Source organism: Acidipropionibacterium thoenii DSM 20276, assembly GCF_000423445.1.
Lineage (GTDB): Bacteria > Actinomycetota > Actinomycetes > Propionibacteriales > Propionibacteriaceae > Acidipropionibacterium > Acidipropionibacterium thoenii.
Genome location: NZ_KE384019.1, coordinates 260,915 through 318,585 on the forward strand (window position 1 = coordinate 260,915; position 57,671 = coordinate 318,585).

A 57,671-nucleotide genomic window follows, 5' to 3' on the forward strand; every position below is an offset into this window, starting at 1 on the left:
CCTTCCTCAGGACTGCTCGGCGACAGCGTGCCGGATGGCGCGCAGCACCCTGCCCAGGACGACCAGATCAGCGGCGTCGATGGCATCGATGAACACCTTGCGTACCGCGGTCACATGGTGAGGTGCGGTCTGCACCACCAAGACATAGCCACTGTCGGTGAGATGGGCGATCACCCCTCGCCTGTCGTGGCTGGCGGCGATGCGCTCGACCAGGCCCTGCCTCTCCATCCGGGTGACGGTGTGGGTCAGTCGCGATCGGGAGTGGTGGACCAGCTCGGCCAGGGCCCCCATCCGTAGCCTTCGGCCGGGGGCCTCCGACAGATGGGCCAGGATCTCGTACTCGCCGAGATCCAGGCCGCGGTCTCTCAGGTCGGCGTCCAGGTACTGGTCGAGCCGGCTGGTGGCCTCCAGCCAGTCCCGCCAGATCTGCTGCTGGCCGGCGTCGAGCCACCGGGTGGAGTCTGCGCTGGCCGGGCTCCCGGCGTCGTCTTCGGCCATGGCTGCATGGTAATCGGACGGTGCTGGTCCCTGGCCAGGTCCCCCGCTCGGCGATTGGTCACTGTGTCCAACACCGGTGCGGCTCCGGTTGTCGGGTCCACCCAGCCGGGCCCACCCTAGAGTCGAGGACATCTGTCGGGGCGCGCCGCCGAGCCATCGGTCCGCCCTCCACCAGATGTCCAGGAGAGGTGGCAGGCCGGTGAGTCTTCAGCAGGACCAGGTCGACGCCTCGGCGCCCAACTTCGGCGCGCTGCTCGACCGGCAGGCCGATGCCCATCCGGACCGGGTAGCCCTGCTGGTGCCACGAGGGCCCGACGATCAGCCCAATGAATGGCTCCCGATCACCTTCGCCGAGTTCCGGCGTCAGGCCCATGCGGTCGCCGCCGGGCTCATCGAGCTCGGCCTGGCTCGTGAGCAGCGGGTGGCGATCATGTCGGGGACCCGCACCGAGTGGATCATCGCCGACATGGGGATCTCCTGTGCCGGCGGGGCGACCACCACCATCTACCCCAATACCAACGCCGAGGACACCAGCTACATCCTCACCGACTCCGACTCGCGGATCGTCTTCGTCGAGACCGCCGCCCAGGTCGACAAGATCGTCTCCCGGCCCGAGCTCGACGATCGGATTCGGCGCATCATCACCTTCGACGCCGCGCAGCCGGCCGGCGGTGAGGGATCCAGGGACAGCCCGACCGAGGGCCACGACAGCACCGTCGGCGAATCCCTTGATGACCAGACACCCGGTACCCGCATCGGCACCGTCGACCCGCGGGTGATGACGATGGCCGATCTGGTGGCGGCCGGGCGGCGCCGGCTGTCCGCCGAACCGATGCTGGTGCGTCACACCATCGACTCCATCGCACCCACCGACCTGGCCACCGTGATCTACACCTCCGGCACCACCGGCACCCCGAAGGGCGTCGAGATCGAGCACCGGTCGTGGACCTACATGGGAGCGGCCTGGCAGCACCAGAACTTCCTGGGCCCCGGCGATGTGCACCTGCTGTGGCTGCCGCTGTCCCATGCCTTCGGCAAGTGCCTGCTGGCGATCTGCATCCAGATCGGCATCGCCCAGGCCGTCGAGGGACGCATCCCTCGGCTGGTCCGCTCGATCGGGGAGGTGCGCCCCACCGTGATGTGCGGGGTACCCAGAATCTTCGAGAAGATCCGGGCGGGCGTCATGACAGCGTCACGTCGTGGCCGGATCACCAGCCGGATCTCGCACTGGGCATTCGCGGTGGGCCGCGACTCGCGCCCCTACCGGTTGGCAGGACGCCGGATGCCCGCCGGCCTGGCAGCCCGCTACCGAATGGCCGACCGGCTGGTCTTCTTGACCCTGCGGCGCAAGCTCGGCGGGGTGCGGTTCATGATCTCAGGAGGGGCGAAACTCTCACCCCAGGTCCAGGAGTGGTTCTACTCGGCCGGGATCCCGATCGTGGAGGGATACGGCTCCACCGAGCTGTGCGCGGTGGCCTTCTTCTCCGACCCCTCGACGATTCGCTTCGGAACCGTCGGGCCGGTCTGTCCGGGATGTCAGGCCAGGCTGGCCGACGACGGCGAGGTGCTGGTGAGCGGGCCGATCGTGGCCCGCGGCTACCACAACCTGCCCGAGCAGACCTCGCAGGCCTTCGTCGACGGATGGTTCCACACCGGTGACATCGGAGAGTTCGGTGCCGACGGCTGCCTCCATATCACCGACCGCAAGCGCGACCTGTTCAAGACCTCGGGGGGCAAGTACATCGCCCCCCAGAAGGTGGAGGCGGCGCTGATGGCCAACTGCCCCTATCTGTCCCAGGCCGTCGCGCTGGGGGAGGGCCACAAGTATGCAGTGGCGCTGCTGACCCTGGACCCCGACAAGTTGTCGCTGTGGGGGCGACGTCGTGGCAGGGCAGCGATGAGCTACGCCGAACTGTCCCGGCTGCCCGAACTGCGCTCGACCATCCAGGGCTGCGTGGATCGCGCCAATGCCCACCTGGACCGCTGGGAGACGGTCAAGAGGTTCGCCATCCTCGACCATGACCTCGATGACGAGGAGGGACTGGTGACGACCAGCATGAAGGTGCGGCGAGGTGAGGTCGCCAACCGCTATCGTGACCTGTGGGAGTCCTTGTACGAGGACAACGGAGTTCCCCAGGCATAAGGGTCCCGGGGCCTGAGAGGGCCTGGCCGGTTGTGTCATGTCTGATCGACCCGAGATCAACTCGAGAACAACCCGCAGGAGGGTTCCAGTAATGACGACCGACACGCTGGCGGTTCGTGAGGAGCTGCTGGCCAAGAGCGCCCGCAACCTCGGAGACATGCTTCGGCGACGGGTCGATCAGACCCCGGACCGGATCGCCTTCCTGTACCCGGAGAACAAGCCCAGCGGGCCCGAGAACTGGACCCCGCTCACCTGGTCGCAGGTCCAGGACAAGGCCCACGACATCGCAGCCGGTCTGCTGAAGCTGGGGCTCAAGCCCGAGGAGAGGGTGGCGATCTGCGCCGACACCACCATCTGGTGGATCCTCACCGATCTGGGGATTGGATGCGCCGGAGGGGCCACCACCACCGTCTACGGCAACTCCCAGCCCGAGGACGTGGAGTACATCCTCACCAGCTCCGAGTCGCGGATCTACGTCGCCCAGAACAGCGCCCAGGCCGCCAAGGTGGTCGACACCGAGGGCCTCGATGATCTGGTGAGCCACATCATCCTGATCGACGACGACAGACTCATCCAGGGCGCTCCCGGTTCGCAACGCCGGCTGGTGGCCGAGGACTCGCGGGTGATCGCGCTGTCGGATCTTGCGGAGAGCGGCCACGCTGCGCGCAGGACCGACCCCGGGGCCGTCCAGCGGGTCATCGACGCCACCGGACCCGACAACCTGGCCACCCTGATCTTCACCTCGGGGACCACCGGCAAACCCAAGGGGGTGGAGCTGACCCACCGTTCCTGGACCTACATGGGCGTGGCGATGGAGTCCTGGGATCCGCTGGAGCCCGGGGATCTGCAGTATCTGTGGCTGCCGTTGGCCCACGTCTTCGGCAAGTGCCTGATCGCGGTGCAGATGACGATCGGCTTCGCCTCGGCCGTCGACGGCCGGGTCGACCGGATCGTGACCGGGATGGGAGAGGTGCATCCCACCTTCATGTGCGGGGTGCCGCGAATCTTCGAGAAGGTGCGGGCGAAGGTCATCACCACCCACGGTGTGGCCCGCAGGATCTCGGCCTGGGCCTTCAACGTCGGCTCGCAGACCGCCCCCTACCGGCTGGAGGGCAGGCCGATCCCCAGGATGCTGGCCGCCAAGCAGCTGCTCGCCGAGAAGCTGGTCTTCTCGAAACTGAAGAAGACGATGGGCGGGCGGATCCGGATGATGGTCTGCGGCGGGGCGAAGCTGTCCCCCCAGGTCCAGCGCTGGTTCTTCGCCGCCGGGATCCCGGTGGTCGAGGGCTACGGCGCCACCGAGACCAGCGCCATCGCCTTCTTCAACGTCCCGAAGGAGGGCCGGTTCGGCCCCCGGTTCGGCACCGTCGGGCCGGTCTGCCCAGGGTGCGAGGCCAAGCTGGCGGACGACGGTGAGGTGATGGTGCGCGGGCCCATCATCGCCCGCGGCTACCACGAGATGCCCGAGCAGACCGCCGAGACCTTCGCCGACGGCTGGTACCACACCGGCGACATCGGCCACTTCGACGAGATGGACTACCTGGTCGTCACCGAGCGCAAGCGCGATCTCATCAAGACCTCGGGAGGCAAGTACATCGCCCCCCAGAAGGTGGAGACCACCCTGATGGCCAACTGCCCCTATCTCGCCCAGGCAGTGGTGCTGGGGGAGGGTCACAAGTACGCGGTGGCGCTGCTCACGCTGGATCGTGAGGCGCTCATGAAATGGGGCGAGAACCACGGTCACGCCGGGGAGACCTACGAGCAGCTGACCCAGCTCCCCGAGATCCGCAAGTCCATCCAGCGCTACGTCGACCGGGCCAATGAGCGGCTGGACCGTTGGGAGACCGTCAAACGGTTCACCATCCTCGATCATGAGCTGGACGACCAGCACGGCATGGTCACAGAGAGCCAGAAGGTCCGCCGCGACCAGGTGCGCAACGGCTACAAGGCCGAGATCGAGGCCCTCTATGCCGATGAACAGACCGCATCGCGTCAGGACAGCCCCCGTTGAGCGAGCGGGGCCTGCCCTCCGGGCCGGTCACTGTCCAGCTGCCGCTGCGCTGGTCGGACATGGACTTCCAGGGCCATGTCAACAACGTCGCCATCTCCAACCTGGTCCAGGAGGCGCGAACCCAGGCACTGACCGGCACTCCGGTCGAGGAGTTGTTCGGCACCGGCGTCGTGGTGGTCACCCAGGATGTCGAGTTCCTGGCGCCGTTCACCGTCGACGGGCATCCGCTGGATGTCGAGGTGTGGTGCTCCAGACTGGGGATCGCCCGGGTGCTGCTGGAGTACCGGGCTCGCCATCACGGCGTCGATGTCGCGCGGGCTCGTGGCTGGGTGTGCCCCTTCGACTTCGAGAACTCCCGACCGGCGCGCCTGAGACCGGCCGAGCATGCCACCTTCGAGGCGATGGCGGCCGCACCCACCCAGTGGGTCGACCTGGAGCTGCGTGACGTCGGCGAGACCGGCGATGTCGTCGATGTCCTGGTTCGCTGGTCGGACGTCGACCGCTACGGCCACGTCAACAATGTGTCCCTGGCCGACTACCTGCAGGAGGCCAGGATCGAGGCCACCACCAGCTGGACGCCGGCGATGCGGCGGGCCGGGGAACGCAACTGGGTGGTCGCCCGTCAGGACATCGCCTACCGCCGCCAGGTGCACCCGGAGATCGGGCACTGTCAGGTGCACACCGCGCTCACTCGGGTGGGGCGCACCTCGGTGACCCTGGCCGCGGCCATCCCCACCGATGAGGGCACCGCGGTGGAGGCGGCCACCGTGCTGGTCTGCGTCGACCGGGTCAGCGGTTCGGCCGTGCCGATCGACGACACCATCCGCAGTGTCCTGGAGACACACCTGGCCGGCTGACCCCGGCCCTCCGGCCCTCAGCAGAGCCGGAGGGTCCCGTCAGGGATCGGCGTCGGTCAGCCCCTGACCTCGGAGCCGTCACCGCTCCACAGCACATGCCATGGGCCCTCGTCGTCGATGCGCTGGTAGGTGTGAGCGCCGAACAGGTCGCGCAGCCCCTGGGTGAGGGCCGCGTTGAGCCGCGGTGCGCGCACCTGGTCGTAGTAGCTCAGGGCGGCGGCGAACCCGGGCACCGGAACCCCGGCCTCGGCGGCCCTGGCGACCACCCGCCGCCAAGCGCCCTGCGAGTCGGCCAGCTCGGCCTTCACCGAGGGTGCCTCGAGCAGTGTGGTGAGGTCATGGGCGGCGTACTCGTCGTGGATGCGCTGCAGCAGTCGCGCCCGGATGATGCAGCCGTCGCGCCAGATCGAGGCGACCTTGGCCATGTCGACATCCCAGCCGTACTCGGCGGCCGCGGTGCGGATCTCGTCGAGGCCCTGGGAGTAGGCGACGACCTTGGAGCTCCACAGCGCGGCCCGCACGTCGTCGAGGAAGCTCTGCCGGTCATCGACCGAGATGCTCCCGTCGGGGCCCTCCAGGGCCTGTTGGCCGGCGGCGCGCAGCGCAGCTGCGCTGGAGACCGCCCGGGAGAAGACCGCCTCACCGATGGTGGAGACGTCGACCCCCAGGTCCAGGGCGGACTGCACGGTCCAGGTGCCGGTGCCCTTCATCCCGGCGGCGTCGACGATGACGTCGATCAGGTCGCGTGAGGAGTCCCGGGGATCCTTGGTGGCCAGCACCCGGGAGGTGATCTCGATGAGGTAGGAGTCGAGGTCGCCGGTGTTCCAGCTGGCGAAGACCTCGGCGGCCTCGGCATTGGTCAGCCCGACGCCGCGCAGCAGGGCGTGGGCCTCGCCGATGAACTGCATGTCGGCGTACTCGATGCCGTTGTGAACCATCTTGACGAAGTGACCGGCGCCATCGGTGCCCATCCATGCGCAGCACGGCTCGCCGTCGACATGGGCCGAGATCTTCTCCAGCACCGGGCCGATGGCCTGGTAGGACTCCTTGGATCCGCCGGGCATGATCGAGGGTCCCTCCAGGGCCCCGACCTCGCCGCCGGAGATACCGGTGCCGACGTAGTGGATGCCGGTCGGGCGCAGCGCGGCCTCACGGCGTCTGGTGTCCTTGAAGAAGGAGTTTCCACCATCGACCAGGATGTCGCCGGGCTCCAGCAGCGGTACCACCTCGTCGATCACCGCGTCGGTCGGCCCGCCGGCCTTGACCATCATGACGATCCGGCGCGGGCGGCTCAGCGAGGCCACGAAGTCCGACAGCTGGTGGAAGGGAAGGAAGGTGCCCTCGTGACCGTGGTCGGCGATGACCCGGTCGGTGCGGGCATCGGTGCGGTTGTACAGCGCGACCCGGAATCCCTTGTGCGCCATGTTGCGCGCCAGGTTGGATCCCATCACGGCCATCCCGATGACTCCCACGTCGGCCTGTGCGGCCTGTGTGCTGGTCTGCGACATCTATTCCTCCTGAGAGATTGCTCATCCTCATTCTGTCAGCCCCGGCGCAATGGGTGCTCGCTGGCCGGTTGTCGACCCGATGACACCGCGCCGGGCTCGCGGCTGGTCTAGCCTGTGGACCATGAGCACAGCCCTGGTGTTGATGAATGTCCTGGTGCCGCTGAAGGTGATGCCCGGCTGGCCCACCGAGTCCTTCAGCCCCCTGCACCTGATCCTGCTGTGCGTGGTGGGCCCGATCCTGGTGCTCGCGCTGTTCAGCATCATCGCCTGGACCCCTGGTCTGTTGCGCCAGCGCCGGGCCGGCGAGGTCGCTGCCGGGCTCAGCGACGACGATGACGTCGAGCCGAGCACCCCGCAGATTCAGTCCTGACTCCCGGCGCCGCTCACCGGGTGGCGGCCCGGGCGCTCCTCGCCTGGCACCGCAGCGCTCGCTCGGCGGCGTCGGCCCGCTCCAGCAGCACCCGGCGCACCGTGCTGGACAGCGTGCGCGAGTTCATCCAGGCCGACAGCTCGTCGAGCCATTCACGATCGGCCACCTCACTGGGGAACAGCCACAGCAGGGCGTTCTGGATCTGGGCATGGCCGGCCGCCGACCACTGCCCCTCGCCGGCGTCGATCGCCTCGCAGAGCTGGAGGTACCTGGCCGCGAAGGGCTTGAGCACCTCCTCCTGGTCGGGGTTGGCGAAGTGGCTGACGATCGACCGGTAGGTCTCGTTGGGGACCCCGGCCTCCTCGGTGGCGCGCGCCCAGGCGGCCTCCTTGGCCTGCGGGGTGGGTAGTGCGGCCAGAGCCCCGGCAGCCTGCTCGGCACCCGAGCTGGTGTTGTCGCGGTCCCTCTCGGCGGCGATCAGATCGGCGTCGGCGGCACCCAGCCGGGCCAGTGCCGAGACGATCCGCCAGCGCAGATCCTGATCGACCTCCAGGCCCTCGGGAACCTCCTCGCCGGCCAGCCAGCCCTTCAGCAGGGTGACGCCGGCAGCACCGATCACCGCGACGAGCCCGTTGGTGAGGGCCAGCTGATGGTCGGATCCGGGTTCGGCCTGCTTGAGCAGACCGGCCAGGGTGGCCACCAGATCGGCGCGGACACCCTCGCGCAGCCGCGGTGCGGTGTAGCTCAGGGTGGCGGCACTGGCCTGGCGGATCAGGGACTGCACGGCGGTGAGGTCCTGCTCGGAGGGCAGCCCGGAGGACACCAGGGCGACGTAGTCCTGGGCGGCCAGCTCGGCGTCACGGCACATGTCCCAGGCCGCACCCCAGCACAGCGCCCGGGCCAGCGGGTCGGCGAGCTGGTCGATGTGAGCGGTGAGGGTGGCCAGACTGGCCTCGTCGAGACGGACCTTGGCGTAGGTCAGATCGGCGTCATTGAGCAGGATGAGGTCCCCGCGCGGGTGACCGGCGAGGGCGGCGATCGGAGTGCGCTCGCCGTGGATGTCGACCTCCAGACCATCGGTGCGCACCAGCCCGGAGTCGGTCAGCGAGTAGATGCCGATACCCAGCCGATGGGTGCGCAGCGTCGGGAACTGCGCCGAGGCGGACTGCACGACGTCGAACCGGGTGAAGTTCCCGTTCCCGTCCAGGTCGAAGTCCGGGCGCACGGTGTTGACGCCGGGAGTGCGCAGCCAGCTGGCGGTGAAGTCCGACAGGTCGCGTCCACTGGACTTCTGGAGCTGATCCAGCAGGTCCGACAGCTGGGCATTCCCGAAGGCGTGCTCGGCCAGGTAGGCGCGTACGCCGGCCAGGAAGGCCTCCTCGCCGACGAAGGCCACCAGCTGCTTGAGGGTGGAGGCCCCCTTGGCGTAGGTGATCCCGTCGAAGTTCTGCTCGACGGTCGCCAGGTCGACCATGTCGGCGGCGATCGGGTGGGTGGTGGGCAGCTGGTCCTGGGTGTAGCCCCAGGTCTTGCGCTGGTTGGCGAAGGACACCCAGGGGTTGACGCCGCCGTAACGGGCCACGATCTTCTCCTGGCAGTGGTGGGAGGCCCACTCGGCGAAGGACTCGTTGAGCCACAGGTCGTCCCACCAGGTCATCGTCACCAGGTCGCCGAACCACATGTGCGCCAACTCGTGGAGGATGGTGTTGTCCCGGGAGTCGTAGGCCGCGGCGGTCACCTTGGAGCGGAACAGGTAGTCATCGCGGTGGGTGACGCAGCCGACGTTCTCCATCGCCCCGGCGTTGAACTCGGGCACGAAGGACTGGTCGTACTTGCCGAAGGGGTAGGGGTGGCCGAACTCGGCCTCGTAGACCTCGAAACCGCGCTGGGTGGTGGTGCGGATCCGCTCGGCGTCCAGGAACTGCACCATCGACTGGCGACACAGGATGTTGGCCTGGATATCGGCCCCGGCGCGGGTGCGGACGGTGCCCTCGTCGACGTGGTAGTCGCCGGCGACCAGGGCGGTGAGATAGGTGGAGATCCGTGGCGTGGCCCCGAACTGCCAGGTGGACACGTCGTCGTAGGGTCCGTCGCTGACCGTCACCTCACCGGAGTTGGAGATCACCGTCCAGCCGCTGGGAGCGATCACCTCGAGCTGGAAGGTGCCCTTCTGGTCTGGCTGCTCGAAGTCGGCGTAGACCCGGCGGGCATCGGCGATCTCGAACTGGCTGTAGAGGTAGGTCCGGTTGTCGGCCGGGTCGACGAACCGGTGCAGTCCCTCACCGGAATGGGAGTAGCGGCACAGCGCGACGATGGTCAGCCGATGCTCTCCTGCCGGGGCCTCGATGGGATAACGGTGATCATGGAATGCCGCCGGGTCTAGCGGGACGCCGTCGAGCTCTGCGGCGTAGACCCCCTCGGCAATGAGGTCGGCGTGGGTCGGCTCGCCATTGCTGGTGAAGGCAATCGTCGAGGAGGAGACGAAGGTGCCGGTGGGATCGGCCAGAGGGTTTCCCTGCGGGTCACGGCCGGACAGATCGACCACCACCCGGTAACCGATCGTGCTGATCACAGTCGACCGGATCTGTGCTTCTTCCCTGGTGATGTTCACCGGATTCATTGCATCTCCCTGTTCTGCATTCGCAGTGCTACCTCCGCAGTGCCCCGGCGCTGGTCGGAGTGCTGTCAGAGCTGACTCTATCCATCCGGACACCGGCCAGTCACACATTGCCGGAATGCGCGCGGGGCGAAAACCGTACGTAAGTCGCCATTGAATTGTGGACCGCCGCTGACGGCGAGTTGACTGGGACCATGACGACGACAGTTGATTTCTGGTTCGACCCGGCATGTCCGTGGGCATGGATGACCTCGCGATGGATGCTGGAGGTGGAGAAGGTCCGTGACGTCCACACCGTCTTCCACGTGATGAGTCTTGCGGTACTCAATGAGGGCCGCGACCTGCCGGCCGACTACCGCGCCGAGATGGACCGGGCCTGGATCGGCGCCCGGGCGGCCACCGGCGTCGTCGAGACCTATGGTCAGGAGGCGGTACGGCCCTTCTACACCGCCCTGGGAACCCGCTACCACCTGGCCAGGGAGCCCCGGGAACAGGCCACCGTGGAGGCCGCCCTGGCCGAGTGCGGCTATGACACCGGGATCGCTGCCCGCGCGACCACCGCGGAGTTCGACGAGGCGATGCGCGCCTCCCACCACCAGGGGATGGACCCCGTCGGCCAGGAGGTCGGCACCCCGGTGCTGCACGTCAACGGGATGGCCCTGTTCGGCCCGGTGATCTCCCCGGCGCCGAAGGGGGAGCAGGCCGGGGATCTGTTCGACGGCTTCCTCAAGATGGTCGCCTACCCCGGCTTCTTCGAGCTCAAGCGCACCAGGACGATCGGGCCGAGGTTCGACTGAGCCGGCAGGTGTCCCGCTGGGGTAGCAGGAACGGCGGCGGGCCCGTTGGGATCGCGGTGGGCCTCCGACGACACGGACCGGGAGTCGAGTCGACGGTCTGCCCCGGGGGTGGGAGGAGACCATGAGCACAGTGCTGATGACGGGGTTCGAGCCCTTCGGCCGGCGGAGCCTGAACTCCTCCTGGCTGGCGGTCAGCTTGCTGGCCCAGACCTGGCAGGGTCGGGCCGAGCTGGTCATCCGATGCCTTCCGGTGACCTTCCAGGGCTGCGGTCCGGCGCTGCGCCGGGCGGTCCGGAGCGTCCATCCGGACGTGCTGATCGGCGTCGGCGAGGCGGCAGGACGCACCCACCTCACACCGGAGCTGGTCGGGATCAACTGGGATGACGCGGCCATCCCCGACAACGCCGGGGCCCAGCCCAGGCAGGAGTACATCGAGCCCGGCGGCCCGGCGGCCCGGTTCACCGGCCTGCCCATCTACCAGGCTGTGGAGCGGATGCGAGGCGCCGGGATCCCGGCGCGGGTCTCCCTGTCCGCGGGCAGCTACGTGTGCAATCACGTGATGTACACCATCGGCGGTCTGGTGGAGGCTTCGGCAGGCAGGCTGACCGGGGGGTTCTGCCACCTGCCGCAGGCTCCCGAACAGGTGGTCGACCCAGACCTGCCCACCATGAGCTCCCAACTGGCGGCCCAGGGGTTGGGCATCCTGCTGGAGACCACCCTGGAGTCGCTGCAGGTCTGAGAGCTCCCGGAAGTGTCACCGTGATGCGCAAGGATGGGGACCATGGCGAATGAGGACACTCCCGTCGAGGCGAGCACATCCGAGGCCGACCTCAGGCATGCCTGGACCGAGCTGGCCGAACGGATCCTGGCAGCCCAGGAGGCCTACTACGGGGCTGATGCACCCACCATCTCGGATGCCGAGTACGACCATCTGATGCGCGACCTCCAGAAGCTGGAGGCCGATCACCCCCAGCTGCGCACCCCCGACTCGCCCACCCAGCGGGTCGGGGCATCGCAGAAGGTCACGGACTTCGCCCCGGTGACCCATCTCGAGAGACTGCTGAGCCTCGACAACGTCTTCACCCTGGAAGAGCTCACCGAGTGGATCGCCCGGGCCCGCGCGGGGGCCGAGGCTGCCGGCATCAGCGAACCCTGCCAGCTGCTCTGTGAACTGAAGATCGACGGCCTGGCGCTGGATCTGGTCTACCGCAACGGACACCTGGACAGCGGTGCCACCAGGGGCGACGGTCGGGTGGGGGAGGACGTCACCGGCAATGTCCGGACCATCGGGGCGATCCCTCAGCAGCTCACCGGCGCAGATGTTCCCGAACTGCTGGAGGTGCGCGGGGAGGTGTTCTTCCCGGTCGCCGACTTCGCCGACCTCAACGCCCACCTGGTGGAGATCGGCAAGCCGCCGTTCGCCAATCCGCGCAACGCGGCAGCCGGATCGCTACGGCAGAAGGACCCCCGGATCACCGCCGACCGGCCGCTGTCGATGATCTGCCACGGGCTCGGCCGGGTGGAGGGGTACGACTTCCCCAGCCAGGGCCACTCCTACCAGAAGCTGGCCGAGTGGGGGCTGCCGGTCTCGCCCTACTACCAGCTGCTCGACACTCCCGACCAGGTGCTCGACTATGTCCAGCACTGGGGGGAGCACCGTGACGAGGCCGCCCACCAGATCGACGGGATCGTCGTCAAGATGGACGATGTCCAGGTGCAGCGGGCCCTGGGGGCCACCTCGCGGGCGCCCCGCTGGGCGATCGCCTTCAAGTACCCGCCCGAGGAGGTCAACACCAGACTGCTCGACATCCGCGTCAACGTGGGTCGCACCGGGCGGGTGACCCCCTACGGGGTGATGGAGCCGGTGACAGTGGCCGGTTCCACGGTGGAGATGGCCACCCTGCACAACGCCTTCGAGGTCAAGCGCAAGGGAGTGCTGATCGGCGACACCGTGGTGCTGCGCAAGGCCGGCGACGTCATCCCGGAGATCCTCGGACCGGTCGTGGAGCTGCGTGACGGCACCGAGAAGGAGTTCGTGATGCCGGTCGAGTGCCCCTCCTGCGGCGCGCCGCTGGGATACGAGAAGGAGGGGGACAAGGACCTGCGCTGCCCCAATGCCAAGGGTTGTCCCTCACAGTTGCGCGAGCGGGTGTTCGCACTGGCCTCCCGATCCGGGCTGGATATCGAGGCGTTGGGCTGGGAGGCCGCGATCGCTCTGACCGATCCGGAGAACGCCCGGCCCGATCCGGATCTGGTGGCAGGGGAGATGCCCGAACCGGCCACCCCGGTACTGGCCAGTGAGGCGGGGCTGTTCGACCTGACCGCCGAGGACCTGCGAGATGTCCAGGTCTGGCGGCAACCCAAGATCAAGGGGGAGCCGGGTCCATGGGTCCGTGAACCCTACTTCTGGACCAGGCCGACCGCCAGGAAGCCCTCGGTGCCGACCGCCACCACTCGCAAGATGTTCGATGAACTGGTCAAGGCGCGCAGTCAGCCGCTGTGGCGGGTCCTGGTGGCGCTGTCGATCCGCCATGTCGGGCCGACCGCGGCCCGCGCGCTGGCCGCCCGGTTCACCTCGATGGATGCGATCCGTTCCGCCTCGGTCGAGGACCTGGCGCGGACCGAGGGGGTGGGGGCGGTGATCGCCGAGTCGGTGGTCGACTGGTTCGGCATCGACTGGCATCAGGAGATCGTGACACGCTGGGCCGCCGCCGGGGTGCGGATGGCCGACGACATCTCCGAGCTCCCGGCGGCGACCCTGCAGGGCCTGACCGTGGTGGTCACCGGCAGCCTTGAGGGATTCAGCCGTGACGAGGCCAAGGAGGCGATCACGTCCCGGGGAGGCAAGGCGGCCGGGTCGGTGTCCAGGAAGACTGACTACGTGGTGGTCGGTGCCAACGCGGGGTCGAAGGAGACCAGGGCACGCGACCTGGGACGCCCGATCCTCGACGAGGCCGGGTTCAGGTACCTGCTGGACAACGGCCCCCAGGGAGTGCCGACCGTCGGGTGAGAGCGGCTACTGGCCGGTATCGGGATCAGCCCAGGTGCCGAGTGACCCTGTCCTGCAGTCGCAGCTTCGCCGCCGGCCACTCGGTGGACAGCATCGAGTACACCACGGCGTCATCCAGGATGCCGTTGGCATGGCGCACATAGGCCCGCATCACCGCGTCCCGTTTGAACCCGAGCCGCTCGATAGCCGCTCGCGACTGCTGATTGGTCCACTTGGTGCGCAACTCGACGCGCACGCAGCCCAGCTGCTCGAAGGCATGCTCGATGAGCAGCAGCTTGGAGTCGGGGTTGCTGCCCGAGCCCTGGCAGGAGGCCCGGGTCCAGGTGTAGCCGATCGAGAGCCGGGGCACCTCGGGCACCAGGTCGTAGTAGGTGGTGACGCCGATCGGCAGCTCGTCGGCCAGCCGGATGCAGGCGAAGGGGACCATGGTGCCGGCGTCGCGGGCGTCCAGTTTTCCGGCGATGTCGTCGGCCATCTGCTCGGGGGCCGGGGTGGAGGTCCACCACAGCCGGTGGCCGAGGTCGCCATCCCTGGTGGCCTCGATCAGGCCGTCCAGGTGGTCCCTCGACAGTGGTTCCAGCCGCACGATCCGGCCGGTCAGGGTCAGTTCGGGATCGATCCACGCCATGGCCTGTCTCCTTCTGGTCGCCGCCGCAGCCCTGTGCCGGGCTGGTCGGGTGTCAGTCTGTCAGAACTCGGTGACGCTGTAGGGCAGGTCATCGGTGGCGAACAGCCTGCCGATCGCCTGGACCTGCTCGGGGGTGCCGCGAAGATGCCCGGCCCCGGCCAGGGAGTGGGCCCGCACGCCGCCGAAGTACAGCGACCCCAGCGCCGCGATGCCGATCACCGCGGCATCGGGGTGATCACCATCGAGCCGTGTCACCTCGGCCGGTCGGTCCGGATCGGAGACCTCGATCCGGTAGTAACCGGTGCACCACTCCAACGGGTCGATGACGTGCAGCAGCACCGAACCGCGGTGGTCCCAGCCGCGCACCTGCAGGGCCCGCACGACGTCGAGAATGCGAACCCAGGTGAGGTCTCCGCGGCCGGTGAGGCGGACCACCCGAGGGTCGCGGACAGCCCACGGCAGCGGGGTGCCGGGGTTGACCTTGGAGGCGGTGATCGTTGTCACCAGGTCGATGGAGGCCAGGAACTCCCACAACCCCAGCTCGGCGTCGGCGGTGACCGCCACGAGGTCACTGACCGTCATCGCCGTCCCGAAGTCCTCCGGCACCCGGTAGGAGACGACGCCGTCGGGACGGCCCTGCGGGTCGCGGTGAACCGCCGAGCGGAGCCTGCGGTCGGGTTCCTGCTTGTCATAGGACCAGCGCCCGGAGGCGAAGTCGACCCACCAGTCGAGGCGGCCGTGTGAGCCCCGTCGCACGGCGTGGAACTGCTTGAACACCTCCAGTCGGAGGTCGTCGATGTCGCCGGGCATCACCATCTCCACCGACCCCTCGGGCCGGTGCGAGAGCACGAAGCGCTCGTCGCTGGTCACCTCGATGTGCTGGTTCTGGGTGGACACGCCGAATCCGAAACGCCCGTAGATGGCCCCCTCGGTCGCCGTCAGCGCCGCCATCGACAGCCCCTGGTCGATCGCCACCTCGAGATCGTGAGTGATCAGGGCGCGCAGGATCCCGCGCCGCCGGTGGGTCGGTCGCACGGTGACATCGGTGATGAAGTCGGCCGGCTCCAGGTGGGCGTGGCCGGTGTTGATGGTCTGGTCGTAGCTGGCCAGAGTGGCCACCGGAAGGCCCGGCAGACCGGCCTCGCCGGTCGGCCCGGAGGCCGCCGCCCGGTCAGCTTCGCCGGGCTCGGCATGCACCGCCCACAGACGCTCCCCCCGGACGTGGTGGGCGTAGTGGGAGAGAAAGTCGGAATCCGGCCAGGGCAGATGGAAACCCAGATTCACCGCCCGGCACTCGGCGGCGAGTTCCTTCGAGAGGGTGCCGTCGGCGACCACCCTGGTGAGACGATAGGGATCGGGCAGTTCGCTGTCCTGATGAATTTCGGCCATGGTTTCGATGCTATCCATCCGTGGGGTGGTGGCGTCGGGGTCGGCTCCGGGGGCTGCTACGATCACCCCGGCCGGCCCCGGAGCGGACCGGGAGACGGCGGGAACCGATCAGGAGCCGGCGATCACCGTTCGGGAACCAGCAGCTGAGTGCACCAGTGAGCGGGCTGGGGCCCGCGCTGCAAACCTCTCCACCGCGGTGAAATGATGGGCCCATGACCTTCAGACCCACTCGCGTCCACATTGCCACCGACCATGCCGCCTTCGAGCTCAAGGAGTACCTGGTCGGTCAACTTGAGCAGGCCGGCTACCAGGTCGTCGACCACGGGGCCGACTCCTACCAGGCCGAGGACGACTACCCGCAGTACTGCATCCCGTGCGGGGTGGCGGTGTCGGCCGAGCCCGGATCCCTGGGGATCGTGTGCGGTGGCTCGGGAAACGGCGAGCAGATCGCCGCCAACAAGGTGCACGGCATCAGGGCTGCGCTGGTCTACAACGCTGAGACCGCGAAGCTGGCCCGACAGCACAACGACGCCAACATCATCTCCCTGGGGGGCAGGATGCAGGCAGACTCCGAGGCCTGGGAATGGGTGAAGGTCTTCCTCACCACCGAGTTCTCAGGGGTGGAGCGCCATCAGCGTCGGATCGACCAGCTGGCCGAGTGGGAGAGGACCGGCAGGCTGGTCTGAGATCCCTGGACGGTGATGGCCTCAGAGCTGTGAGCGGGGGCCTGCGCCACGGGCGCGTCGCTCCAGGTCCGCCAGGATCAGTGGCCATTCCTGGCCCGACGGGGGCATCGGTACGGTGGCCGTCGGCCCGCTACGGTGGCCCCGCTCGGTCAGCTCCTCGTGATCGGCCAGCTCACGGGCGCGAAGGGCTCGCATCCGATCGACCACCGGGCCGTTGCGTCTGCCCCTCGGGGGGTTCTGGTTGGTCCTGCTCACCGCCCCATTTCATCACCGCCGGGTGCTTCGCACGTCATTCGCGCCACATCAGGGAGGATCAGTTGCCCGAGGGGCACGTCATCCATCGTCTCGCCCTCGCCCTGGAGCAGGCCTTCGCCGGTCGGGTGGTGCGGGTCAGCTCTCCCCAGGGCCGGTTCGCCGCCGAGGCCGCACATCTGGACCGCAGTCGGCTGCGCACGGCGCAGGCCCTGGGCAAGCACCTGCTGCTCGACTTCGATGTGGCCGGCGACCACCTGGTGCACATTCACCTGGGACTGATCGGGAAACTGTCGATCGCCCCCATTGCGCCGGTGCACGGCCAGGTGAGGTTACGTCTGGACGACGGCATCCAGGCCGCGGATCTCCGCGGGCCGCAGTGGTGCCGGTTGATCAGCGACAGCCAGTGGGATGCCGTTCGCGCCGGGGCCGGTGCCGACCCGATCCGCGCGGATGCCGATCCGCAACAGGCCTGGCACGCGGTGCACCGCAGTCGGCGGCCGATCGGCGTCCTGCTGATGGATCAGTCCATCACCGCCGGGGTGGGCAATATCTACCGGGCCGAGGTGCTGTTCCGGCAACGGATCGACCCGATGACACCGGGGGACCGGATCAGCCACCGCAGCTGGCAGGCGATCTGGGATGACTTGGTGCGCCTGATGCGCCTGGGGGTGGTCGCCGGGCGGATCGACACCGTGGCACCCGAGCACACTCCTGAGGCGATGGGTCGCCCGCCGCGGGTGGACCGCCATGGCGGGGAGGTCTACGTCTACCGACGGGAGGGTCGACCCTGCCTGGTCTGCGGCACCCCGATCCATCGCTCGGACCTTGCCGGACGCCACCTGTTCTGGTGTCCGCGCTGTCAGCGGAGGCACCGATGAACATGCCATCGGGAGAGCGGAACGGTTGGTCGGCCCAGCCCGGCTCCTCAGACCCGTCGCAGCCGCAGATCTGGAACGGCTGGAACCTGGAACTTGCCAGCACCTCGGATGGCTGGCCCAGGGTGGCGGGCGACAGCCCGGCCGGTGCCGTACTCATCGACGCCCCCAGCCCCTGGCAGGTCTCGCAGGCCGAGCTGGTGGGGGCCGAGATCCAGGTGACCGCCGACCATCCCAGCGGCGCGGTGATGAGGATCCGGCAGAGCCTCGACGAGAGCTGGGACGTCAGGATCAGTGCCAGCCTGCCGGTTGGTGCGGCTGAGTCCTCCCACGTGGTGGAGCTCCCGGCACCGCGTTGGCGCTTCGCCCCCGACTCCCCGGTCCAGGTATGGGCCGCCGGTGCCGACGGCCTCATCCTCACCGACCGGGATCGCCGGACCGGATCCGATCGCCGGATCCTGTGGCGCCAGATCTGCGGGGACTGCTGGCTGGACGGGCACGCGGTCCGGCCGCTGGGGCTCAGCCTCGAGCTGCACCCGGGCGAGACCGTCACCAGCATGTGGCGTGGCATGGTGGTGCACTCGGTGGCCCAGGCAGCCGCGATGCTGCCCTGCTGGCTCCCCGACGAACTGCTGGTCGATCCGCGGATCGACCAGGCGATCTGGCTGGACACTCCCGACGCCGGACTGCTGTTCGACGGCGAACCCACTGACCAGCAGCTGTTCCCCGTGGTCGATGACCCGGTGCTCCATGAGGTGCAGGTACGTCAGGCTCGCGGCACGACCCGGCTGATGGTCGGCTGGGCCTCGATGGCCCGCGATCATGCCTGGCACCGCGCCGAGCAGATCCTGGCCGGCGCCGACCCGCGCCGGCTCACTGGCGCGCAGGCCTGGATCCTGCTGCAGGGCACGCCGGTCGGTGGAGCCCGCGTCGATCAGGTCGCCGGTCTGGTCGCGGAGTCCCTGGAGAATCTGCTGGCCCGCCCCGGAGCCGATTTCTTCACGGTTGTCAGCGCCATCGCGCTGGCCGGCCAGCTGGCGGACGCCGACATCTGGGAATCGGCGGTCGAGGCCCTCGGCGAGCTCTCCGCGCAGGACAACGGGACTCTCATCGCCCATGCCCTGGCCCGCTCGCGTGCCGGCCTGCACGACTGGCGGGTCCCCGATCCGGGGGCTCTGACGGCCAGCTGCGATCCGCTGGTGAGAGCCGAACGCGCCATTCTGCTGGGCCCGGCGAGCGGTCCGCCGGAGGACCCGGCGGCCGGCCCGGATGCTGATGCCCAGGCGGCACTGTGGTGGCTGGGGTCGGCGTTGCCGGCCCCGGGACCGCGTTCTCTGGTGGACGGCGACGGTCCGGTGCCGCCACACAGATCGGCCTGGGCGGTGGCGATCACCTCGTTGTGGCCCAGTTGGTGGCCGGTCGTGACCGGCTGGGGTGCCGACGTCACCCGGTTGCGTCAGCGGGCGACCCGCAGACTGTTGCTGGATCCGCAGCTCGGCGATGAGGAGCTCGCCCTGCTGCTGTGGTGAGCCTCGGCGGGCTGCGCGCCGCCCGCCGAGCTCAGCCGTGGGGGCCCGGCCGGTGTCGCGCCCGACAGCGCCGATCTGTGGACGGCTCCTGCGAGTCCGTGCTGGCAGCGGGCCACAGGTGGCACAGTTAATGCGTGACGATCGCAGAAACCGCTAACCGGCGCGCAGCTGCCAGCATCATCCCCAAGCTGATGCTGACGGCAGCCGCACTGATCATCGTGAGATCACTGTTCTCCCAAACCTGGTGGGTGCAGGCGCTCAACTCGATCTTCTCGGTACTGGTCTTCCCGACCGACGTCGGAGGCTGGGGGATGGCGGTCCTGCTGGTGATCCTGGCGTACTCGCTGAGCCGCCGGAAGCGGACCGCCTGGCTGGTCAGCGTGGTGATGTTCGGGCTGATGTGGCTGTTCGCGGTCTTCCTCTTCGGGGTGCTGATCTTCCAGGTGGTCCAGGCAGACCCGACCGACCCCTTCGAGGACCTGTCGATAGCCTCCTACCTGTTCAACGTGGTGAGCATCGGCTGGATCCTGTGGGTGCTGATCACCCGGCGTCACCAGTTCAACGCCCGGACCGGACGGGCCAACCGCCGCTGGGCGATCGCGGTGCTGATCGGCGGGCTGGCGGCCAGCTTCCTGATCGGCTGGCTGCTGGTGTGGGTCACCGGGGGGACCGGCCGGCCGCGCAGCAGGCTGTGGCATCTGCTGGCACGGATGGCCGAGGGCAACCGCGCCGACATCGCCGTCGAGGCCCCGGCATGGGTCGGCGATATCGTCGGGCTGCTGATCGCCGCCACCCTGGTGGCGGCACTGATCGTGCTGCTGCGTTCCCAGCGGGCGGCCGCGGTGATGACTCTGGACGAGGAGCTGGCGCTGCGGCGACTGCTGGATGCCAATCCGGCCGACTCGCTGGGGTACTTCGCACTGCGTCGCGACAAGTCGGCGGTCTTCTCGGCCAACGGCGGCGCTGCGGTGGCCTACCGGACTGTCACCGGGGTGATGCTGGCCGCCGGCGACCCGATCGGTCCGTCGGCGCAGTGGCCGGGGGCCATCGAGGCCTTCCTGGCCACCGCCCACACCTACGGCTGGTCGCCGGCGGTGCTGGGAGCATCGGAGGCCGGCGCCACTGCTTGGCAGCGCGCCGGGCTCAAGCAGTTGCGGATCGGTGACGAGGCCATCATCTCGCCCGCCACCTTCGATCTGGAGGCCCGGGAGATGCGCCCGGTGCGGGCCACCGTGGACCGGCTGCGCAAGGCAGGGTACACGGTGCGGGTCCGCCGTCATGAGGACATCGACGAGGCCGAGCTCGGTGAGCTCATCGGGCTCGCCGACCGGTGGCGGATGGATGGCGACGAGCGCGGCTTCTCGATGGCGCTGTCGCGACTGGGAGACGCCTTGGACGGCCGCTGCGTGATGGTCGAGGCGCGATATCCGGCTGATGCCGGCACCGCCGCTCTGCTGTCCTTCGTGCCCTGGGGTCCGGACGGGCTGTCGCTGGATGTGATGAGGCGTGATCCGCGAGCCGACAACGGGGTCACCGAGTTGATGGTGGCCGGGCTGATGTCGGCCGGCCGGGAGATGGGGCTGCGTCGGGTCTCGATGAACTTCGCGGTCTTCCGCGAGGCCATCGAGGAGGGCTCACGGGTCGGTGCGACCGCCCTGCAGAGGCTCAACCGCCGGCTCATCTCGGCCGCCTCGAGATGGTTCCAGATCGAGCAGCTGTACCGCTCCAATGTCAAGTACTCCCCTCAGTGGCAGGCCCGCTATCTGGGCTATGCCGAGCCTGCCGACCTGGCGCAGGTGGGGCTGGCGATGGGGCAGGCCGAGGGGCAGCTCGACCTGCCGCGGTGGCTGAGCCCGCTGCCCGAGATCCACCAACCGATCTACCGGGCCGACTCGAGTCCCGAGATCGCCGCTTTCCTCTCCGAGCAGTCCAAGCCTGCGGCATTGCCGGCCAGGCCGGTGCCGGAGCAGGTGCGAGCAAGAATGGCCACCCGCGAGCGGATCCTGGCCGAGGGCGGCCAGCCCTATCCTCCCGATATCCATCCCGACCATCGCCCGGGTGAGCTCGCGGCGCTGCCCGATGGCACCCCGGTCTCGATCGTCGGGCGGGTGCTGGCGGTGCGCGACCACGGCGGGGTGATCTTCGCCGACCTGGCGGACTGGTCGGGGGAGGTCCAGGCGGTGCTCGAGGCCCGGAGCATCGGCGTGGACGCCATGAGGCGGTTCGACCGAGAGATCTCACTGGGCGACCACCTGCTGGTCACCGGCCAGATGGGTGCCAGCCGAACCGGCACCCGGTCGGTGCTGGCCGACTCCTGGCGACTGGCGGCCAAGGCGCTGCGTCCGCTGGCGAACCGACGGACCGGGATGAACGATCCGGAGGCCAAGGTGCGCAGGCGCTATCTCGACCTGATCGTCAACGTCTCGGCCCGTGACCAGCTCCGGACCCGCTCGGAGGCCATCCGGGCGGTGCGCGAGACCCTGTTGGGTCACGACTACCTGGAGGTGGAGACCCCGATCCTGCAGACCATCCACGGCGGGGCCAATGCGCGGCCGTTCCGGACTCATATCAACGCCTACGATCTGGACCTGTACCTGCGGATCGCTCCCGAGCTGTATCTCAAACGGCTGATGGTGGGGGGTGCCGGGAGGGTCTTCGAGATCGGCCGGAACTTCCGAAATGAGGGTGCCGACGCCACGCACAATCCGGAGTTCACGATGCTGGAGGCCTACCAGGCCTTCGGCGACTACGTGCAGATGCGTCATCTCACCCAGGAGATGATTCTGGCAGCGGCGCGCCGGGCCATCGCAGGCACCGTTGTCCACGGCCGCGACTCCTCCGGGGTCGACCACGAGATGGATCTGGCCGAGCCCTGGCGGGTGATCACTGTCAACGAGGGCATATCGGCGGCGCTCGGGGAGGAGATCACCGCCGACACCTCCAAGGAGGAGCTGATCGGCCATGCCGAGAAATTGGGGCTCCCGGTCTCTCCCAGATGGCAACGCGGCGACGTCGTCCTGCAGTTGCACGAGCACCTGTCCGAGAGCCGAACGGTGGAGCCGACCTTCTTCTGCGACTTCCCGACCGATGTCTCCCCGCTGACCCGTCAGCACCGCAAGGACCCGCGGTTGGCCGAGAAGTGGGACCTCATCGTGCTGGGCGATGAGGTGGCCACCGCCTACACCGAACTGGTCGATCCGGTGATCCAGCGGAAGAGATTCACCGCCCAGTCGTTGCGGGCGGCCGGTGGTGATCCGGAGGCGATGGAGTTGGATGAGGACTTCCTGCAGGCCCTCGAGTTCGCGATGCCGCCCTCGGGCGGAATGGGCATGGGACTGGACCGATTGGTGATGTTGCTGACCGACACCTCGATCCGCGAGACCATCACCTTCCCGCTGGTGCGCCCGACCCGGACCGATGGGCCGAGCCTGAGGTGAGCGAGAAGATCGTGACGACCCTCACCGGATCGGGGCCGCGTCAGGTCCGACTGAGGATCCGGCACGGCCAGGGCCCGGCTGTCCTGCTGATGTCGGGGGCCGCCCAGACCAGCGGGTTCTGGCGGCCGGTGATCGAGGAGCTCCCGGGCCGGCTGATGGCCTCCTTCGACCGTCCGGGGATGGGCGGGACGCCGTGGCCGGGCCATCTGCCAACCCTGGCCGAGGAGGTGGAGACGGCCGTCGGGCTGGTCCGCCGCCTCGGCGAGCCGGTGGTGCTGGCGGCTCATTCGATGGCGGCTTTCCACGCCGAGGCGTTGATCCGTGAGCATCCCCTGCTGGTGAGCGGACTGGTACTGGTCGATCCCTCGGTCGAATGGCAGACCCGACCCCCGAGCGTGCAGGGAACCGGCCTGGCACGAACTGTGCGGGCAGCGGCCGGCAGCGGCCTGGCGGGCCTGGGGGAGATCTGCATGACGATCGAGACCCTCATGCAGACCACCTGGTCGGCTGCCCGGCTGGGCCAGTACCTACGCGTCCACCGGGTCAAGGATGTGTACGGGGACCCGGAGTCGCTGGCGATGGCCACCGCGGAGGTGATGGCCTATTCCGGGCAGGCCTGGGATCTGATGGAGGTGCGGTCCGACAGGCCGTGGCCGGGGGCGCCCACCATCGTGCTGTCGGCCGAGAACTCCCACGCCGAGCAGGAGGCGGACCGCCAGCGGCGACTGGCCGTGCTGCTCGGTGCCCAGTTGCGGACAGTTCCCGGCTCCCGTCACCTCATGATGCTCGACGCGCCGCAGGCGATCGCCGATCTGAGTTGAGGTGCTGGTCCGCCGATCCGGGCCGGGATGCCGCCGAGCGGCCCAACCACTACACTGGCCGAGGTTCCGCCCGCTGCGAGGGTGGGATCGGGGCGTAGCGTAGTGGCTAGCGCGCCTGCTTTGGGAGCAGGAGATCGCGGGTTCGAGTCCCGTCGCCCCGACCAGCCGATGGTCCACATCACGGGGGCATCACGGCATCGCCCGCCGGTATTCGGTACGGTGCCCCTATGGTGTGGAAGGTCGTGTCGCTCGTCGTGCTGGCTGCACTGGCAGTCGGTTCCTGGGTGTTCATATTCGTTGATCGTAATCGTGCGGTGCCCGCTGACAACTACTCCTACAGCGCCCCGGCCACCCCCTCGGTGTCCCCGACCAGCGCATCGGGCAGCCCCTCACCCAGCGCCGCAGCGACCCCCACCGGGTCCACGACCCCCGCCGCAGCAGCGAAGATCACGCTGCCTGAGGATGCCAAGGTGGTCATGATCGGCGACTCCTGGACCTCCGGCTACGCCGCCGAACCCCGAACCGACGGGTTCGCGTACCTCACAGCCGATTCGATGGGCTGGGACCTGACGAATCTGGGGGCGGCGGGAACCGGCTACGTCAACGCCGGCCCCAATGACGAAGGGGACTTCGCAGACCGGATCGCCAACCGCGAGCAGGACGATGACATCGACCTGGTCATCATCCAGGGCGGCCTCAGCGACGTCTCGAGCGAGGATGCCGACGAGGTCACGGCCGGGGCGACCAGGGCGATCACGGCGGCCCGCAGCACCTGGCCGAAGGCGCAGTTGGTCATCCTGGGGCCCTGCCCGAGCCGACTGCCGGCGCCCTCCCCGCTGACCAGCGTGGACTCCCAGCTGACCGCCCTCACCAGCACCCGAAAGATCAACTATCTGTCCTGCCTGAAGCAGAACTGGATCAACTCCTCGAACTATGACGAGGTGATCGACGCCAATTCCAGCTACCGTCCCTCCACCGAGGGCCACGCCTACCTGGCCAAACAGCTGGAGGCCGGCCTTCGCAAGATCGTCGTCACCGGGTAGTCGATCCACGGTGGCCAGGGCTTCGGCCGCGGGTACTCGCGATCCGAATGTGACGGAGCAGGCGCTTCCATGTAACATGGCCGAAGCCCCGTCAGGGGCATGCGGATGTAGCTCAATGGTAGAGCCCTAGTCTTCCAAACTAGCTACGCGAGTTCGATTCTCGTCATCCGCTCCACAACAAGGCCCGGCCGATGCCGGGCCGCCCTCCTCGCGCCGAGTGGTCTTCGGGGATGTCATTGCGCCGGCTCCCAGGTGCGAGGTCGGGGTCCCGGAGCAGACGCCGGTGGTCCCTTGGAGCGATGTCTCGGCCGGCCCCACCATCGCACTGCGGCAGATCACTGGACCGCACGTCAGGAACTGCGAGGAATGGTCACGAGATGATCAAGGCAACCATCCTGGTCAAGCGCGCGCCGGGCATCAACGGGGCGAGGTTCGTGGACCGTGACGCGGCCGTCGTGCCGCTGAGTGACGAGGTCGAGGTCATGGGTGATGCCCCCGCCGAGGCGATCGGTGGTGCTCGGCCGGCCGCGACCGACGGTCTCGAGCGGGCGGTCGCCCACGGTGCCACGGCGCTGTCGGAGGTTCATGACAACTCCGCCCACGAGGACACCGAGGGCAACGGCAGCGTCTACCTGACAGCGCCCTGCGGGACCCTCATCGAGTTGCAGACGCTGCCTCATGGGCACTGGTACGACGCCGACAGCGAGGCCCATGCCTGGACCCCGCCTCGTGGGCGGGCATGATGCCAGACGGCTCGGCGGAGCGTGTGAGGCACGCGGGGGGAAGGTCCGCGACTGTTCTGTCGGGTCGTAGCGCCCGGTTCGCGTTGGCGGGAGTGCTCGCGGTAGGGATGTTGGGCACCACCCTGCCGACGTCGATCTACGCGAGCTACGAGCAGGCGTTCGGGTTCGAGCTGCCGATGGTCACGGTGATCTTCGCGGTCTATGCCGCCGGTGTGCTGGCGGGACTGTTCGCCTTCGGGAGGTGGTCCGACACCCTGGGCCGCAAGCCCATGCTGACGGCCGCTCTCGGGCTGTCGGCCGGGATCTTCGTGGGAACCGCCACGGCGACCATGACGGAGCTGGCATCGGACAGACGCCGGGCCGCGCTGCTGGCGACCTGCGCGAACGTCGTGGGTCTGGGGCTGGGGCCGGTGCTCGGCGGCCTGCTGGTGGCCTGGCTGCCGAATCCGCTGCGCACTCCCTACATCGTTCATCTCGGGCTGGTCGCGGTGGCCCTGGTGCTGCTCCTGATGCTGCCTGAGACTGTCGAACGGCAGCGCGGAGCGCGTCCGCAGGCGATGCCGCTGGCCGTCCCGGAGCCGGTTCGGCGCTATTTCACCACCACCGCCATCCTCGGCTTCGTCGGCTTCGCGGTGGTGGGCCTGTTCACCGCCGTGGCGCCGTCCATCGGCTCGCAACTGATGGGTGTCACAACGGTCCTCGGCGAGACCTTCCTGGTGACCAGCGTCTATGCCGGCTCCACCGCCGGCCAGTTGATCCTCGCCCGGCTCGACGAGGGAGCCTGGGAGGCAGTGGCGGTGTCCTGCCTGGCGGTCGGCTCCCTCGTGCTGGCGCTCGCCGTGATGGCGGCCTCATGGCCGCTGCTGGCGGCATCGGGGCTGATCGCCGGCGTCGGGCACGGCGTGGCATTCAGCAGGAGAATGGCGACGCTGAGTGCTCATGCACCTGACGAGCAGCGAGCTGCGGTGAGCTCGGCCTACTTCGTCGTCGCCTACATCGCGATATCCGTGCCGGTCGTCGCGGAGGGTTTCAGCGCACAGTTGCTCAGTCTGGTGTCGGCCGCTGTCGGCTTCTCGGTGGTGATGGCCCTGCTGGCGATCGTGGCGGGAGTGCTGGTGCACCGACGGGCAGCATTGCGGTGAGCCTGCTGTCGGCTTGGTGGTGCCCCGATCAGCTGGCTAGAATTGGAAGGCGCGTGTCTCTGCCGTGACGGGCGGGGACTGACCAACCAGGACCATCAGGAGAACTTGTGCCCAGCACCCTTGAGCAGCTCACCAGCAATCGCGTGAAGCTCACTGTTGAGATTCCATTCGATGAGCTGAAGCCCAGCCTCGACAAGGCTTACAAGGACATCGCCGCGCAGGTGAATGTCCCCGGCTTCCGTAAGGGCAAGGTGCCGGCTCCGGTCATCGACCAGCGCTTCGGGCGGGGTGCGGTGCTCCAGGAGGCCATCAACGACGCCCTGCCGAGCGCCTACAGCAGCGCCGTCAATGCCAACGAGATCGTCCCCCTGGGTCAGCCCGAGATCGAGGTGACCAAGCTCGAGGACAACCACAAGGACGTCCTCGTCGAGTTCACCGCCGAGGTGGATGTCCGACCCGACTTCGAGCTCCCCGACCTGGCCGCCATCGAGGCCGAGGTCCCCGTCATCGGGGTTCCCGACGAGGATGTCGACGAGCGGATCGAGACTCTTCGTCAGCGGTTCGCGACCAACACCGAGGTGGACCGTCCTGCCCAGGACGGCGACGTCGTCGTCATCGACCTGGAGGGTTCCAGGGATGGCGAGCCGCTTGAGGACGCCACCGCCCAGGCCATCACCTACAAGCTCGGTTCGGGCGGCATGCTGAAGGGCCTCGACGAGGCCGTGACCGGTCTGTCGGCCGGGGACTCGAAGACGTTCAGCTCCGAGCTGCTGGGCGGCGCGCATGCCGGTGAGACCGCCGATATCAAGGTCACCGTGACCAAGGTCTCCGAGCAGGAGCTGCCCGAGGTCGACGACGAGTTCGCCCAGCTGGTCAGCGAGTTCGACACCGTCGATGAGATGCGCGCCGATATCCGGAAGGCCCTGGAGTCGATGGCCCGTCTGGACCAGGCCGCGGATGCGCGCGACAAGGTCCTCGAGGCTGTCATCGGAAAGATCGACATCGAACTTCCGCAGGCCCTGGTCGACTCCGAGCTGGAGGCCCGCCGCAACCAGGTCAGCTCTCAGCTGGCTCAGGCCGGCTTGACCGTCGAGCAGTACCTCAAGGAGTCCGAGGAGGAGGCTGAGGACGAGGACGCCTTCTGGACCGAGATCGAGAAGCGTTCGCTGGACGCCCTCAAGGCTCAGGTCGTGCTCGACAAGATGGCCGACGAGGAGAAGATCGGCGTCGAGCAGAGTGACCTCTCCGAGCTCATCGTGCGCAAGGCCCAGCAGGACGGCACCACGCCCGAGCAGGAGGCCCAGCACATGATGGAGCACAACCATCTTGCTGAGTGGATGGAGGAGATCCGCCGGGGCAAGGCGCTGGCGCAGATGGTGGCCAAGGCCACCGTCAAGGATGCCGCAGGTGAGGTCCTGCAGCTGGACCGGATCCAGCCCGATGGCTCCATCACCGACGCCCCCGCCGCCGACGAGCAGGCCGAGGCCGTTGAGGCCGACGCGTCCACCGATGATGTCGTCGAGGCCCCGGAGACCGTCGAGGCCCCGGCCGCCGTCGAGGAGGAGGCCCCCGCCGAGGAGTCTGCTGAGAAGAAGCCGGCCGCCAGGAAGCCCGCTGCCAAGAAGGCCGCCACCAAGAAGCCGGCCGCCAAGAAGGCCACCACCAAGAAGCCGGCCGCCAAGAAGCCCGTCGCCGATAAGTGAGCCGCGTTCATGCCGTGGTCAGTGCTCGATTCGGAGAGCCGACCACGGGATGATGCTGTCAGCCTGAGTCGGATCGTTCTGACCCGTCAGTTGAGGATCGAGGGGGGTCGATGAGCAGCACTCCCGAATCACCGGAGGATTCGCAGCAGGACGCATCGGCGTCGTCTGCACCATCACACAGCTCCGATGCCGGGCCGGGCCAGGGCACCACCGTCGAGGCCGCGACGCCCCAGGACAAGGGCCCCGAGCCGGCCCGCGGGGGCCGGGTCGTCCGCAGATCGCAGCCCTTGCGCTCAGGTGTGCCGAAGTTCACCCTGGCCATCGTCACCCTGGGTGCCGCCTGGCTGGCCTTCAGCCTGCTTCATGAACTGTCGGCCATCATCGCTCCGATGTTCCTGGCGCTGAACCTGATGATCACCGCCTACCCCTTGCACCGGTTCATGGTGCGCCACCACGTGCCCAAGGGGCTCTCGGCGATCATCACCGGACTGCTGGTGGTGCTGGTGCTGTTCGGCTTCCTGGCCGGTATCGCGTGGTCGGTGGCGGCCACCATCAGCCAGATGCAGAACTACGGTTCGCAGCTGTCGTCGATGTACAGCTCCGCCCTGGACCTGCTGACGAGGTTCGGCTGGGATCAGGACTACCTGCTGGACAAGGTCAAATCGATCAACCCGCAGCAGGTGGTCGGGGTGGCCGGTTCGGTGCTGTCCGACACCACCAGCGCGTTGACCCTCATCACCGTGATGGTGGTCGGTCTGATCTTCATGATCATGGACACCGCCGAGTTCGGCGGAAGGGTCGACGCCATCGGGCGGCAGAAGCCCGGGGTGGCCGCAGCGCTGTCGAACTTCGGCGACGGCATTCGGCGCTACTGGCTCGTCACGACCCTCTTCGGCCTCATCGTGGCAGTGCTGGACTGGGGGGTGCTGGTGGTGATGGGAGTACCGCTGGCGCTGGTCTGGGCGCTGTTCAGCTTCCTCACCAACTACGTTCCGAACATCGGTTTCATCATCGGCGTGATCCCGCCGGCGATGATGGCCCTGTTCGCGAAGGGCTGGATCGCCTCGGTGATCGTGGTGGCGGCCTACTGCGTGCTGAACTTCGTCGTCCAGTCGATCATCCAACCCAAGTTCGCCGGGGACGCGGTGGGGTTGACGCCGACCATGTCCTTCGTCTCGCTGCTGCTGTGGGGCTGGGTCTTCGGTGGCCTGGGTACGCTCATCGCGCTGCCCTGCTCGCTACTGGTGAAGTCCCTGCTCATCGATCCCGATCCGGACGCCAGGTGGATCAACGCCCTGATCTCCTCGCGTGGCCAGGACCGCGACGATGATCCCGATGACGATCCCGAGGGTTCCCAGCAGGAGACGAGGCCCGCGCTCAGCTGAGCCGAATGGCTGGGCGGGGTCGATCCGGTCGGTGGCGGGCTGGCTTGACGGTGGGACCTCCGCCGAGCCGCTGGCGGGTCGTCGACCCGGCGTCCCCGCCGTGCGCGAAACCGTGAGGTGGCGCCTGAACCTCGCGTGGTCACACGGTAGGTTCGTAAGCGTGAACGACACCAATGCACCCATCACGGCGGGCGCACCACGGATGGCAGGCGAGTCCCTCGGCGGAGGAATGACCGACAACGTCTACCAGTCCCTGCTGCGCAACCGCATCATCTTCCTGGGGTCGGAGGTCAAGGACGAGAACGCCAATGCGCTCTGCGCCCAGATGCTGCTCCTGAACGCCGAGGATCCCGAGGCCGACATCTACCTGTACATCAACTCTCCCGGTGGATCGATCACTGCGGGCATGGCGATCTACGACACCATGCAGTGGATCTCCAATGACGTCGCCACGGTGGCGATGGGGATGGCCGCGTCGATGGGACAGTTCCTGCTGACGGCCGGCGCCAAGGGGAAGCGTTACGCCCTGCCGCACTCCAAGATCCTGATGCACCAGCCGCTCGGCGGCATCGGCGGCACCGCCACCGAGGTGGCCATTCACGCGAAGTTCCTGGTGGACATCAAGAAGGAGATGGCCCGCATCATCGCCGAGCACACCGGCCAGCCGGTGGAGAAGATCGAGGCCGACTCCGACCGGGACCACTGGTTCACCGCCCAGGAGTCCCTCGAGTACGGCTTCATCGACCACGTCTACGAGAACGCCTCGCAGATCCCGCACGACGCTCCCACCAAGTGAGGTTTCCGATGGATCTTTCCACCATGGCCAGGTTCAACGCGGACCAGGCTCACGCCGCTCTCTCCGGCCCCTCGACCCCGTCGCGGATGCCGCTGGGGCCCTCGGCGATGCCGGCCCCGGCCGGCTCCCCGGTGCAGCCGATGCCCTCGATGGACTACTACATCCCTCAGTGGGAGGAGCGCACCTCCTACGGTGTGCGCCGGGTCGACCCCTACACCAAGCTCTTCGAGGACCGGATCATCTTCCTCGGCACCCCGGTCACCGATGACATCGCCAATGCGGTGATGGCCCAGCTGCTGTGTCTTCAGTCGATGGACCCGGATCGTCAGATCAGCATGTACATCAACTCTCCGGGCGGCTCCTTCTCCGCGATGAGCGCCATCTACGACACGATGAAGTACGTGCGACCCGACATCCAGACGATCTGCCTGGGAATGGCCGCCTCGGCCGCCGCGGTGCTGCTGGCCGCCGGCACCAAGGGCAAGCGGCTGGCGCTGCCGAACTCGACGATCCTGATCCACCAGCCGGCGATGGGGCAGTCCAGCTACGGGCAGTCCTCGGATATCGAGATCCAGGCCAACGAGATCCAGCGGATCCGCAAGCTGATGGAGAAGATGCTCTCGGAGGCCACCGGCCAGACCGAGGAGCAGGTCTCCCTCGACGTCGACCGCGACAAGTATCTGACCGCCGACGAGGCGAAGGAGTACGGCCTCATCGACGACATCCTCACCTCGGTGTGAGATCAGCCGTGTGGGTGCTGGCGGGCCCGCCAACGGCCGGCCAGCACCCGATCGGCAGTACTGAGGCAGCAGACATCCAGACACACCGGCTGTGGGTCCCGGGCCGATGGGGGCCCACGCCGGGCTAGGGTGAATGCAAGGGCGACCCGCGGGTCCGCCCCTCAGACCGAAGACATCAACACCCCGACGGATCAGACCTGAGGAATCAGGCCGATCGGGCGAGCCGCGGTGGGCCAGCGAGGGCGCCGGGGAAGGAGGAGAAGCTCATGGCACGGATTGGTGAGAGCAGCGATCTGTTCAAGTGCTCGTTCTGCGGGAAGAGCCAGAAGCAGGTCAAGAAGCTCATTGCGGGCCCCGGCGTCTACATCTGCGATGAGTGCATCGACTTGTGCAATGAGATCATCGAGGAGGAGTTCACCGAGTCCAGTGATCTCGGCCCCCTCGACGAGCTTCCCCGCCCCCGCGAGATCCGCGAGTTCCTCGACTCCTACGTGATCGGCCAGGATGAGGCGAAGAAGACCTTGTCGGTGGCGGTCTACAACCACTACAAGCGGATCCAGGCCAGCCAGGAGATGCCTCACGCCCGACGTGCCGAGGATGATGGCATCGAACTCGGCAAGTCGAACATTTTGGTCCTGGGCCCCACCGGCTGCGGCAAGACCTACCTGGCTCAGACGCTGGCACGCCGGCTCAATGTGCCCTTCGCGATGGCCGATGCCACCGCGCTCACCGAGGCCGGTTACGTCGGCGAGGATGTCGAGAACATCCTGCTCAAACTCATCCAGGCTGCCGACTTCGACGTCAAGAAGGCCGAGACCGGGATCATCTACATCGACGAGATCGACAAGGTGGCCCGTAAGTCGGAGAATCCCTCGATCACCCGCGATGTCTCCGGCGAGGGGGTCCAGCAGGCCCTGTTGAAGATTCTGGAGGGCACGGTCGCCGCCGTCCCGCCGCAGGGTGGCCGCAAGCACCCCCACCAGGACTTCCTGCAGATCGACACCACCAACATCCTGTTCATCGTCGGTGGCGCCTTCGCGGGGCTCGAGGACATCATCACCAAGCGTGTCGGCACCCGGCCGCTGGGATTCAACACCGATCCCACGATGGCCAGGATCGACACCTCCGACATCCTGTCCAGGGTCAGCCCCGAGGACCTGCACAAGTTCGGGCTGATCCCCGAGTTCATCGGACGGCTGCCGATGATCACCACTGTGCACTCCTTGGACGCCGACTCCCTGGTCCGGATCCTCACCGAGCCCCGCAATGCCCTGACCCGGCAGTTCGAGAAGCTCTTCGAGCTGGACGGGGTCCAGCTGGAGTTCACCGACGACTCCCTGGAGGCGATCGCCGCCAAGGCTCTGGAGCGCAAGACCGGGGCCCGGGGGTTGCGCTCGATCATCGAGGAGACCCTGATGGAGGCGATGTTCGAGGTGCCCTCACGCGAGGACATCGCCCGGGTGGTGGTCACCGCCGGCGCCGTGCGCGGCACCGAGGCCTGCAGCCTGGAGCCGCGGGCCAAGATCAGCCGGGGCCGGGGCAAGCTCACCGCCTGAGGATTGCGGCCCCGGCCGGCTGCGCTGGGCCGCGATAGCCTGTGGCCCATGTCTTCTGGATACCTGCGCTACCCCGACGTCCACCAGGACCGGGTCGTCTTCGTCGCCGATGACGACCTGTGGCTGGTCCCGCTGAGCGGGGGCAGGGCGACCCGCCTCACCACCGACCATGCCCCGGCCCGCAATCCCCGGTTCTCACCCGACGGCAGCAAGGTCGCCTGGAGTTCCACCGCCGCCCAGCGCCCCGAGGTCCACGTGCTGGATCTGGCCACCGGCGAGCAGCGCCGGCTCACCTGGCTGGGGGCCGTGAGGACCACGGTGGTGGGCTGGGCCGACCAGACCCACCTGGTGATCTCCTCGCCCTATCAGCGCAATGACTCGGGGCTGGGCTGGCTCTACACCCTCGGGATGGACGGTGAGCTGGAGCCGGCAGGCTACGGGCCGGGGATGGACCTGGCGGTCGATGCGCACGGCGCGGTGGCCGTCGTCACCCCCAACAGCGGCGACTGCTCGCGGTGGAAGCGCTACCGCGGGGGTACCGCTGCCCAGATCTGGTTGCGCCCGGCCGGCGCCGACAGCTTCATCCGGGTGCTCAGGGACGGCCATCACGACCACGACGGCAGCTACGCCGCGGCAGGGCGCTACTCGGTGGGATGGATCGCCGACCGGCTCATCTTCAGCTCGGACATGGGAGCCGAGGTCGATGACGGGCCGGCAGAGCTGGCCAACCCGGCAGGCCAGGCCCAGCTGTGGTCGGTCGACGGCCAGGGCGCCGATCTGCGGCTGCACACCCACCAGGACCTGGCCTCCGGGTACCTGCGCGATCCCCGCACCGACGGCGCCACCATCGTCTTCCACTCCCGCGGCAGGCTCTACACGATGGCGGGCCTGGATGCCGTTGTCGCCGAGATCGACGTCGACCTGGGCATCGGCTCCCCGCAGCCGGTCTGGTTGGAGCCCACCGAACGGCTGGGTTCGGTGGTCTCCGACCAGGGCGGCGACGGTTCGCTGCTGGAGTGGCGGGGCGCCGCCTATTTCCTCACCCATCGCTCCGGACCCGCCCGGGCGCTGTCGGCCCGGCCGGGGGTGAGGATCCGCGAGCTCGGACGGCTCGGGGACACCGGCAAGGGTATCTGGGCCAGTGACGCCCAGGGCCAGGACTGCCTGGAGATCGCATCCCTGGATGGCACGGGGGAGCCGGTGCAGATCGCCGGCGGTCGGCTCGGTCGGGTGCTGGAGCTGGAGCCCGATCCCCAGGGGGAACGGGCCGCGGTGATCAGCCATGACGGCCGGGTGCTGCTGGTGGAGATCGCCGGCGGGCAGGTGCGCGAACTCGCCAGGTCTCGATACAGCGAGGCCACCGGACTGGCATGGTCCCCGGACGGCCGTTACCTGGTGTGGCGGTCGCCGGTCGCGGTGGACGCGGGGGCGAAGGGTCAGCTGATGGCCGTCGACACCGCAAGTCCCGATGCCGAGCCGATGGCCCTGACCCGTGGCTCCTATGACGATGCCGAGCCGGTGTTCAGCACCGACGGGAAGTACCTGATCTTCCTGTCGGCGCGCACCTTCGATCCCGACTACGACGGTCAGACCTTCGACATGACCTTCGGCCACACCATCCGGCCTTGGCTGGTGCCGTTGCGCGCAGACGAGCCCTCCCCCTTCGGCCCCAGCATCGACGGGTGGCGGATCAGCGAGGTGCAGGACGCCGCCAGGGCCGGATCGGCCCCCGGCAAGGACTCTGCCGGTCAGCCGGATCAAGATGTCGCGGCCGGCCAGGAGGCCGAGGAGATCCACTGTCAGATCGATCTCGACGGCTTCGAGGAGCGGATGATCGCCTTCCCGGTGGCCTCGGGGGCCTACCACGGGCTGGCGGCCGTCAAGGACGGCGTCAGCTGGATCGAGGACGCCGACCGTGGCGGCCAGATCGGTACCTCGCGGGCCGGGGTGGAGGGGGACCAACCCTCCGACTCGCTGTGGATCTACAACCTCACCACCCGCCGCGCCGAGCGGATCTGCGAGGCGGTGGACTCCTACTCGGTCTCCGGGGACGCCCAGCGGATAGTGGTGCGTCACAAGGACGAGGTCTTCGTGATCCCTGCCGATCACAAGGTCGACAACGATGATCCGGCCAGGGTGACGGTCGACCTGGGTCGTCTGCGTCGCCGGATCGACCCGCGCGCCGAGTGGCGTCAGATGTTCGAGGAGAACGGCCGTCTGATGGCCAGCCACTACTGGCGCTCCGACATGAATGGCACCGACTGGGATGCTGCGCTGGACTCCTACCGTCCGAGTCTGGACCGGCTGGCCAGCGCTGACGACGCCTATGACGTGCTCCAGGAGGTGGTCGCCGAGCTCAACACCTCGCACTCCTACATCATGCCCTCGGGCCTCGACGGCGACCCGGCACAGCGGGCCGGACGGCTCGGCGCCGACCTGGGGGCCTCCGACGATGAGGGTGTCAGGATCCTGCGGGTGATCCCGGGGGAGTCCTCCGACCCACGGGCCTGGTCACCGCTGCGGGCCGCCGGGGTGGCGGTGGGCGACGGTGACGTCATCGTCGGGGTCGACGGCCAGCGGGTCAGCGCCTCGGCCCCGGTCGGCGAGCTGCTCGAGGGCTCGGCTCAGCGCACGGTCGAACTCACGGTGAGGCCCGGGGACGGCAGCCCGGAGCGCCGGGTCGCGGTGAGGCCGCTGGGCGACGAGTCGATGCTGCGTTACCACGACTGGGTGGCCTCACGGCGGGCCTACGTCGAGGAGCACTCAGGCGGCCGGCTGGGATATCTGCATGTCCCCGACATGGTGGCCGACGGCTGGGCCGAGCTCTACCGGCAGATCGCCGAGGCCACCCACCACGAGGGGGTGATCGCCGATGTCCGGTTCAACCGGGGCGGCCACACCTCCCAGCTGGTGGTCGAGAAGCTGGCTCGCAAGGTGGTCGGTTGGGACTTCGGGCGCTACATCGGCGAGCCCCTCACCTACCCGCAGAACGCGGTGCGCGGGCCGGTGGTGCTGGTGACCAATCAGTTCGCCGGCTCCGACGGGGACATCGTCTCGGCGGTGACCCAGGCGATGGGCTATGCCAAGGTCATCGGGGAGCGGTCCTGGGGCGGGGTGATCGGCATCGATGGGCGATTCGACCTGGTCGACGGCACCGTGGTCACCCAGCCCCGCTACGCCGGCTGGTACGCCGGATACGGCTGGGGGGTGGAGAACCACGGCGTCGACCCCGACATCGTCGTCACCCAGGGCCCCGAGGACTGGGAGTCCGAGTCCGACATCCAGCTGGATGCCGCGATCGCCGAGTGTCTGCGCCAGCTGGCCGACAAGCCGGCGGCCGTGCCTCCGCAGTTCCCGCTGCCGGCCTTCGGCTGACCGGGGCCCGCGTCGAGCGGCGGCCGGCTCCCCGGCCACCACCGTCGGGCGGTGCTAGCGCCGACCGGTCGGCAGGCCAGGTCGGTGAGCGGTCACGACATACTCCAGGGGGATCCGGTCAGGCTGCTCGGCCAGTCGGAACCCTTGGTCGTCGGCGACCATCGCCGCCCCCCACGGGTTCCACCGCATGTGGTCGAACTCCGCCAGGGAGTCGATCACCAGACCGGCGTCGATGAGGGCTGTGACGACCTCCCCCAGGCCGTGGTTCCACTGGTGGTTGGTGGGGTGGGAGATGACCGGGGCGTCCTCCGGGGCCTCGACGTAGCTGTGCTCATCGACCCAGGTCTGAGGTTCGGGCCTCTCGAAGTACGGGTACTCGATCCGGATCCCCTGCGAGATGTCGTCTGCGGTGGTGGCGCGTATCGGGTGGTCCTCGCGGATCAGGAAGCGGCCGCCGGGCCTGAGCAGCGAGGCCACCACGCGCGCCCAGGGCCGCACCTCGGGCAGCCAGCAGAGCGCCCCGATTCCGGTGTAGACCAGATCGAAGTCGCCGGTCACCGCGTCGCGGGAGTCGTAGACGTTGGCCTGGACGTAGTGGATCTCGGCTCTCCCGGTGCCGCAGCGGGCTGCGATCCGGCGGGCCTGGACCAGTGACTCCCCGGAGAAGTCCACTCCGACCACCCGGCGGGCACCCAGCCTGGCCAGGCTGATCGTGTCGGTACCCAGGTGGCACTGCAGGTGGATGACATCGGCACCACGAAGGTCGCCGAGCCGCTCCCGGTCCAGGCTGATGACCTCGCTGAGCGCCGCCGGATCAGCCGCCAGCTCCTCGATGCCGTAGCCGGAGGCGACATGGATCGCGGCCCGGTCGTCCCAGTTGGCGCGGTTGTCGTCGAACAGGGTGCTGATCTCCATGATCTGCAATGTAGCGGGCGCAGGGTGGGAGGATGGCGGGCGTGTCTCACGCCACTGCCGCAGATCTCAGCTCCGCTCGACGGGTCCTCATCCACGGGGTCACCGGCTCGGGGAAGTCCACTGCCGCAGCCCGGATCGGTCGGGTGCTGGGCCTTCCGGTCCACCTGGCGGATGAGGAGATCGGATTCCTGCCGGCCTCAGAGGCCACCTGGACCAATCGTGAGCCCGACGACATGAGGACGATCGCCGCCGAGATCGCCGAACGGCCCGAGTGGGTCCTGGACGCCGCCTACGGCTGCTTCCGGGACATGCTCGTGGAGCGGGCCGACGTCGTGGTGGGGCTGGACTACCCCCGGTGGCTCTCCCTGGGCCGGCTGCTGCGGCGCACCGCGGCCCGGCTGAGGGACCGCACACCGGTCTGCAACGGGAACCGGGAGACCCTCCGGCAGACCCTCGGCAAGCACTCCATCATCGCCTGGCATGTCCAGACCTTCGCAAAGAAGCGCGCCACCATGCGCTCCTGGGCCGAGGACCCGGCGGGGCCGCCCACCATCCTGGTGAGCAGCCCCGATCAGCTGGATGCGCTGATAGCCGCCGTCAGCGCCTGATCGGCGTCACCGCCAACGGCTCCCGAGCTTCACTTCTTCCTGGCCGGCGGCTCACCCAGGGTGGCCTCGACACTCAACCCGGCGTCATCACCATCAGCCACCGCGAAGGTCATCTCCCCGGTCGTCTTGGAGACATTCCTCAGGTCGTCCTCGGCCTGCTTCAAGTGGTTGATCACCGAGGCAGGCGCGGTGATGGTGGCTGCCAGGATCGGGGTGCGCATCGGCACCTTGTGGGTCGACTTCACTCCGCGCAGTTCCACCAGCGCCGCTGAGACATCGACCATCAGATCGGTGTCGCCGGCCGACGGCAGCTCCTCGGGCAGCGGCCACATGGTGGTGTGCACCGACCCGGCCTGCCACCAGCTCCACACCTCCTCGGTGACGAAGGGCAGGAACGGGGCGAACAGCCGCAGCATCACGTCCAGGGCCAGCCGCAGCGCCGTCCGGGCGCTGGTGGCACCTGCGGCGTCATCTCCCTCGGAGTCGTAGGCACGCTCCTTGACCAGTTCCAGGTAGTCGTCGCAGAAGGTCCAGAAGAACTGCTCGGCAGCCTCCAGGGCGGCGGTGTAGTTGAACTCCTCGAAGGCAGCGGTGGCCTCGGCGATCACCTCGTGCAGCTGGGAGAGCATCGCCAGATCGACCGGTTCGGTCACATCGGTCAGCTCTCCGCCCTCGCCGAAACCGAGCACGAACTTGGAGGCGTTGAGGATCTTCATCGCCAGCCGACGCCCGACCTTCATCTGCGCCTTGTCGAAGGGGGAGTCCATCCCGGGTCGGGCCATCGCGGCCCGCCAGCGCACCGCATCGGCGCCGAACTGGTCAATGATCTCGGTGGGGACCACCGTGTTGCCCTTGGACTTGCTCATCTTCTTGCGGTCGGGATCGGTGACGAAGCCCGAGATCGCCGCCCTCTTCCAGGGCAGCACATGGTTCTCCAGATGGGCTCGCACGATCCGGGAGAACACCCAGGTGCGGATGATGTCGTGGGCCTCGGGGGCGAAATCCATCGGGAAGGTCTTGGCGAACAAATCGGCATCGCGCTCCCAGCCGGTGACGATCTGGGGGCTCAGCGAGGAGGTCGCCCAGGTGTCCATCACGTCCGGGTCGGCGGCGAACCCGCCGGCCACCCCGCGCTGGGACTCCTGGTAGCCCTCGGGGGCCTGGGAGGCCGGGTCGACCGGCAGCTGATCCTCCGCCGGGGTGAGCGGGTGCTCATAGTCGGGCTGACCCTCGGCGTCCAGCGGGTACCAGACCGGGAAGGGGACGCCGAAGAACCGCTGCCGGGAGACCAGCCAGTCACCATTGAGCCCTTCGACCCAGTTCTGGTAGCGGTATCGCATGTGCTCGGGTACCCAGGCGAGCTCGTTTCCGCGCTCCAGCAGGGCCTTTCGCAGATCCTGGTCGCGCCCGCCGTTGGTGATGTACCACTGGCGGGTGCCGATGATCTCCAGCGGCTTGTCGCCCTTCTCGTAGAAGTTCGCCTTGCGCTGGGTGGGCTGCGGGTCCCCCTCCATCTCACCGGAGGCCTGCAGGGCCTCGACCACCAGCTTGCGGGCGGTGAACACCGTCTTGCCGGCGATCGCGGCGTAGGCCTCCTTGTTGACGACCCAGTCGGGGGTCTCGGCCAGCAGTCGGCCGTCCCGCCCGATGATGGTGCGGGTCGGCAGCTGCAGCTCACGCCACCAGGTGACGTCGGTGAGATCGCCGAAGGTACAGCACATCGCGATACCGGCGCCCTTGTCCATCTCGGCGGCCGGGTGGGCCAGCACCGGGATCTCCACCCCGTACAGCGGGGTGGTCACGGTGGTGCCGAAGAGGTGCTGGTAGCGCTCGTCATCGGGGTGGGCGATCAGCGCGCAGCAGGCGGCCAGCAGCTCAGGACGGGTGGTCTCGATGGCGACGTCGCCCGAGCCGTCGGCGCGGTGGAAGTCCAGCCGGTGGTAGGAGCCGGGGTAGTCGCGAGCTTCCAGCTCGGCCTGGGCGACCGCGGTCTGGAAGGTGACATCCCACAGCGTGGGGGCGTCCTGCAGGTAGGCCTCGCCGCGGGCCAGGTTACGCAGGAAGGCCAGCTGGGCGATCCGCTGGGACTCCGGGGAGATCGTCGAGTAGAGCTGGTTCCAGTCCACCGACAGGCCCACTGAACGCCACAGGTCCTGGAAGGTCTTCTCGTCGACCCGGGTGAGCTTGACGCACAGCTCCACGAAGTTGCGTCGGCTGATCGAGATCTGATGCTTGGGGTCCGGCTTGGCCGGGGGCTCGAAGTCCGGGTCGTAGGGCAGCGTCGGGTCGCAGCGCACCCCGTAGAAGTTCTGCACCCGCCGTTCGGTGGGCAGGCCGTTGTCATCCCAACCCATCGGGTAGAAGACCTTCTTGCCGCGCATCCGCTGGTAGCGGGCCACCAGATCGGTGTGGGTGTAGGAGAACACATGCCCCGGGTGCAGGTGCCCCGAGACCGTCGGGGGAGGGGTGTCGATGGAGAACACGGCCTCCCGGGAGTCCACCTGCGAGGCGCTGAAGGCGTACAGCTGCTCGTCCTCCCAGACCTTGCCCCATTTGGCCTCCAGACCCTCCAGAGCCGGCTTGTCGGGGACAACGCCGCGAGTCACGGTCGACTCGTCGGGGCTGGGTTGCTGGGATTCAGACGTCATGACTCACCATTCTAGGAGCGGGCGAGTTTTCGCGCGAAACGGCCTCCAGGGGCCGTGACGGGCACACAGCAGAGGGTCGCCGTGCCACCATCTGCCGGTGTTTGGCGGCAGCGGTGGCCCCAGCCGGCGGCCGGGCCCGATGAGCCGGGTCAGCCGGCTGCGGACTTGATGGAGGCCAGCAGGCTGGCGGCGGTCGGGTTCTGGATGGACCGCCAGCCGGTGTACGGCTTGCCGTTGACAGTCCAGGTCGGAGTGCCGAAATGTCCGTCCGGTGGGAAGGCCGAGGGGTCGGCCTCGGCCAGTTTCTTCCCGCTCTCCAGACCCTGGTCGGCGGCCTTCCTCACGAAATCCGAGGTGGCCCTGGTGTCGTAGTACTTCTGGAACTCCGTCAGCTTCTGGCCGGTGATCCCGGCCTGCGCGGCGAAAGTGGTGCGCAGCTGGTCGTCGGTGGAGCCGGTGCCCTCCTTGGCGGGCTGGTTGCGGTAGATGACGTCGTGATAGGTCTCGAGCGCCCCGACGGCGTCGGCCGCTGCGGCCGCCATCGCCGCACGGTAGGAGGACTGGCCCTTGTAGTTGTTGTCCAGGAAGGTCAGCGTCCTGAACTGCAGCGTGATCTCACCAGAGGCGGCGAGCTGTCGCAGTGCCGGGCCGAAGCTGTCCTCGGAGGCCTTGCAGGCCGGGCACTGGTAGTCCTCGTACAAGGTGAGGGTCGGGGCGCCGTGCTGGGCCACGCCGGCACTGACCGTGTAGACGCCGGTGCTCGGATCGGCGTTCGGGGCGGTGATCTGGGCGCCCACCTTGGCGTAGGGGTTGCCGCCCTGCGGTGTGTCGCGGCTGGTGACCATTCCGACGACGAAGGCGATGGCCACCACCAGGACCACCGCCCCGCACATCAGCAGCAACTGCTTCCTGCTCCTGGCGGCCCGGGCCTCGGCCTGCTGCCGGGCTCGCAACGCAGCCCGGCGCGACTGCTTGGTCGACATCACGATCTCCCCGGTCTCCTCAGCGCCGTTCCTGGTCCCCCGAGCCTATCGGTGGCCGTGCGGCGGCCCGATCCCGGCCCCGGCAGTGGATCTGGGGGCCGGAGGCGCTCAGCCGGCGGCGGACTTGATGGAGGCCAGCAGACTTGCAGCAGTCGGGTTGGTGATGGACTGCCAGCCGGTGTACGGCTTGCCGTTGACGGTGAAGAACGGCGTGCCGAACTGGTCCTCCAGCTTCGATCCCTCGGCCAGACCCTTGGCGGCAGAGTTCTTCGCGAAGGCGGAGGTCGCCTTGGTGTCGTAGTACTTCTGGAACTTGGTGAGGTTCTCACCGGTGATCCCGGCGTCGGCGGCGAAGGTGTTGCGCAGCTGCTCGTCGGTGTAGCCGTCACCCTCCTCGGCGGGCTGATTCTTGTAGATGGTGTCGTGGTAGTCGGAGTACTTGCCCACCATCGCGGCCGCCGCTGCGGCCATCGAGGCCCGGTACGAGGCGTCGTTCCTGAAGTTGGTGTCCAGGAAGGTCAGCGTCCAGTACTGCAGCTTGATGTCACCGGAGGCGGCCAGCGCCTTGATCGAGGGGCCGTAGGTGTCCTCGGCGTTCTTGCAGTTGGGGCACTGGTAGTCCTGATAGATCGTCAGGGTCGGGACGCCGCTCTTGGCGGTGTCGGCATTGACCGTGATGATGCCGGTCTTCGGATCAGCATTGGGAGGAGTCACCTGGGCGCCAGTGGCCTGCTGGGCCTGCTGGGAGCTGCGGTGCCGGTCGATGCCGACCACGACCGCGACGACGGCGACGGCGATGACGACCAGGCCGGCGATCACGCCGAGCAGCTTCTTGCGCTTGGCTGCCCGGGCCTCGGCCTCCTGCTGGGCGCGCAACGCCTCACGACGTGATGACTTCGACTGACTCATGGTCTCCCTCAAGTTCGGTACGGCGGGCAGGATCGGGGACGCGCCGCGCAGCCATGTTACCCAGCGGCCGAGCCCGGGCCCTCAACGAGGCATCGTCGACATGGCGACCGCGCGCTGACACAGTCGCGCTGTCACAGCGAGCAGTTGTACCGGGGCAGTCCTCCGGCGGCATCCGGATCCGTCATCCAGCAGGTCTCCTCCGTGCCGTGCACCAGGGTGGCCGGCAGGGACTGGTCGCCGGCGAAGACCCGGGACACCGCCTCAGCCTTCTCCCCACCACTGACCAGGAACCAGATCCGGCGGGATCGGTTGATGACCGGAAGAGTCAGCGAGATCCGCTGCGGCGGCGGCTTCGGTGCGTCATCGACACCGACCGCGATCTGGCTGGTCTCGGGCACGAAGGCCGGATGGCCGGGGAACAGCGAGGCGACATGACCGTCCGGGCCCATTCCCAGCAGACAGATGTCGAAGATCGTGTCGCCGACCTCCTCGGCATAGGAGTAGGCGGCCTCATCGGGGTCGGCCCGGCCGTCGGCAGCCGGCATCACATGGGTGTTGGCCGGATCCAGGTGGAAGGCCTTCGACAACTGCAGGAGGCTCTGCAGGGAGTTGCGGTCCGGGTCGCCGGCCGGCACGAAACGGTCGTCCCCCCACCAGACGTGAAGCTTCTCCGGATCCACCTGCCCGCACTCGGAGGCATTGCCCAGCCTGCCGTAGATCTGATTGGCGATCCGGCCGCCGGTCAGGCACAGATCCACCCTGGGCTGGTTCTGCTGCATCATCACGATGTTGTGAGCCAGTCGATGTGCCACCCCCTCCGACAGCTCATCGGCGGACTGGTAGCGCATCACACGGGGGGCGTTCACTTGGTCGACTCCTGGTTCTTGGCTGCGGATCCGGCACTGCTGACGGGCTTCCTGGACGTCGGGGAGGGCTTCCCGGAGCGGGCACTGCTCCTGCCCGAGGCGGGCTGGCCGGCCTCCGACTGGCCGATCTTCTTGTGCAGGGCCTCCATCACCTCGGCCTGGACCGGATCGGGGTCCAGTCGTCGCAGCTCCTCGGCCATCACCTCACCGATGCTGCGCCGGTCCAGGGCGACACCGCGGGCCGGCTCGCCGGGAATCCGGTAGACCGCCGAGCGGCCATTGGTCCGGCGGATCTCGATGTCGCCGGCGGCGGTGGTGAGGGCCAGCGAGATGATCCCGCCGGGACCCTTGACGTCGACGCGCTCCACCGGGAGGTCCAGCTTGAGGGCCAGCCAGGCGGTGAGCAGGGAGGTCGGGCCATTGGTCGGGTCGGCCTCCACCCGGATCGCGCGAACCTGGCTGGGGCGCTGGTCCAGGGCGGCAGCGGCCAGCGCGCGCCAGGAGGTGATGCGGGCCCAGCACAGGTCGGAGTCACCCGGTGACAGGTGCCTGGAGCGGACCTCCAGAGCCTTGCGGGAGTCCTTGGCGGTGCCGCAGTCGGAGATCCGCCGGGTGGCCAGCTGGCCGATGGTGTCGGAAGCCAGATCCTTGGGGGCGTCGTAGGGCCACCAGGCGATCACCGGGGAGTCGGGCAGCAGCAGCGGCAGCACGACCGAGTCGGCGTGTTCGGCGATCTCGCCGGACAGCCGCAGCACGATGACATCGCCGGGGGTCGTCTCGGAGGTCTGGATCTCGGCGTCCAGGGTGTTGCTCCTGCCTCCGGTGTGGACCACCATCAGCACCCGGGCCGGGTGCTCGCGGGCGGCGTCGATGGCCTCGTCGAGAACCGAGTCGTAGTGGGCGGAGTCGCAGATCGTGATGAGGGTGTGCACCAGGGCGGTGCCGCCGGTCTCGCGATGATTCTCGATGAGCGCGGCGTTGATCTCGGCCGCGGTGGTGTCCTTGAGAGTGACGATCATGTCAGAAGTCCTGTCTGGCGGGCTCAGGGCCGGCGCCACTCGAATCCGTCACGGGCCAGCATCTCCTTGCCGGCGAGCGGCCCCCAGGTCCCAGAGGCGTAGCCGCACGGCGGGGTGGGGGAGTCGGCCCAGTGGTCCAGGATCGGGTCGAGGATCTTCCAGGCCAGCTCGACCTCCTCGTGCTGGGGGAACAGCGGGGGATCACCCAGCAGCACGTCGAGGATCAGCCGCTCGTAGGCCTCCGGGCTGGACTCGGTGAAGGAGGAGCCGTAGCCGAAGTCCATCGTGACGTCACGCACCGAGTTCTGGGTGCCGGGCACCTTCGCGCCGAACCGCAGGGTGACCCCCTCGTTGGGCTGGATCCTCAGCACCAGGGCGTTGGATCCCAGGGACTGGGTGTCGTGGAAGGGCAGGTGGGGTGCCCGCCGGAAGTTCAGCGCCACCTCGGTGACCCGGCGGGGCATCCGCTTGGCGGTGCGCAGGTAGAAGGGGACGCCGGCCCACCGGCGGTTGTCGACGCCCAGCCGGATGGCAGCGTAGGTCTCGGTGGTGGAGTGCGGGTCGACCCCCTCCTCCTCCAGGTATCCGGGCACCCACTGCCCGCCCTGCCAGCCGGCGAGGTATTGGCCGCGGACCGTGTGGGCGTCCAGGTCATCGGGCAGGGTGACTGCGGCGAGCACCTTCTTCTTCTCGGTGCGCAGCTGCTCTGCCTCGAAATTGGTGGGCTCCTCCATCGCGGTCAGCGCCAGCAGCTGGAGAAGGTGGTTCTGAATGACGTCGCGGGCCGCCCCGATGCCGTCGTAGTAGCCGGCCCTGCCGGCGATGCCGATGTCCTCGGCCATCGTGATCTGGACATGGGAGACGTAGTTGCGATTCCAGATCGGCTCGTAGATCTGGTTTGCGAACCGCAGCGCCATGACGTTCTGGACGGTCTCCTTGCCCAGGTAGTGGTCGATCCGGAAGACCGCGTCGGCGGAGAAGGTGCCCGACAGCAGGGCGTCCAGCTCACGGGCGCTGGCCAGGTCGTGACCGAAGGGCTTCTCGATGACCACCCGGTTCCAGTGGTCCTCGCCCTGGACGGCCATCCCATGGTTCTTGAGCTGGCCGATGACCTTCTCGAAGGACTTCGGCGGGATGGACAGGTAGAACGCGTGATTGCCGCCGGTGCCCCGTTCCTGGTCCAGGTCGCGGATCGTGTCGGCCAGCCGGGCGAAGGCCTCGTCGTCGTCGAACTCGCCGCGGACGAATCGGATGCCCTCCAGCAGCTGCTGCCAGACCTCCTCACGGAAGGGGGTGCGGGAGTGCTCGGCGACGGCGTCATGGACGACCTTGGCGAAGTCCTCATCCTCCCAGTCGCGCCGGGCGAAACCGACCAGCCCGAAGCCCGGCGGCAGCAGGCCGCGATTGGCCAGGTCGTAGACGGCCGGCATCAGCTTCTTGCGAGACAGGTCACCGGTCACCCCGAACAGCACCAGGACGCACGGCCCGGCGATTCTGGGAAGACGCCGATCTCGATGGTCTCTCAGCGGATTGCGGGCGCGCTGCCGCAGGCCACCACTGGCTGTATCGAGAATGCTCACGCGTCGTCCTTCCGGTCAGATGTGATGACCGTCGGCGTTCAGCCCTGCCGGACGGCAACGGTCACTGCCAATAGGCTAGTAGTAGCCCAGCGGTCACTGCTTCGCCGTCCGCGATAGCTGCTCCCGCCGGTTCGCCGCGGGTGCGGTGGGTGCCTACACTCGGCCTCAGCGCCCAAGGACCCAGGACCACCGAAGGAAACTGTGACCCATCACATGTCGAGAACGCTGAGAGCCGCTGCGGCCCTCGATGCCGAATCGACTGACCTCCAGTCGCCCGATGCCAGGTCGACAGGGGCCACCCCGTCACCCCGCGGATCGGGCGACGGCCGGCGCCGGAGCGGCAGGAGTGCCGCCCGGGCCCGGTTCGACGCCTATCTTGCGTTGACCAAGCCCCGGGTCATCGAGCTGCTTCTGGTGGCCACCCTGCCGGTGATGTTCCTGGCCTCGAGGGGGCTGCCGGACTGGCGACTGGCCCTGGTCACCTTGGTGGGCGGCTTCCTGGAGGCCGGCAGCGCCAATGCCTTCAACTGCGTCATCGACGCCGACATCGACGAGCGGATGCGCCGGACCAGACGCCGCCCGATGCCCCGCCACATCGTCGCCACCCGCAACGCGATCATCTTCGCAGTGCTGCTGGGCCTCGCCGGCACTCTGCTGCTCGGCCTGGGCGCCAACTGGCTGTCGGCCGGGCTGGCGGTGGCGGCCAACCTGTTCTACGTGCTCATCTACTCCCTGGTGCTCAAGCGGCGCACCTGGCAGAACACCATCTGGGGCGGCATCGCAGGCTGTTTCCCGCCACTGATCGGCTGGACGGCAGTGACCGGACGGGTGGGCTGGGAGCCGCTGGTGCTGTTCGGGCTGGTGTTCTTCTGGACCCCGCCGCACACCTGGGCGCTGGGGCTGCGGTACCGGGAGGACTACGCGGCCGGCGGCGTTCCGATGCTCCCGGTGGTCCGTGACGCCGTTCCGGTCTGCGTCCAGATCCTCGTCTACACGGTGATCACGGTGGCGACCTCTCTGGTGCTGTGGCCGGTGGCCTCGATGAACTGGCTCTACCCGGCGGTGTGCATCGTGGCGGGGGCGGTGTTCATCTCGGAGGCGGTGCAGTTGCTGCGCCGTGCCAGGGCCGGCCTGCGCGATGCCCAGCTCAAGCCGATGAGGCTGTTCCACTGGTCCAACACCTACCTGTCGCTGGTCTTCCTGGCCGTGGCGATCGATCCGCTGCTGCCCTGAGGGGTCTCAGAACGCGCTGACTCCCAGTGGCTGCGATTGGTGGCCACCCCCGGGCAGTCGGGTGATGAGGGTCTGGTGTCGCGGAGTTTCTCGATCTCGGGCACCATGCGGTTGGGGTCCGGGCAGGTGACGCGGGTCGAGGACCGTGTGGAGATGTCCTGGCGCTCGGGCACCCCGTCCTTCGGACACACTCTGACGATGTCGCAGACTGCCCGGGGTCCGGAGTCGGCGTGGGGTGCCACATCTTTCGAGGTGATCCTCGGGTACCCGGAGTCGACCAAGGTGTGCGCCGAGATGGGTGGTGTCGTCGGCCGTGGTCATTGCTGGATCTCGGTCGGGCGTATCGCCCCCTTCGGCTCCGGCTACGTCCCGGCATATCAGAGGATGGAGGCCGAACCCGTGTCCTTCTCGACGGCATGGGACGGTTCGCCGGTGGTGGTGAGTCGGGAGGATGTTCGTGCCCTCGCCACCCCGGAGGTGGCAGCTCTGGTCTACCGGCTGGTGGATGACGCACCGTCGGCGATGCACCTGTGGGGAGGATGTACCAGGCCTGGATCGGCAACGGTGGCGGAGCCGACAGTGATGGGCGGGTCGTCAGGTGCCACCGACGGGCCCTCGGCTGGCCAGCCGGTGGGAGGAGGCAGCATCCGATTCGGAGCGGTGGGTGCTGCCTGCCGGGCCATTCCCGACGGCCTCATCACCTGAACACCGGCCTCGTCACCGGTCTGACCCGTTACGGCCCGGCCCCGACCCGGTATCGCCACCAGGCACCGGCCATCGGTGTGGCCTCATCCCCAGCACGCGCCTGAGGGTCGCCCCGGCCTCAGCTCTGCCGTGGTGGTGCCAGATCCGGAGCCTGGAAGGGCCTGATGCCGGCCCACAGTGCACCCGTCGCCGCGGCGCACAGCGAGACTCCCACCATGTGCCAGATCACCAGCCAGGGGTTGAGGTGGGCGAAGTACTGGGCGTAGCCGATCACTGCCTGGAAGATCTCCACCCCCAGCAGGATCAGCGCCCAACGCCTCATCGGGGCGATCCTGCGCCCCGTGGCCACCAGCAGGGCGGCCACCGTGAGGATCACCAGGATCCACACCGAGATGCTGTGCAGCCGGGTCACCGTCTCCAGATGGAAGCCTGTCCGGCGGGCACCGGCGTCACCGGCATTGGGGCCCGAGCCGGTGACGATGGTGCCCAGCCACATCACCACCAGGGTGGCGGCCACCACCGCGCGCACCAGCCCCATCGCCAAACCATCCACCTCGGCGGTCTCATGGCGTCCGACCACCCAGACCAGCTTCACCGCGACCAGGATGATCGCCACCGACAACAGCAGGTGCAGGGCCACGATGAAGGGATTGAGCCCGGCTAGCACGCTGAGGCCTCCGATCACCGCTTGTACCGGGATCGCGACCAACGCGACCCAGGCCAGCGTGCGCACATTGCCGGCAGCCCGGGTGCGAGTGGCCGCCACCACGGCCATCGCCGAGGTGAGCAGCAGCACGAAGGTGAGCAACCTGTTGCCGAACTCAATGGCGCCGTGGATGCCCATCGACTCGTGCGGCACGAAGGACCCCGCCGCGCAGTGTGGCCAGGTGGGACAGCCCAGTCCCGATCCGGTCAGGCGCACCACGGCCCCGGAGACGATCAACAGCATATTGGCGGCCAAGGTGGCCAGCACCCAACCGTGCAGCGCCTCACGGGTGGCGGTGAGGCGATTCAGGACACCCATCGGAACACCTTGCGAGAGATCAGAGCCAGCACGACGGTCCACAGTGCCAGGCTGAGCACCGGCCACCACAGGGTGACACCGGCGCCCCAGGCCCGCAGTGACTCGCCGAGAGCGGTGGTGGGAAGTACCGCGACCACCGCCTGCAGTCCGCCCGGGTAGTCCTTCAGCGGCCACATCACACCGAGCGCCAGGCCCGCGAGATAGATCACATTGGCCAGCGCCAGGGTGGCCTCGGCCTTCAATGACCCCGACAGTGCCAGGGCGAACAGTGAGAAGGCCGACATCCCCAGGATCACGGAGACCAGCATCGGCAGCCAGGCGATCACCGAGCCGGCGGGGCGCCACCCGAGGATCAGCGAGACCACCACCAGGATCACCACCTGGAGGGTGGAGATGAGGGAGTAGGCCATCGCCTTGCCGGCCAGCAGGCCGCTTCTGCCCAGCGGAGTGGCGGCCAGTCTCTCCAGGACGCCGTAGCGCCTCTCGAATCCGGTCTGGATCGCCTGGGAGGTGAAGCAGGTCGACCAGATCGCCAGTGCCAGTACCGAGGGCGCCAACATCGACAACGGCAGTCCGACCCGATCGCCCACGAACCTCCCGCCCAGCAGGATGGCGATCGGCACCACCAGGGAGAGCACCAGCTGCTCGCCGTTGCGCATCACCAGCTTCGCCTCGGTGAGTCCGTGGTTACGGATCCGGGCTGCCGGCGAGGCGGCCCGCGGAGCCGGGTGAAGGTCCAGTGTCGTCATCTCAATGCCTCCCCGAGGGGCTGGACGGTGTGTCCCAGGAGTCCGCCCGATCGCTGGTGTGGGCCAGGAAGACGTCCTCCAGGCTGGCCTCGGCGGTGAGCTCGGCAACGCTGCCATCGATCGCGACCCTTCCCTGGTCGACGATCCAGATGTGATCGGCCAGCCGGGCCGCCTCGTCCATCGCATGGCTGGTGAGCACCACCGAGACGCCGTCGGCGCGCAGCTGCTCGATGATGTCCCAGGTGTGGTGGCGGGCGTGCGGGTCCATCCCGGCGGTGGGCTCGTCGAGGAAGACCAGCCGAGGCCGCCCGATGATCGCCGCGGCCAGGTTGACGCTCTGCTGCTGACCACCGGACAGCCGCCGGTAGGTGGTCCGGGCGAAGGGCCGGATCCCCAGCACATCGATGAGCAGCTCCGGGGCGATCGGGTCGGCGTACATCCCCGCCATGTAGTGCAGCAGCTCCCCGGCCCTGATGTTGACCCAGGCGCCGGCGCTCTGCGGCATCAGTCCAGTGGCCTCGGCGGCCTGCGGTGAGCCCGCTGGATGACCCAGCACGGACACCGTCCCGGAGTCGGGGCAGACCAGGGAGGTGCAGCAGCGCATCATGGTGGTCTTGCCGGCACCGTTGGGCCCCAGGATTGCTGTGATCTGGCCCTGTCGGGCCACCAGGCTCAGCCCGTCGAGGGCGATGACATGGCCGAAGGTGACATGGAGGTCGTCGATGACGAGCGGTTCGGGTTCCGGCACGAGCGACAGTGTACGGCCTGCCGCCACGGGCCCAGATCGACAGATCCGGGCACGGGCGGCAGGCCAGCACACATCGAGCTCCTGCTGCGCGACCGCCCCCGGCGGCCGACAGCCTGCGGTCAACGGGCGTGATCGCTGTGCTCGTCGGGTCTGGTCGCCGTCTGTGGGGACGCCGGTGAGGCGGGGCTCTCCGGGGAGACCGGTGAGGCGGGCGGAACCGGAGGCCGACCGACGGCCGGGAAGTCGTCGCCGGCCGGCAGGTCGAACAGGTCCTGCTCTGCCGGGTCCTCACCGCTGTGGATCCGCATCCGGTAGAAGGACCGGTAGACGAAGACCGAGGCGGTGACGAAGAACACCGCTGCCAGCAGGTGGGTGAGCAGACCGGCCCCGATCGAGACCGCCAGTTCGACGGCCAGCAGGCCGAACAGGGTGGTGAACTTGATCACCGGGTTCAGGGCCACCGAGGAGGTGTCCTTGAACGGGTCGCCGACGGTGTCCCCGACCACGGCGGCGTCGTGCAGTGGGGTGCCACTGGCATCCAGATCGACCTCGACGATCTTCTTCGCATTGTCCCAGGCCCCGCCGGCGTTGGCCATGAAGATCGCCTGGTAGAGACCGAAGATGGCGATCGAGATGAGGTAGCCGACGAAGAAGAAGGGGTCCAGGAAGGCGAATGCCAGGGCGAAGAAGAAGACTCCCAGGAAGATATTGAGCATGCCCTTCTGGGCGTACTCGGTGCAGATCTGGACGACCTTCTTGGAATCCTCGATGGAGGCCCTGGTGGCCGTCGAGTCGAGTCTGATGTTGTCCTTGATGAACTCCACAGCCCGGTAGGCCCCCGTGGTGACGGCCTGCATGGAGGCCCCGGAGAACCAGAAGATGATGGCCCCGCCGGTGATCAGCCCGAGCAGGAAGGGGGCGTGGGTCAGGCCGAGTTTGGTGACCTGGTCGGTGGCCGCCAGGCCGTTGGTCAGCGCCATGATGATCGAGAAGATCATGGTGGTGGCGCCCACCACCGCGGTGCCGATGAGCACCGGCTTGGCGGTGGCCTTGAAGGTGTTCCCGGCCCCGTCCTGCTCCTCGAGGAAATGCTTGGCGACATCCCACTGCGGGGTGAAGCCGAAGTCCCTCTCGATCTCCTCATCGATGCCATCGATGGTCTCGATGGTGGACAGCTCGTAGACGCTCTGGGCATTGTCGGTGACCGGTCCGTAGGAGTCCACGGCGATGGTCACCGCGCCCATTCCCAGGAAGCCGAAGGCCACCAGGCCGAATGCGAAGACCGCCCATTTGACCTCTGACATGGCGCCCATGTCGCCCAGCCCGGTGCTGGCGACCAGGAAGGAGGTGCCCATCAGGGCGACGGTGACGATCCCGAGCCAGAAGGCCGAGAAGTTGCCGGCCACCAGCCCGGAGAGGATGTCCAGGGAGGCGCCACCCTCCTTGGCACTGGTCACCACCTCGCGGACGTGGCGGGACTTGGTGGAGGTGAAGGATTTCACCAGTTCGGGGATCAGCGCTCCGGCGAGGGTGCCGCAGGAGACGATGATCGACAGCTTCCACCACATCCCGTCGGCCATCGAGCCGAGCATCCACCAGGTGGTGGCCACGGTGAGCAGGATCGACATCGCCGAGGTGATCCACACCAGCGAACTCAGCGGCTTCTCGAAGTCGAAGGCCTTGGCATCGGCGTAGCGGGCCCGGGTGACGGCGTTGTTGATGAGATAGGAGGCGAAGGAGGCGATCAGCATCACCACGCGGACCACGAAGATCCACACCAGCAGGGCGACCTGCTCGGAGGCGTTGGGGACCGCCAGGATGAGGAAGGTGATGAGGGCGACGCCGGTGACGCCGTAGGTCTCGAACCCGTCGGCCGAGGGGCCCACCGAGTCGCCGGCGTTGTCACCGGTGCAGTCGGCGATGACGCCGGGGTTGCGGGCGTCATCCTCCTTGATGTGGAAAGCGATCTTCATGAGGTCGGCGCCGACGTCGGCGATCTTGGTGAAGATGCCGCCGGCGATCCTCAGGCAGGCGGCGCCCAGGGACTCGCCGATCGCGAAGCCGATGAAGCACGGCCCGGCGACGTCGCCGGGCAGGATCAGCATGATGAACAGCATCATGAACAGCTCGACCGAGATGAGCACCATGCCGACGCTCATGCCGGAGCGCATCGGGATGTCGAAACACTCGTAGGGCTTGCCGCGCAGCGAGGCGTGGGCGGTCCGGGAGTTGGCGAAGGTGTTGACCCGGATGCCGTACCAGGCGACCCCGAAGGAGCCCGCCATGCCGACCAGGCTGAACAGCAGGATGATGAGCACCTTGGCGCCCATGTGCTGCAGGAACTGGAAGTAGATGAGGATGATCGCCGCGATGAAGACCCACAGCACCATGAGGAACTTGCCCTGCTGCTTGAGGTAGGTCTTGCAGGTCTCGTAGATGGTCTCCGAGACCTCCTTCATGGAGCTGTGCACCGGCAGCTTGTAGAGCTTGGAGTAGCTCAGCAGCCCGAATCCCAGCCCGAGCAGACAGACGACCAGGCCGATCCACAACAGCGTGGTGCCGGAGATTCCCCCCACCATCTCGTCGAGGGGCGGCAGCTTGATGTTGGCCTCTCCGCCCACATCATGGCCGCCGGCCGATCCGGTACCGCCGCACCCGGCCAGTCCGAGCAGGGCCGTACCGCCGAGGGCGGCCCAGAGCATCCGGCGGGCCGACGGGCGCGTCCCGATGGGGACGCCTGTCGTGTCTTGCCTGACATTCACGATTTGTTCTCTTCCTCGAGCACTCTCGTTCAGGGGCCTCCCGGAACACCGTCATGGTGACCGGCACGACGTCGTGGGATCCGAGACCCGTGAGGGTCACGCTATGACGACTGGATGGCGTTGTCACCGCCAGAAGGCCCGGATGTGCGCAAGATCACAATTTTGATGTCGACACGCGCAGCGCCGTGAGCGACGCCGCGCTCAGCCGCGAGCCGGCCCGGTCGTCGAGCGGATCACCAGGTCGGGGCGCACGAGGCGCTCCCCGGTTGCGGGCGACTCCCCGTGGATCTGTCCGACGAGGGTCGAGACCGCCATCGAGGCGATGAGGTCGACGTTCTGGCGCACGGAGGTGACGCCGGGATCCCAGTAGCGCGAGACCGGGGAGTCGTCGCATCCGATCACCGAGACGTCACCGGGCACTGACAGCCCGTGGGCGCGGATTGAGCGGATCGCTCCCATCGTCATGATGTCGGAGGCGCAGATGATGGCGGTGACCCCCTCGCCGAGCAGGTCGGCGGCCGCCTGGCCGCCCCCGGTGGCGGAGTAGATAGAGTAGGCGACGCGGGTGCCCTCGTCGGTCCCGAAGCGTCGGATCATCGCGGCGCGGAAGCCGACCTCCTTGCGCCGGACCGGGACGTAGCGCTGTGGCCCCAGGGCCAGTCCGATCCGCCGATGGCCCAGGGTGGCCAGGTGGTCGACGGCCTGGTCCATCGCCGAGGCGTCGTCATCGGAGATGAACGGCGCCTCCACCCCGGGGGCGAAGCCGTTGACCAGGACCATCGGCAGGCCGACGTCGATGAGGGAGCGGTAGGTGGACAGGTCTGCGGTGGTGTCGGCGTGGGATCCCGACACGACGATGATCCCGGCGGCCTGGCGGGAGCGGAGCACCTCGAAGTACTGGTCCTCGCGCATCCCGCCGGGCGCCTGGGTGCAGACCAGGGTGGCGAATCCGGCCCTGGCCGTGTCGGTCTCCACCGCCTGGGCGTAGGCCGCGAAGATCGGATTGACGAGTTCGGGGACGATGAGCCCGATCATCCCGGTCGTGATCGGCCGCAGGTGGGCGGGGCGCACGTAGCCGAGCACGTCCAGGGCGGTGAGCACGGCCTGGCGGGTGGCCTCGGAGACGCCCGGTTTGTCGTTGAGCATCCTGGAGACGGTGGCCTGGCTCACCCCCGCCTGCTCGGCGATGTCGGCCAGTGTGGGGCCCTCCATGTCACTTCACCGAGCCCGAGGTGAGGCCGGAGACCAGGTACTTCTGCAGCCAGAAGAAGACGACGAGTGGGGGCAGGCAGGCCAGCACGGTGCCGGCGGCGAAGACCGGCCAGTTGGAGTTGGTCTGCTCGGAGACGTACTGGTACAGGCCCAGCGCGAGGGTCTGGGTGGCGGGATCGTTGCCGACCACCACCGAGGCCACGACGTACTCGTTGAAGGTGTTGATGAAGCTCAGCAGCCCCACCACGGCCAGGGTGGGGATCACCAGCGGCAGGATGATGGTGAAGAAGGTCCGGGCGTGGCCGGCGCCGTCGATCTGCGCCGCCTCGTCCAGGGCCCGTGGCACGGAGTTGAAGAATCCGTACATGAGGTAGGTGTTGGCCCCCAGGGCGCCGCCGAGGTAGACCGCCGCCAGCGCCAGGAGGGATCCGATGCCGAGCACCGGCACCACATCCCCCAGGTTCGACAGCAGCAGGAAGATGGCGGTCACAGCCAGCATCTGCGGGAACATCTGGATGAGCATCAGGCTCAGCAGGCCGCCGCGGCGTCCGCGGAACCGCAGACGGGAGAAGGCGTAGGCGGCCAGCGCCGAGAACAGGACCGTCAGCAGGCTGACGCCGACGGCCAGCAGGGTCGTGTTGAGGTACCAGCGGCCGTAGGGGCGCTCCGGGTTGGCGAACAGCTTGACGTAGTTGGACCCCGAGATCGTGGTGAACAGCGAGTTGGAGCCGGTCATGGTGCCTGACGGGTTCAGCGAGGCTGAGAGGACGTAGAGGATCGGGAAGACGGCGAAGACGCACGCGGCCACGGCGACGACGTAGCGCCACCAGAGGCCTCGGCCGCGGGGGCCGCGGGATCGGGACTGTCGGGGAGCGCCCGTCTCGGTGGGCGGGTTCAGTGCTGCGGTACTCATGTCAGTTGATGTCCTCCAGCGCCCGGGTCTGGCGGAAGCCGATCCAGGAGATGACTCCGACGATGATGAAGATGAGGATCGCGAAGGCCGATCCGAGCCCGTACTGGCGGCCCTGGTCACCGAAGGCGACCTTGTAGACCATCGAGATGAGGATATCGGTGGAGCCGATGTCCAGACTCGTGTCGGTGAACCGCGGGCCGCCGCGGGTCAGCATGTAGATGAGATTGAAGTTGTTGAAGTTGAACGCGAAGGTGCTGATGAGCAGCGGGGCCAGGGAGACCATCAGGAGGGGGAACTTGATGTACCAGAAGGCGCTCCACCCCGACGCGCCGTCCACCTCGGCGGCCTCGTTGACGTCGTCGGGAAGGGACTGGAGGGCCCCGGTGGCCACCAGGAACTGGTAGGGGAATCCGAGCCACAGGTTGACCACCAGGATCGCCACCTTGGCCCAGCTGCCGTCGTTGAGCCAGGGAACCTGCAGCCCGCCGAGCAGCACCTGGTTGATGAATCCGAAGTCCTGGTTGAACAGGCCCGACCACACCATCGTCATCATGGTGGCGGGGAAGGCGTAGGGCAGGATCATCACCAGCCGGAACCAGCGCCTGCCCCGCAGCCGGGAGTCGTTGAAGATGAGGGCGAGGATCAGGCCCAGGGCGAAGCAACTGACCACCGACCCGATGGCGAAGACGAAGGTCCACACCAGGACCTTGAGGAAGGGCCCGCGCACCTGGGAGTTCGTGATCGCCGCGGTGAAGTTGGAGAAGCCGACGTTGACCTTCCAGCCGGGCTGGATGGTCTTCCCGTCGGCGGAGACGAAGGATCCCTGGCCGGAGTCGCGGTAGACGGTCCCGGTGGTGTCGGTGAAGGTGTCGGCCTTCTCGTCGTAGGCCATCGTCGACCGGTAGACGTAAGCCTGGGAGCCGGTGGTGGTGTGCAGGAAGCCGTCGGCGCCCTTGTCGCTGAGCGGTACCGCGAGTTTCGAGACCTCCGAGGAGCGGGTCGAGACGGCCGCGAAGTCCAGCACCGTGTAGCCGTCGGCCCCGGTGATGGCGCCCAGCGAGGAGGTGGTGACGCCGGAGGCGTCCTGGAGCGGGGTCTCGTTGTTCCCGGCGCGGGCCTGCCCGGTCTTCGGGTCGACGACGATGAGCCACAGCTCGTCCCCGCCGCCGTTCTTCGTGGCGACGGCGGCCTTGTAGGTCGCCGAGTCCGGCACCCGGGCCTGGTTGTTCTGCTGGATGGCCAGGACGGCGTCGTCCTTGGATCCATTGTGGCCGTCGCCGTAGTTGGTGAACCCGACGTAGACGGTGTACAGCATCACGCTCACCGAGAAGATGAGCATGAAGGCGACGCCGGGCGCCAGGTATTTGCCGGGCAGCTCCCGGTTGGGCGGCAGGTAGATGAGGTTGACGGCGATGGTGCCGACCGCGATGACGGCCACGATCACCCAGGACGCCTTGGCCACGGCGGCCAGCAGGCCCAGGACCATGAGAGCGTCGAAGCCCCCCAGCAGCACGATCTTGATCACCCAGGACCACGCCCCGCCGGAGAACCTGACCTGTGCCCGGTGGACGCGCTCCTCCCGTTGCGCGGGGGGCGTGAAATCTTCCTTCGTCATTTCCAGCCTGTCGTCTGTGAGAGCTGCGATTGTGAGTGCCGTCGTGTCCCCGGGGCCCGGCGCGCCGGGCCCCGGGGGTCGTGATCAGTGGGTCACTTGATCTTGGCCTGGAGGCCGGTGACCATCTTCTGCCAGGTCGCGGCCGGATCGGCGGACTTGCCCGACAGGATGGCGGCCTCGGCGTTGCCCCAGTCGGTCCACACCGAGTCCATGGCCGGCACGGCCGGCATAGGGACCCCCTTGGCGCCGACGGCTCCGTAGGCGGCGACGTCCTTGTCCGACTTCGCCTTCTCGAAAGCCTCCTTGTTGGCCGGCGGGCGTTGCCCGGCCTCGAAGAGCTTGTACTGGATGTCGGCGTTGCCGATGTACTCGACGATGAACTTCTGAGTGGCGACGGTGTTCTTCGACTTGGAGCTCATCGCGAATCCCTGGACGCCGACGAAGGGGGTCGCGGCCTGGGGGCCGGCGGCCGGGATGGCCTCGATGGCGTAGGGGATCTTCTTGGCCTTGATGTCGGCCAGGTTCCAGGGTCCGGAGATGAAGAAGGGGCTTTGTCCCGACACGAAGGAGGTCTTGGCGATGTCGTTGGAGATGTTGATGTTGAGCGTCTTGGCCTTCTGCTGGGCGGCCAGCCAGGTGGCGAAGGAGGCGCCCGCGGCGTCCCCCATGCCCAGCGTCGTGCCGTCATAGGCGCCGTCGGCGCCGATCTTGAAGACGGGGGCGTTGAAGGAGGCCTGGAAGGGGTACAGGTTGTAGGGGCTGGCGGCCTGCACCGAGTCCATGCCGACCAGGACGGGGTACTTCGCTCCGGACTTGCGGCCGGCGGCGACCATGGCGTCCCAGCTGGTGACCGCGGAGGGGGCGAGCTTGGTGTTGCGGATCAGGGCCAGGTTCTCGGTGGAGTAGGGGACGCCGTAGATCTTGTCCTGGTAGGTGAAGGCCTTGATGGCGATGTCCTGGTACTGGTCGGTGGTGTCGCCGAGCTCGAGGGGGGCGACGACGCCGTTCTTGACCAGGGTGCCGAGGCGGTCGTGGGCGCAGATGATGGCGTCGGGCCCCTTGCCGGTGGGCACCTGTGTGATGAAGTCGGGGACGATCTTGGAGTTGTCCTTGACCACCAGGTTCACGGTGACGCCGACGTCCTTCTTGAACTGGGCGGCGGCGCTCTTGAGGACGGGCGCCCGGTCGGAGTCGACCCAGATGGTGATGGTTCCGGCCCCTGCGGATCCCGAGGCGGCGGGGGTAGACGAACTGCTGGAGTCCGATCC

At 68.2% G+C, this 57,671-nt stretch carries 45 protein-coding genes and 2 tRNA genes; 26 read left to right on the top strand and 21 right to left on the bottom strand.

Translation table 11 applies throughout. From position 1 onward, the window contains the following. Positions 1-6: 6 nt before the first annotated feature. Positions 7-498, bottom strand: coding sequence for a MarR family winged helix-turn-helix transcriptional regulator (locus G554_RS0113055; protein ID WP_027588244.1), 492 nt, complete (start codon positions 496-498; stop codon positions 7-9). 199 nt (positions 499-697) lie between these two features. Here G554_RS0113055 and G554_RS0113060 point away from each other — a divergent pair, with 199 nt between their 5' ends. The 3 genes from G554_RS0113060 to G554_RS0113070 all read left to right on the top strand — a co-directional run bounded on the left by G554_RS0113060 (position 698) and on the right by G554_RS0113070 (position 5,509). Further along, positions 698-2,641 carry an AMP-dependent synthetase/ligase gene (locus G554_RS0113060; protein WP_245570062.1) on the top strand — a complete coding sequence of 648 codons (1,944 nt, stop codon included), beginning with the start codon at positions 698-700 and terminating at the stop codon, positions 2,639-2,641. Positions 2,642-2,732: 91 nt separating this feature from the next. After that, the gene (locus G554_RS0113065; protein WP_036925772.1) at positions 2,733-4,652 is read left to right on the top strand and encodes an AMP-dependent synthetase/ligase; all 1,920 of its coding nucleotides are present in this window, start codon (positions 2,733-2,735) and stop codon (positions 4,650-4,652) included. Between the two features lie 59 nt (positions 4,653-4,711). Continuing rightward, positions 4,712-5,509 (top strand): acyl-CoA thioesterase, encoded by a 798-nt coding sequence (locus tag G554_RS0113070; protein WP_051233172.1) that lies wholly within the window; start codon positions 4,712-4,714, stop codon positions 5,507-5,509. A 56-nt stretch (positions 5,510-5,565) separates the two neighbouring features. Here G554_RS0113070 and gndA read toward each other — a convergent pair whose 3' ends face one another. Further along, a complete protein-coding gene (gene gndA, locus G554_RS0113075) occupies positions 5,566-7,017 on the bottom strand; it encodes an NADP-dependent phosphogluconate dehydrogenase (RefSeq protein ID WP_027588248.1) in 1,452 nt (483 codons plus the stop codon). 121 nt (positions 7,018-7,138) lie between these two features. Between gndA and G554_RS17965 the strand changes: the two genes are divergently transcribed. After that, entirely contained in the window at positions 7,139-7,387 is a 249-nt protein-coding gene (locus tag G554_RS17965) for a hypothetical protein (protein ID WP_154654288.1), read from the top strand. Between the two features lie 13 nt (positions 7,388-7,400). Here G554_RS17965 and pepN read toward each other — a convergent pair whose 3' ends face one another. After that, on the bottom strand, positions 7,401-10,007 hold the full coding sequence (gene pepN, locus G554_RS0113085) for an aminopeptidase N (protein ID WP_027588249.1): 2,607 nt from the start codon (positions 10,005-10,007) through the stop codon (positions 7,401-7,403). A gap of 191 nt (positions 10,008-10,198) precedes the next feature. On the opposite strand from pepN, the gene G554_RS0113090 reads away from it, so the two are divergent. From G554_RS0113090 to ligA, 3 genes are all read left to right on the top strand, one after another. Then, positions 10,199-10,801, top strand: coding sequence for a mycothiol-dependent nitroreductase Rv2466c family protein (locus G554_RS0113090; protein WP_027588250.1), 603 nt, complete (start codon positions 10,199-10,201; stop codon positions 10,799-10,801). A gap of 121 nt (positions 10,802-10,922) precedes the next feature. After that, on the top strand, positions 10,923-11,540 hold the full coding sequence (locus G554_RS0113095) for a pyroglutamyl-peptidase I (RefSeq protein ID WP_027588251.1): 618 nt from the start codon (positions 10,923-10,925) through the stop codon (positions 11,538-11,540). Between the two features lie 42 nt (positions 11,541-11,582). Next, on the top strand, positions 11,583-13,811 hold the full coding sequence (ligA, locus tag G554_RS0113100; protein ID WP_027588252.1) for an NAD-dependent DNA ligase LigA: 2,229 nt from the start codon (positions 11,583-11,585) through the stop codon (positions 13,809-13,811). 25 nt (positions 13,812-13,836) lie between these two features. On the opposite strand, the gene G554_RS0113105 is transcribed toward ligA, so the two are convergent. Both G554_RS0113105 and G554_RS0113110 read right to left on the bottom strand, forming a co-directional pair. After that, the gene (locus tag G554_RS0113105; protein WP_027588253.1) at positions 13,837-14,439 is read right to left on the bottom strand and encodes a GNAT family N-acetyltransferase; all 603 of its coding nucleotides are present in this window, start codon (positions 14,437-14,439) and stop codon (positions 13,837-13,839) included. Between the two features lie 60 nt (positions 14,440-14,499). Next, complete coding sequence (locus tag G554_RS0113110) at positions 14,500-15,828, bottom strand: GNAT family N-acetyltransferase (RefSeq protein WP_027588254.1); 1,329 nt, start codon at positions 15,826-15,828, stop codon at positions 14,500-14,502. Positions 15,829-16,040: 212 nt separating this feature from the next. Between G554_RS0113110 and G554_RS0113115 the strand changes: the two genes are divergently transcribed. Then, a complete protein-coding gene (locus tag G554_RS0113115; RefSeq protein WP_027588255.1) occupies positions 16,041-16,514 on the top strand; it encodes a ribose-5-phosphate isomerase in 474 nt (157 codons plus the stop codon). Between the two features lie 21 nt (positions 16,515-16,535). Here G554_RS0113115 and G554_RS0113120 read toward each other — a convergent pair whose 3' ends face one another. Beyond that, positions 16,536-16,769: a hypothetical protein gene (locus G554_RS0113120; RefSeq protein ID WP_027588256.1), complete on the bottom strand. Its 234-nt coding sequence runs from the start codon at positions 16,767-16,769 to the stop codon at positions 16,536-16,538. 62 nt (positions 16,770-16,831) lie between these two features. On the opposite strand from G554_RS0113120, the gene G554_RS0113125 reads away from it, so the two are divergent. The 15 genes from G554_RS0113125 to G554_RS0113200 all read left to right on the top strand — a co-directional run bounded on the left by G554_RS0113125 (position 16,832) and on the right by G554_RS0113200 (position 35,914). Continuing rightward, positions 16,832-17,647 (top strand): Fpg/Nei family DNA glycosylase, encoded by an 816-nt coding sequence (locus G554_RS0113125; protein ID WP_027588257.1) that lies wholly within the window; start codon positions 16,832-16,834, stop codon positions 17,645-17,647. Then, entirely contained in the window at positions 17,644-19,173 is a 1,530-nt protein-coding gene (locus G554_RS0113130) for a hypothetical protein (RefSeq protein ID WP_027588258.1), read from the top strand. The genes G554_RS0113125 and G554_RS0113130 overlap by 4 nt, the downstream gene beginning before the upstream one ends. Before the next feature lie 134 nt (positions 19,174-19,307). Continuing rightward, positions 19,308-22,610 carry a bifunctional lysylphosphatidylglycerol synthetase/lysine--tRNA ligase LysX gene (gene lysX, locus G554_RS0113135; protein WP_281167972.1) on the top strand — a complete coding sequence of 1,101 codons (3,303 nt, stop codon included), beginning with the start codon at positions 19,308-19,310 and terminating at the stop codon, positions 22,608-22,610. After that, positions 22,607-23,431 carry an alpha/beta fold hydrolase gene (locus G554_RS16395; protein ID WP_051233122.1) on the top strand — a complete coding sequence of 275 codons (825 nt, stop codon included), beginning with the start codon at positions 22,607-22,609 and terminating at the stop codon, positions 23,429-23,431. Before lysX ends, G554_RS16395 begins: the two co-directional genes overlap by 4 nt. An 88-nt stretch (positions 23,432-23,519) precedes the next feature. Further along, positions 23,520-23,595, top strand: a tRNA-Pro gene (locus tag G554_RS0113145). 63 nt (positions 23,596-23,658) lie between these two features. Further along, a complete protein-coding gene (locus tag G554_RS16400) occupies positions 23,659-24,474 on the top strand; it encodes an SGNH/GDSL hydrolase family protein (RefSeq protein WP_036925779.1) in 816 nt (271 codons plus the stop codon). A gap of 101 nt (positions 24,475-24,575) precedes the next feature. Next, positions 24,576-24,649 (top strand) — tRNA-Gly (locus G554_RS0113160). Positions 24,650-24,851: 202 nt separating this feature from the next. Next, positions 24,852-25,217, top strand: a complete 366-nt coding sequence (locus G554_RS16885; protein WP_027588261.1) for a VOC family protein — start codon at positions 24,852-24,854, stop codon at positions 25,215-25,217. Positions 25,218-25,324: 107 nt separating this feature from the next. After that, a complete protein-coding gene (locus tag G554_RS0113170; RefSeq protein ID WP_051233126.1) occupies positions 25,325-26,359 on the top strand; it encodes an MFS transporter in 1,035 nt (344 codons plus the stop codon). A 107-nt stretch (positions 26,360-26,466) separates the two neighbouring features. After that, positions 26,467-28,062 (top strand): trigger factor, encoded by a 1,596-nt coding sequence (gene tig / locus G554_RS0113175; RefSeq protein ID WP_027588263.1) that lies wholly within the window; start codon positions 26,467-26,469, stop codon positions 28,060-28,062. Between the two features lie 110 nt (positions 28,063-28,172). Continuing rightward, complete coding sequence (locus G554_RS16410; RefSeq protein WP_051233129.1) at positions 28,173-29,447, top strand: AI-2E family transporter; 1,275 nt, start codon at positions 28,173-28,175, stop codon at positions 29,445-29,447. Between the two features lie 202 nt (positions 29,448-29,649). After that, positions 29,650-30,243, top strand: a complete 594-nt coding sequence (locus tag G554_RS0113185; RefSeq protein ID WP_036925979.1) for an ATP-dependent Clp protease proteolytic subunit — start codon at positions 29,650-29,652, stop codon at positions 30,241-30,243. Positions 30,244-30,251: 8 nt separating this feature from the next. Next, positions 30,252-30,983: an ATP-dependent Clp protease proteolytic subunit gene (locus G554_RS0113190; RefSeq protein WP_036925781.1), complete on the top strand. Its 732-nt coding sequence runs from the start codon at positions 30,252-30,254 to the stop codon at positions 30,981-30,983. Positions 30,984-31,249: 266 nt separating this feature from the next. Further along, positions 31,250-32,539 carry an ATP-dependent Clp protease ATP-binding subunit ClpX gene (clpX, locus tag G554_RS0113195; RefSeq protein ID WP_027588266.1) on the top strand — a complete coding sequence of 430 codons (1,290 nt, stop codon included), beginning with the start codon at positions 31,250-31,252 and terminating at the stop codon, positions 32,537-32,539. A 48-nt stretch (positions 32,540-32,587) separates the two neighbouring features. Continuing rightward, the gene (locus G554_RS0113200) at positions 32,588-35,914 is read left to right on the top strand and encodes a S41 family peptidase (RefSeq protein ID WP_027588267.1); all 3,327 of its coding nucleotides are present in this window, start codon (positions 32,588-32,590) and stop codon (positions 35,912-35,914) included. Positions 35,915-35,968: 54 nt separating this feature from the next. Here the strand turns inward: G554_RS0113200 and G554_RS0113205 are convergent, their stop codons facing one another. Further along, entirely contained in the window at positions 35,969-36,829 is an 861-nt protein-coding gene (locus tag G554_RS0113205; RefSeq protein WP_027588268.1) for a class I SAM-dependent methyltransferase, read from the bottom strand. A gap of 32 nt (positions 36,830-36,861) precedes the next feature. On the opposite strand from G554_RS0113205, the gene G554_RS0113210 reads away from it, so the two are divergent. Then, complete coding sequence (locus G554_RS0113210; protein ID WP_051233131.1) at positions 36,862-37,437, top strand: P-loop NTPase family protein; 576 nt, start codon at positions 36,862-36,864, stop codon at positions 37,435-37,437. A 29-nt stretch (positions 37,438-37,466) separates the two neighbouring features. On the opposite strand, the gene valS is transcribed toward G554_RS0113210, so the two are convergent. The 6 genes from valS to zwf form a co-directional block, all read right to left on the bottom strand. After that, positions 37,467-40,085 (bottom strand): valine--tRNA ligase, encoded by a 2,619-nt coding sequence (gene valS / locus G554_RS0113215; RefSeq protein ID WP_027588270.1) that lies wholly within the window; start codon positions 40,083-40,085, stop codon positions 37,467-37,469. Between the two features lie 149 nt (positions 40,086-40,234). Next, positions 40,235-41,068 (bottom strand): DsbA family protein, encoded by an 834-nt coding sequence (locus G554_RS0113220; protein ID WP_027588271.1) that lies wholly within the window; start codon positions 41,066-41,068, stop codon positions 40,235-40,237. A 108-nt stretch (positions 41,069-41,176) separates the two neighbouring features. Further along, positions 41,177-41,989 carry a DsbA family protein gene (locus tag G554_RS0113225; RefSeq protein ID WP_027588272.1) on the bottom strand — a complete coding sequence of 271 codons (813 nt, stop codon included), beginning with the start codon at positions 41,987-41,989 and terminating at the stop codon, positions 41,177-41,179. Positions 41,990-42,108: 119 nt separating this feature from the next. Beyond that, the gene (pgl, locus tag G554_RS0113230; RefSeq protein WP_027588273.1) at positions 42,109-42,843 is read right to left on the bottom strand and encodes a 6-phosphogluconolactonase; all 735 of its coding nucleotides are present in this window, start codon (positions 42,841-42,843) and stop codon (positions 42,109-42,111) included. Further along, positions 42,840-43,862 carry a glucose-6-phosphate dehydrogenase assembly protein OpcA gene (locus tag G554_RS16415; RefSeq protein ID WP_084648550.1) on the bottom strand — a complete coding sequence of 341 codons (1,023 nt, stop codon included), beginning with the start codon at positions 43,860-43,862 and terminating at the stop codon, positions 42,840-42,842. The genes pgl and G554_RS16415 overlap by 4 nt, the downstream gene beginning before the upstream one ends. A gap of 23 nt (positions 43,863-43,885) precedes the next feature. Continuing rightward, positions 43,886-45,436, bottom strand: coding sequence for a glucose-6-phosphate dehydrogenase (zwf, locus tag G554_RS0113240; protein ID WP_084648569.1), 1,551 nt, complete (start codon positions 45,434-45,436; stop codon positions 43,886-43,888). 207 nt (positions 45,437-45,643) lie between these two features. Between zwf and G554_RS0113245 the strand changes: the two genes are divergently transcribed. Both G554_RS0113245 and G554_RS0113250 read left to right on the top strand, forming a co-directional pair. Continuing rightward, positions 45,644-46,675, top strand: a complete 1,032-nt coding sequence (locus G554_RS0113245; RefSeq protein ID WP_027588275.1) for a heme o synthase — start codon at positions 45,644-45,646, stop codon at positions 46,673-46,675. A 75-nt stretch (positions 46,676-46,750) separates the two neighbouring features. Further along, entirely contained in the window at positions 46,751-47,380 is a 630-nt protein-coding gene (locus G554_RS0113250) for a hypothetical protein (protein WP_027588276.1), read from the top strand. 118 nt (positions 47,381-47,498) lie between these two features. On the opposite strand, the gene G554_RS0113255 is transcribed toward G554_RS0113250, so the two are convergent. The 8 genes from G554_RS0113255 to G554_RS0113290 form a co-directional block, all read right to left on the bottom strand. Further along, positions 47,499-48,404 carry a COX15/CtaA family protein gene (locus G554_RS0113255; RefSeq protein ID WP_036925788.1) on the bottom strand — a complete coding sequence of 302 codons (906 nt, stop codon included), beginning with the start codon at positions 48,402-48,404 and terminating at the stop codon, positions 47,499-47,501. Then, positions 48,392-49,153 carry an ABC transporter permease gene (locus G554_RS0113260; protein ID WP_027588278.1) on the bottom strand — a complete coding sequence of 254 codons (762 nt, stop codon included), beginning with the start codon at positions 49,151-49,153 and terminating at the stop codon, positions 48,392-48,394. The genes G554_RS0113255 and G554_RS0113260 overlap by 13 nt, the downstream gene beginning before the upstream one ends. Position 49,154: 1 nt before the next feature. Further along, complete coding sequence (locus G554_RS16420; RefSeq protein WP_051233135.1) at positions 49,155-49,901, bottom strand: ABC transporter ATP-binding protein; 747 nt, start codon at positions 49,899-49,901, stop codon at positions 49,155-49,157. A gap of 119 nt (positions 49,902-50,020) precedes the next feature. Next, positions 50,021-52,603, bottom strand: a complete 2,583-nt coding sequence (locus tag G554_RS16425) for a sodium-translocating pyrophosphatase (protein WP_281167977.1) — start codon at positions 52,601-52,603, stop codon at positions 50,021-50,023. 261 nt (positions 52,604-52,864) lie between these two features. Next, the gene (locus tag G554_RS0113275; RefSeq protein ID WP_027588279.1) at positions 52,865-53,875 is read right to left on the bottom strand and encodes a LacI family DNA-binding transcriptional regulator; all 1,011 of its coding nucleotides are present in this window, start codon (positions 53,873-53,875) and stop codon (positions 52,865-52,867) included. Between the two features lies 1 nt (position 53,876). Continuing rightward, positions 53,877-54,788, bottom strand: a complete 912-nt coding sequence (locus G554_RS0113280; RefSeq protein ID WP_036925792.1) for a sugar ABC transporter permease — start codon at positions 54,786-54,788, stop codon at positions 53,877-53,879. A gap of 1 nt (position 54,789) precedes the next feature. Further along, positions 54,790-56,403, bottom strand: coding sequence for an ABC transporter permease subunit (locus G554_RS0113285; protein ID WP_027588281.1), 1,614 nt, complete (start codon positions 56,401-56,403; stop codon positions 54,790-54,792). 92 nt (positions 56,404-56,495) lie between these two features. After that, on the bottom strand, positions 56,496-57,605 hold the full coding sequence (locus tag G554_RS0113290) for a sugar ABC transporter substrate-binding protein (protein WP_027588282.1): 1,110 nt from the start codon (positions 57,603-57,605) through the stop codon (positions 56,496-56,498). Between the last annotated feature and the right edge of the window lie 66 nt (positions 57,606-57,671).

What these genes read in the sequence shown, in the direction of transcription:
- G554_RS0113055 (WP_027588244.1), bottom strand. Translation starts at nt 498, where the DNA reads ATGGCCGAAGACGACGCCGGGAGCCCGGCCAGCGCAGACTCCACCCGG.
- G554_RS0113065 (WP_036925772.1), top strand. Translation starts at nt 2,733, where the DNA reads ATGACGACCGACACGCTGGCGGTTCGTGAGGAGCTGCTGGCCAAGAGC.
- G554_RS0113070 (WP_051233172.1), top strand. Translation starts at nt 4,712, where the DNA reads ATGGACTTCCAGGGCCATGTCAACAACGTCGCCATCTCCAACCTGGTC.
- gndA (WP_027588248.1), bottom strand. Translation starts at nt 7,017, where the DNA reads ATGTCGCAGACCAGCACACAGGCCGCACAGGCCGACGTGGGAGTCATC.
- G554_RS17965 (WP_154654288.1), top strand. Translation starts at nt 7,139, where the DNA reads ATGAGCACAGCCCTGGTGTTGATGAATGTCCTGGTGCCGCTGAAGGTG.
- pepN (WP_027588249.1), bottom strand. Translation starts at nt 10,007, where the DNA reads ATGAATCCGGTGAACATCACCAGGGAAGAAGCACAGATCCGGTCGACT.
- G554_RS0113090 (WP_027588250.1), top strand. Translation starts at nt 10,199, where the DNA reads ATGACGACGACAGTTGATTTCTGGTTCGACCCGGCATGTCCGTGGGCA.
- G554_RS0113095 (WP_027588251.1), top strand. Translation starts at nt 10,923, where the DNA reads ATGAGCACAGTGCTGATGACGGGGTTCGAGCCCTTCGGCCGGCGGAGC.
- ligA (WP_027588252.1), top strand. Translation starts at nt 11,583, where the DNA reads ATGGCGAATGAGGACACTCCCGTCGAGGCGAGCACATCCGAGGCCGAC.
- G554_RS0113105 (WP_027588253.1), bottom strand. Translation starts at nt 14,439, where the DNA reads ATGGCGTGGATCGATCCCGAACTGACCCTGACCGGCCGGATCGTGCGG.
- G554_RS0113110 (WP_027588254.1), bottom strand. Translation starts at nt 15,828, where the DNA reads ATGGCCGAAATTCATCAGGACAGCGAACTGCCCGATCCCTATCGTCTC.
- G554_RS0113115 (WP_027588255.1), top strand. Translation starts at nt 16,041, where the DNA reads ATGACCTTCAGACCCACTCGCGTCCACATTGCCACCGACCATGCCGCC.
- G554_RS0113130 (WP_027588258.1), top strand. Translation starts at nt 17,644, where the DNA reads ATGAACATGCCATCGGGAGAGCGGAACGGTTGGTCGGCCCAGCCCGGC.
- G554_RS16400 (WP_036925779.1), top strand. Translation starts at nt 23,659, where the DNA reads ATGGTGTGGAAGGTCGTGTCGCTCGTCGTGCTGGCTGCACTGGCAGTC.
- G554_RS16885 (WP_027588261.1), top strand. Translation starts at nt 24,852, where the DNA reads ATGATCAAGGCAACCATCCTGGTCAAGCGCGCGCCGGGCATCAACGGG.
- G554_RS0113170 (WP_051233126.1), top strand. Translation starts at nt 25,325, where the DNA reads ATGTTGGGCACCACCCTGCCGACGTCGATCTACGCGAGCTACGAGCAG.
- G554_RS16410 (WP_051233129.1), top strand. Translation starts at nt 28,173, where the DNA reads ATGAGCAGCACTCCCGAATCACCGGAGGATTCGCAGCAGGACGCATCG.
- G554_RS0113185 (WP_036925979.1), top strand. Translation starts at nt 29,650, where the DNA reads ATGGCAGGCGAGTCCCTCGGCGGAGGAATGACCGACAACGTCTACCAG.
- G554_RS0113190 (WP_036925781.1), top strand. Translation starts at nt 30,252, where the DNA reads ATGGATCTTTCCACCATGGCCAGGTTCAACGCGGACCAGGCTCACGCC.
- clpX (WP_027588266.1), top strand. Translation starts at nt 31,250, where the DNA reads ATGGCACGGATTGGTGAGAGCAGCGATCTGTTCAAGTGCTCGTTCTGC.
- G554_RS0113200 (WP_027588267.1), top strand. Translation starts at nt 32,588, where the DNA reads ATGTCTTCTGGATACCTGCGCTACCCCGACGTCCACCAGGACCGGGTC.
- G554_RS0113205 (WP_027588268.1), bottom strand. Translation starts at nt 36,829, where the DNA reads ATGGAGATCAGCACCCTGTTCGACGACAACCGCGCCAACTGGGACGAC.
- G554_RS0113210 (WP_051233131.1), top strand. Translation starts at nt 36,862, where the DNA reads ATGGCGGGCGTGTCTCACGCCACTGCCGCAGATCTCAGCTCCGCTCGA.
- valS (WP_027588270.1), bottom strand. Translation starts at nt 40,085, where the DNA reads ATGACGTCTGAATCCCAGCAACCCAGCCCCGACGAGTCGACCGTGACT.
- G554_RS0113220 (WP_027588271.1), bottom strand. Translation starts at nt 41,068, where the DNA reads ATGTCGACCAAGCAGTCGCGCCGGGCTGCGTTGCGAGCCCGGCAGCAG.
- G554_RS16415 (WP_084648550.1), bottom strand. Translation starts at nt 43,862, where the DNA reads ATGATCGTCACTCTCAAGGACACCACCGCGGCCGAGATCAACGCCGCG.
- G554_RS0113255 (WP_036925788.1), bottom strand. Translation starts at nt 48,404, where the DNA reads ATGGGTGTCCTGAATCGCCTCACCGCCACCCGTGAGGCGCTGCACGGT.
- G554_RS0113260 (WP_027588278.1), bottom strand. Translation starts at nt 49,153, where the DNA reads ATGACGACACTGGACCTTCACCCGGCTCCGCGGGCCGCCTCGCCGGCA.
- G554_RS16425 (WP_281167977.1), bottom strand. Translation starts at nt 52,603, where the DNA reads ATGCTCTGGGCCGCCCTCGGCGGTACGGCCCTGCTCGGACTGGCCGGG.
- G554_RS0113275 (WP_027588279.1), bottom strand. Translation starts at nt 53,875, where the DNA reads ATGGAGGGCCCCACACTGGCCGACATCGCCGAGCAGGCGGGGGTGAGC.
- G554_RS0113280 (WP_036925792.1), bottom strand. Translation starts at nt 54,788, where the DNA reads ATGAGTACCGCAGCACTGAACCCGCCCACCGAGACGGGCGCTCCCCGA.
- G554_RS0113285 (WP_027588281.1), bottom strand. Translation starts at nt 56,403, where the DNA reads ATGACGAAGGAAGATTTCACGCCCCCCGCGCAACGGGAGGAGCGCGTC.